At 72.6% G+C, this 55,171-nt stretch carries 54 protein-coding genes, 1 tRNA gene and 1 riboswitch (2 of these 56 running past the window's edge); of the genes, 11 read left to right on the top strand and 44 right to left on the bottom strand.

What is annotated here, in order from left to right:
* The 3 genes in view from tdh to JNO54_RS09460 are tightly spaced (at most 1 nt apart) and all read left to right on the top strand, a layout consistent with a single transcriptional unit that may run on beyond the window.
* A protein-coding gene (gene tdh, locus JNO54_RS09470; protein ID WP_204143680.1) for an L-threonine 3-dehydrogenase crosses the window boundary here: on the top strand, nucleotides 1-282 show its 3' end. The gene continues 756 nt to the left of window position 1, outside the view; 282 of the gene's 1,038 nt are visible here — the last part of the coding sequence; its start codon lies beyond the left edge, outside the window; its stop codon occupies nucleotides 280-282.
* 1 nt (nucleotide 283) lies between these two features.
* Nucleotides 284-1,480, top strand: coding sequence for a glycine C-acetyltransferase (locus tag JNO54_RS09465; protein ID WP_204143679.1), 1,197 nt, complete (start codon nucleotides 284-286; stop codon nucleotides 1,478-1,480).
* Nucleotides 1,477-2,271: an NYN domain-containing protein gene (locus JNO54_RS09460; RefSeq protein ID WP_204143678.1), complete on the top strand. Its 795-nt coding sequence runs from the start codon at nucleotides 1,477-1,479 to the stop codon at nucleotides 2,269-2,271. Before JNO54_RS09465 ends, JNO54_RS09460 begins: the two co-directional genes overlap by 4 nt.
* Here JNO54_RS09460 and JNO54_RS09455 read toward each other — a convergent pair.
* From JNO54_RS09455 to JNO54_RS09445, 3 genes are read right to left on the bottom strand one after another with little or no spacing between them, the layout of a single operon-like run.
* Nucleotides 2,268-2,891 carry an L-threonylcarbamoyladenylate synthase gene (locus JNO54_RS09455; RefSeq protein WP_204143677.1) on the bottom strand — a complete coding sequence of 208 codons (624 nt, stop codon included), beginning with the start codon at nucleotides 2,889-2,891 and terminating at the stop codon, nucleotides 2,268-2,270. The genes JNO54_RS09460 and JNO54_RS09455 overlap by 4 nt on opposite strands.
* Nucleotides 2,892-2,901: 10 nt before the next feature.
* Complete coding sequence (locus JNO54_RS09450; RefSeq protein ID WP_204143676.1) at nucleotides 2,902-3,942, bottom strand: ArsO family NAD(P)H-dependent flavin-containing monooxygenase; 1,041 nt, start codon at nucleotides 3,940-3,942, stop codon at nucleotides 2,902-2,904.
* Complete coding sequence (locus JNO54_RS09445; RefSeq protein WP_204143675.1) at nucleotides 3,935-4,414, bottom strand: OsmC family protein; 480 nt, start codon at nucleotides 4,412-4,414, stop codon at nucleotides 3,935-3,937. The genes JNO54_RS09450 and JNO54_RS09445 overlap by 8 nt, the downstream gene beginning before the upstream one ends.
* A 45-nt stretch (nucleotides 4,415-4,459) precedes the next feature.
* On the opposite strand from JNO54_RS09445, the gene JNO54_RS09440 reads away from it, so the two are divergent.
* Nucleotides 4,460-5,074 carry a histidine phosphatase family protein gene (locus JNO54_RS09440; RefSeq protein WP_307818147.1) on the top strand — a complete coding sequence of 205 codons (615 nt, stop codon included), beginning with the start codon at nucleotides 4,460-4,462 and terminating at the stop codon, nucleotides 5,072-5,074.
* A gap of 6 nt (nucleotides 5,075-5,080) precedes the next feature.
* Here the strand turns inward: JNO54_RS09440 and JNO54_RS09435 are convergent, their stop codons facing one another.
* Nucleotides 5,081-6,565 (bottom strand): glutamate-cysteine ligase family protein, encoded by a 1,485-nt coding sequence (locus tag JNO54_RS09435; protein ID WP_204143673.1) that lies wholly within the window; start codon nucleotides 6,563-6,565, stop codon nucleotides 5,081-5,083.
* Nucleotides 6,566-6,661: 96 nt separating this feature from the next.
* Between JNO54_RS09435 and JNO54_RS09430 the strand changes: the two genes are divergently transcribed.
* Together JNO54_RS09430 and JNO54_RS14985 are read left to right on the top strand one after the other, a co-directional pair.
* Nucleotides 6,662-7,849: an exonuclease SbcCD subunit D gene (locus JNO54_RS09430; RefSeq protein WP_204143672.1), complete on the top strand. Its 1,188-nt coding sequence runs from the start codon at nucleotides 6,662-6,664 to the stop codon at nucleotides 7,847-7,849.
* Nucleotides 7,846-10,974 (top strand): AAA family ATPase, encoded by a 3,129-nt coding sequence (locus JNO54_RS14985; RefSeq protein ID WP_204143671.1) that lies wholly within the window; start codon nucleotides 7,846-7,848, stop codon nucleotides 10,972-10,974. The genes JNO54_RS09430 and JNO54_RS14985 overlap by 4 nt, the downstream gene beginning before the upstream one ends.
* Nucleotides 10,975-11,117: 143 nt before the next feature.
* On the opposite strand, the gene gcvP is transcribed toward JNO54_RS14985, so the two are convergent.
* The 10 genes from gcvP to clsA form a co-directional block, all read right to left on the bottom strand.
* Nucleotides 11,118-14,030, bottom strand: a complete 2,913-nt coding sequence (gene gcvP / locus JNO54_RS09420; RefSeq protein ID WP_204143670.1) for an aminomethyl-transferring glycine dehydrogenase — start codon at nucleotides 14,028-14,030, stop codon at nucleotides 11,118-11,120.
* A 73-nt stretch (nucleotides 14,031-14,103) separates the two neighbouring features.
* A riboswitch (glycine riboswitch) is annotated at nucleotides 14,104-14,200 on the bottom strand.
* A 91-nt stretch (nucleotides 14,201-14,291) separates the two neighbouring features.
* Nucleotides 14,292-14,876, bottom strand: coding sequence for a MerR family transcriptional regulator (locus tag JNO54_RS09415; RefSeq protein ID WP_307818146.1), 585 nt, complete (start codon nucleotides 14,874-14,876; stop codon nucleotides 14,292-14,294).
* A gap of 131 nt (nucleotides 14,877-15,007) precedes the next feature.
* On the bottom strand, nucleotides 15,008-15,499 hold the full coding sequence (locus JNO54_RS09410) for a bifunctional nuclease family protein (protein WP_204143668.1): 492 nt from the start codon (nucleotides 15,497-15,499) through the stop codon (nucleotides 15,008-15,010).
* Nucleotides 15,500-15,504: 5 nt separating this feature from the next.
* Entirely contained in the window at nucleotides 15,505-16,209 is a 705-nt protein-coding gene (gene ftsR / locus JNO54_RS09405) for a transcriptional regulator FtsR (protein WP_204143667.1), read from the bottom strand.
* Entirely contained in the window at nucleotides 16,210-16,656 is a 447-nt protein-coding gene (locus tag JNO54_RS09400; RefSeq protein ID WP_204143666.1) for an FHA domain-containing protein, read from the bottom strand.
* 88 nt (nucleotides 16,657-16,744) lie between these two features.
* Entirely contained in the window at nucleotides 16,745-17,125 is a 381-nt protein-coding gene (gene gcvH / locus JNO54_RS09395; RefSeq protein WP_204143665.1) for a glycine cleavage system protein GcvH, read from the bottom strand.
* A gap of 45 nt (nucleotides 17,126-17,170) precedes the next feature.
* Nucleotides 17,171-17,986 carry a DUF881 domain-containing protein gene (locus tag JNO54_RS09390; RefSeq protein WP_204143664.1) on the bottom strand — a complete coding sequence of 272 codons (816 nt, stop codon included), beginning with the start codon at nucleotides 17,984-17,986 and terminating at the stop codon, nucleotides 17,171-17,173.
* Complete coding sequence (locus JNO54_RS09385; RefSeq protein WP_204143663.1) at nucleotides 17,983-18,315, bottom strand: small basic family protein; 333 nt, start codon at nucleotides 18,313-18,315, stop codon at nucleotides 17,983-17,985. Before JNO54_RS09385 ends, JNO54_RS09390 begins: the two co-directional genes overlap by 4 nt.
* Nucleotides 18,312-19,235, bottom strand: a complete 924-nt coding sequence (locus tag JNO54_RS09380; protein ID WP_204143662.1) for a DUF881 domain-containing protein — start codon at nucleotides 19,233-19,235, stop codon at nucleotides 18,312-18,314. Before JNO54_RS09380 ends, JNO54_RS09385 begins: the two co-directional genes overlap by 4 nt.
* Complete coding sequence (gene clsA, locus JNO54_RS09375; RefSeq protein ID WP_204143661.1) at nucleotides 19,225-19,824, bottom strand: cardiolipin synthase ClsA; 600 nt, start codon at nucleotides 19,822-19,824, stop codon at nucleotides 19,225-19,227. The genes JNO54_RS09380 and clsA overlap by 11 nt, the downstream gene beginning before the upstream one ends.
* 41 nt (nucleotides 19,825-19,865) lie before the next feature.
* Here clsA and JNO54_RS09370 point away from each other — a divergent pair, with 41 nt between their 5' ends.
* Complete coding sequence (locus JNO54_RS09370; protein WP_204143660.1) at nucleotides 19,866-20,999, top strand: MalY/PatB family protein; 1,134 nt, start codon at nucleotides 19,866-19,868, stop codon at nucleotides 20,997-20,999.
* A gap of 51 nt (nucleotides 21,000-21,050) precedes the next feature.
* Here the strand turns inward: JNO54_RS09370 and JNO54_RS09365 are convergent.
* The 10 genes from JNO54_RS09365 to xerD form a co-directional block, all read right to left on the bottom strand.
* A tRNA-Pro gene (locus JNO54_RS09365) sits at nucleotides 21,051-21,124 on the bottom strand.
* Between the two features lie 78 nt (nucleotides 21,125-21,202).
* On the bottom strand, nucleotides 21,203-22,681 hold the full coding sequence (der, locus tag JNO54_RS09360; protein ID WP_204143659.1) for a ribosome biogenesis GTPase Der: 1,479 nt from the start codon (nucleotides 22,679-22,681) through the stop codon (nucleotides 21,203-21,205).
* Between the two features lie 87 nt (nucleotides 22,682-22,768).
* Nucleotides 22,769-23,503, bottom strand: a complete 735-nt coding sequence (locus tag JNO54_RS09355; protein WP_204143658.1) for a lysophospholipid acyltransferase family protein — start codon at nucleotides 23,501-23,503, stop codon at nucleotides 22,769-22,771.
* Entirely contained in the window at nucleotides 23,496-24,182 is a 687-nt protein-coding gene (cmk, locus tag JNO54_RS09350; RefSeq protein ID WP_204143657.1) for a (d)CMP kinase, read from the bottom strand. The genes JNO54_RS09355 and cmk overlap by 8 nt, the downstream gene beginning before the upstream one ends.
* 23 nt (nucleotides 24,183-24,205) lie before the next feature.
* Nucleotides 24,206-25,354 (bottom strand): prephenate dehydrogenase, encoded by a 1,149-nt coding sequence (locus JNO54_RS09345; RefSeq protein ID WP_307818145.1) that lies wholly within the window; start codon nucleotides 25,352-25,354, stop codon nucleotides 24,206-24,208.
* Nucleotides 25,351-26,352 (bottom strand): pseudouridine synthase, encoded by a 1,002-nt coding sequence (locus JNO54_RS09340; protein WP_204143656.1) that lies wholly within the window; start codon nucleotides 26,350-26,352, stop codon nucleotides 25,351-25,353. The genes JNO54_RS09345 and JNO54_RS09340 overlap by 4 nt, the downstream gene beginning before the upstream one ends.
* Nucleotides 26,349-27,011, bottom strand: coding sequence for an SMC-Scp complex subunit ScpB (gene scpB / locus JNO54_RS09335; protein ID WP_204143655.1), 663 nt, complete (start codon nucleotides 27,009-27,011; stop codon nucleotides 26,349-26,351). The genes JNO54_RS09340 and scpB overlap by 4 nt, the downstream gene beginning before the upstream one ends.
* The gene (locus tag JNO54_RS09330; protein WP_204143654.1) at nucleotides 27,004-27,888 is read right to left on the bottom strand and encodes a segregation and condensation protein A; all 885 of its coding nucleotides are present in this window, start codon (nucleotides 27,886-27,888) and stop codon (nucleotides 27,004-27,006) included. Before JNO54_RS09330 ends, scpB begins: the two co-directional genes overlap by 8 nt.
* A 4-nt stretch (nucleotides 27,889-27,892) precedes the next feature.
* Nucleotides 27,893-28,780 carry a ParA family protein gene (locus JNO54_RS09325; protein ID WP_307818144.1) on the bottom strand — a complete coding sequence of 296 codons (888 nt, stop codon included), beginning with the start codon at nucleotides 28,778-28,780 and terminating at the stop codon, nucleotides 27,893-27,895.
* An 85-nt stretch (nucleotides 28,781-28,865) separates the two neighbouring features.
* Complete coding sequence (gene xerD, locus JNO54_RS09320; RefSeq protein ID WP_204143653.1) at nucleotides 28,866-29,822, bottom strand: site-specific tyrosine recombinase XerD; 957 nt, start codon at nucleotides 29,820-29,822, stop codon at nucleotides 28,866-28,868.
* 87 nt (nucleotides 29,823-29,909) lie between these two features.
* On the opposite strand from xerD, the gene JNO54_RS09315 reads away from it, so the two are divergent.
* On the top strand, nucleotides 29,910-30,533 hold the full coding sequence (locus JNO54_RS09315) for a hypothetical protein (protein ID WP_204143652.1): 624 nt from the start codon (nucleotides 29,910-29,912) through the stop codon (nucleotides 30,531-30,533).
* Between the two features lie 49 nt (nucleotides 30,534-30,582).
* On the opposite strand, the gene hisS is transcribed toward JNO54_RS09315, so the two are convergent.
* Together hisS and JNO54_RS09305 are read right to left on the bottom strand one after the other, a co-directional pair.
* Entirely contained in the window at nucleotides 30,583-31,938 is a 1,356-nt protein-coding gene (gene hisS / locus JNO54_RS09310) for a histidine--tRNA ligase (protein ID WP_204143651.1), read from the bottom strand.
* Entirely contained in the window at nucleotides 31,935-32,639 is a 705-nt protein-coding gene (locus JNO54_RS09305; protein ID WP_204143650.1) for an MBL fold metallo-hydrolase, read from the bottom strand. The genes hisS and JNO54_RS09305 overlap by 4 nt, the downstream gene beginning before the upstream one ends.
* Before the next feature lie 113 nt (nucleotides 32,640-32,752).
* Between JNO54_RS09305 and JNO54_RS09300 the strand changes: the two genes are divergently transcribed.
* Entirely contained in the window at nucleotides 32,753-34,051 is a 1,299-nt protein-coding gene (locus JNO54_RS09300) for a DUF349 domain-containing protein (protein WP_204143649.1), read from the top strand.
* A gap of 39 nt (nucleotides 34,052-34,090) precedes the next feature.
* Here JNO54_RS09300 and JNO54_RS09295 read toward each other — a convergent pair whose 3' ends face one another.
* The 10 genes from JNO54_RS09295 to JNO54_RS09250 form a co-directional block, all read right to left on the bottom strand.
* Nucleotides 34,091-36,400 (bottom strand): RelA/SpoT family protein, encoded by a 2,310-nt coding sequence (locus tag JNO54_RS09295; RefSeq protein WP_204143648.1) that lies wholly within the window; start codon nucleotides 36,398-36,400, stop codon nucleotides 34,091-34,093.
* Between the two features lie 9 nt (nucleotides 36,401-36,409).
* Complete coding sequence (locus tag JNO54_RS09290) at nucleotides 36,410-36,955, bottom strand: adenine phosphoribosyltransferase (protein ID WP_204143647.1); 546 nt, start codon at nucleotides 36,953-36,955, stop codon at nucleotides 36,410-36,412.
* On the bottom strand, nucleotides 36,952-38,157 hold the full coding sequence (gene secF, locus JNO54_RS09285) for a protein translocase subunit SecF (RefSeq protein WP_233703221.1): 1,206 nt from the start codon (nucleotides 38,155-38,157) through the stop codon (nucleotides 36,952-36,954). The genes JNO54_RS09290 and secF overlap by 4 nt, the downstream gene beginning before the upstream one ends.
* The gene (gene secD, locus JNO54_RS09280; protein WP_204143646.1) at nucleotides 38,154-40,034 is read right to left on the bottom strand and encodes a protein translocase subunit SecD; all 1,881 of its coding nucleotides are present in this window, start codon (nucleotides 40,032-40,034) and stop codon (nucleotides 38,154-38,156) included. Before secD ends, secF begins: the two co-directional genes overlap by 4 nt.
* Nucleotides 40,034-40,345: a preprotein translocase subunit YajC gene (gene yajC / locus JNO54_RS09275; protein ID WP_204143645.1), complete on the bottom strand. Its 312-nt coding sequence runs from the start codon at nucleotides 40,343-40,345 to the stop codon at nucleotides 40,034-40,036. The genes secD and yajC overlap by 1 nt, the downstream gene beginning before the upstream one ends.
* Before the next feature lie 167 nt (nucleotides 40,346-40,512).
* Entirely contained in the window at nucleotides 40,513-41,625 is a 1,113-nt protein-coding gene (gene ruvB / locus JNO54_RS09270) for a Holliday junction branch migration DNA helicase RuvB (protein ID WP_204143644.1), read from the bottom strand.
* Complete coding sequence (ruvA, locus tag JNO54_RS09265) at nucleotides 41,622-42,221, bottom strand: Holliday junction branch migration protein RuvA (protein WP_204143643.1); 600 nt, start codon at nucleotides 42,219-42,221, stop codon at nucleotides 41,622-41,624. The genes ruvB and ruvA overlap by 4 nt, the downstream gene beginning before the upstream one ends.
* Nucleotides 42,218-42,781: a crossover junction endodeoxyribonuclease RuvC gene (gene ruvC / locus JNO54_RS09260; RefSeq protein ID WP_204143642.1), complete on the bottom strand. Its 564-nt coding sequence runs from the start codon at nucleotides 42,779-42,781 to the stop codon at nucleotides 42,218-42,220. The genes ruvA and ruvC overlap by 4 nt, the downstream gene beginning before the upstream one ends.
* A gap of 135 nt (nucleotides 42,782-42,916) precedes the next feature.
* Entirely contained in the window at nucleotides 42,917-43,696 is a 780-nt protein-coding gene (locus JNO54_RS09255; protein WP_204143641.1) for a YebC/PmpR family DNA-binding transcriptional regulator, read from the bottom strand.
* Nucleotides 43,697-43,765: 69 nt separating this feature from the next.
* Nucleotides 43,766-44,113, bottom strand: coding sequence for a hypothetical protein (locus tag JNO54_RS09250; protein ID WP_204143640.1), 348 nt, complete (start codon nucleotides 44,111-44,113; stop codon nucleotides 43,766-43,768).
* A 68-nt stretch (nucleotides 44,114-44,181) separates the two neighbouring features.
* On the opposite strand from JNO54_RS09250, the gene fdhD reads away from it, so the two are divergent.
* Nucleotides 44,182-44,988, top strand: coding sequence for a formate dehydrogenase accessory sulfurtransferase FdhD (gene fdhD / locus JNO54_RS09245; RefSeq protein WP_204143639.1), 807 nt, complete (start codon nucleotides 44,182-44,184; stop codon nucleotides 44,986-44,988).
* A gap of 3 nt (nucleotides 44,989-44,991) precedes the next feature.
* On the opposite strand, the gene JNO54_RS09240 is transcribed toward fdhD, so the two are convergent.
* The 4 genes from JNO54_RS09240 to pgsA are packed head-to-tail and all read right to left on the bottom strand — an operon-like array spanning nucleotide 44,992 to nucleotide 48,281.
* Nucleotides 44,992-45,564, bottom strand: coding sequence for a hypothetical protein (locus JNO54_RS09240; RefSeq protein WP_204143638.1), 573 nt, complete (start codon nucleotides 45,562-45,564; stop codon nucleotides 44,992-44,994).
* On the bottom strand, nucleotides 45,561-46,715 hold the full coding sequence (locus tag JNO54_RS09235) for a glycosyltransferase family 4 protein (RefSeq protein ID WP_204143637.1): 1,155 nt from the start codon (nucleotides 46,713-46,715) through the stop codon (nucleotides 45,561-45,563). Before JNO54_RS09235 ends, JNO54_RS09240 begins: the two co-directional genes overlap by 4 nt.
* Nucleotides 46,712-47,659 (bottom strand): phosphatidylinositol mannoside acyltransferase, encoded by a 948-nt coding sequence (locus JNO54_RS09230; protein ID WP_204143636.1) that lies wholly within the window; start codon nucleotides 47,657-47,659, stop codon nucleotides 46,712-46,714. Before JNO54_RS09230 ends, JNO54_RS09235 begins: the two co-directional genes overlap by 4 nt.
* Before the next feature lies 1 nt (nucleotide 47,660).
* On the bottom strand, nucleotides 47,661-48,281 hold the full coding sequence (pgsA, locus tag JNO54_RS09225) for a phosphatidylinositol phosphate synthase (RefSeq protein ID WP_204143635.1): 621 nt from the start codon (nucleotides 48,279-48,281) through the stop codon (nucleotides 47,661-47,663).
* Between the two features lie 120 nt (nucleotides 48,282-48,401).
* On the opposite strand from pgsA, the gene JNO54_RS09220 reads away from it, so the two are divergent.
* Nucleotides 48,402-50,504, top strand: a complete 2,103-nt coding sequence (locus JNO54_RS09220; RefSeq protein ID WP_204143634.1) for an elongation factor G — start codon at nucleotides 48,402-48,404, stop codon at nucleotides 50,502-50,504.
* A 55-nt stretch (nucleotides 50,505-50,559) separates the two neighbouring features.
* On the opposite strand, the gene JNO54_RS09215 is transcribed toward JNO54_RS09220, so the two are convergent.
* From JNO54_RS09215 to JNO54_RS09200, 4 genes are all read right to left on the bottom strand, one after another.
* Nucleotides 50,560-51,123, bottom strand: coding sequence for an HIT family protein (locus JNO54_RS09215; protein WP_204143633.1), 564 nt, complete (start codon nucleotides 51,121-51,123; stop codon nucleotides 50,560-50,562).
* 378 nt (nucleotides 51,124-51,501) lie between these two features.
* Nucleotides 51,502-51,957: a GNAT family N-acetyltransferase gene (locus tag JNO54_RS09210; RefSeq protein ID WP_204143632.1), complete on the bottom strand. Its 456-nt coding sequence runs from the start codon at nucleotides 51,955-51,957 to the stop codon at nucleotides 51,502-51,504.
* Nucleotides 51,958-51,981: 24 nt separating this feature from the next.
* The gene (thrS, locus tag JNO54_RS09205) at nucleotides 51,982-53,973 is read right to left on the bottom strand and encodes a threonine--tRNA ligase (protein WP_204143631.1); all 1,992 of its coding nucleotides are present in this window, start codon (nucleotides 53,971-53,973) and stop codon (nucleotides 51,982-51,984) included.
* 53 nt (nucleotides 53,974-54,026) lie between these two features.
* Nucleotides 54,027-55,171 carry the 3' portion of an FUSC family protein gene (locus JNO54_RS09200; protein WP_204143630.1) on the bottom strand. The gene runs 73 nt beyond the window's last position, so the window shows 1,145 of its 1,218 coding nt (coding positions 74-1,218); the start codon falls outside the window, past its right edge — the gene reads right to left on this strand; the stop codon is at nucleotides 54,027-54,029.

Here is a 55,171-nt window from a genome sequence, read left to right as displayed (position 1 = left end):
ATGAACCACGGCGGCCGGATCGCGATGCTCGGCCTGCCCAAGGAGCCCTACCCGGTCGACTGGGGCAAGGTGATCACCCACATGATCACCATCAAGGGCATCTACGGCCGCGAGATGTACGACACCTGGTACGCCATGAGCTCGATGCTCTCGACCTCCCGCGCGCTGCGTGATGCCGTCACCTCGGTCATCACGCACCGCTTCCCCGCAACCGAGTGGCAGACCGCCTTCGACACCGCCCGCTCCGGGCAGTGCGGCAAGGTCGTCATGGACTGGAGCTGACATGTACGCGATCAAGGACGACCTGCGCAGCGAGCTCGACGAGATCGAGGCCGCCGGGCTGACGAAGACCGAGCGCCTCATCACCACGCCGCAGTCCGCGCACATCGCGACCGCCGCCGGGGAGGCGCTGAACTTCTGCGCCAACAACTACCTCGGGCTGGCCAACCATCCCGACGTCGTCGCGGCCGCCCGCGACGCGCTCGACGAGTGGGGCTTCGGCATGGCGAGCGTGCGCTTCATCTGCGGCACGCAGACCCAGCACCGAGAGCTCGAGGAGGCCATCGCCGACCTCGTGGGGACGGAGGACTCGATCCTCTTCCCATCGTGCTTCGACGCCAACGGTGGCATCTTCGAGGTCCTGCTCGGACCCGAGGACGTCATCATCTCCGACGCCCTCAACCACGCCTCGATCATCGACGGCGTGCGGCTGAGCAAGGCGCAGCGCCGTCGCTACGCGAACCGCGACATGGACGACCTGCGCACCCAGCTCGAGGAGGCCCGCGCCGGGGGTGCGCGGCGCATCCTCGTCGTCACCGACGGCGCCTTCTCCATGGACGGCTACCTCGCTCCCCTGGCGGAGATCTGCGACCTCGCCGAGGAGCACGGCGCCCTCGTCATGGTCGACGACTCGCACGCGACCGGCTTCGTCGGCGAGCACGGTCGTGGCTCGCACGAGGCGTGCGGGGTGATGGACCGCGTCGACATCGTCACCGGCACCCTCGGCAAGGCTCTCGGGGGCGGCAGCGGCGGCTTCGTCGCCGGGCCCCGGGAGGTCGTCGACCTGCTCAAGCAGCGGGCGCGCCCCTACCTCTTCTCCAACGCCGTCGCGCCGTCCGTCGTCGCCGGCTCGCTCAAGGCCGTCCACATCGCGCGCGGGTCCGACAAGCTGCGGCAGGTGCTGCGCCGCAACGCCGCCCTCTTCCGCGGGCTCATGACCGACGCCGGCTTCGAGCTGCTCCCCGGCGAGCACGCGATCGTCCCGGTGATGTTCCCCGGCGAGGAGGGCGCCCGGCAGGCGACCCAGGTGGCCGACCGCATGCTCGAGCTCGGGATCTACGTCATCGCCTTCTCCTACCCCGTCGTCCCGAAGGGGCAGGCCCGCATCCGGGTCCAGCTCTCCGCGGCACACTCCGAGGAGGACGTCCGGGCCTGCGTCGACGCCTTCGTCCAGGCCCGCGAGGAGGTGGCGCCCCGATGACCGCCGAGACCGACACCCGCGGCTCCGCCCGTATCGCCGTGCTCATCGACTGCGACAACGTCTCGGCCAAGCATGCCGGCGACATCCTCGAGGAGCTCGCGAAGTACGGCACCCCGACGGTCAAGCGTGCCTACGGCGACTGGACCACCTCGCAGCTCTCCGGCTGGAAGTCCGAGCTGCACCGCAACGCGATCCAGCCCGTCCAGCAGTTCGCCTACACCAAGGGCAAGAACTCCTCGGACTCCGCCCTGATCATCGACGCGATGGACCTGCTGTGGCAGGGCAACGTCGAGGCCTTCGCGCTCGTCTCCTCCGACTCGGACTTCACCCGGCTGGCCACCCGGCTGAGGGAGTCCGGGCGCCGGGTCTACGGGCTCGGGCTGCGCAAGACCCCGGAGTCGCTGCGTCGGGCGGTCGACCAGTTCATCTTCCTCGAGGTCCTGGGCGAGGAGTCCGCCGCGGACGAGGAGCCCACGCCGAGCGCGACGTCCGGCGCGGACGCGCCCGACGACGGCCAGAGCTCGAGCATCAACCTCCAGAGCGCTCTGACCAAGGCGATCAACGCGACCTCCAACGACGAGGGCTGGGCCTCCCTGGGCCAGGTCGGTCAGCACCTCGGCCGCGCGCACGCGGACTTCGACCCGCGCGACTTCGGTCACCAGAAGCTCAGCTCGCTCGTCGCGGAGCAGTCCTACCTCGAGACGCGGACGGCCGGTCCGCTCACCGAGGTGCGGCTGCGGGCGCGGCGGAGCACCCGCAGGGCCACCGGGCGCAGGAACGGCTCGGGCTAACCCTCGAAGGGGTCGGCGTCACCGGCTCCGTGGCGGGCCACCTCGGCCGTCCCGGAGCTGTAGTCGATGACCGTCGTCGGAGCGGTGCTCACCTCGCCGGCGTCGATGACGATGTCGACGGCGTGGTCGAGCTCCTCCTTGACGTCCCAGCCGAAGACCGGGGTCTCCTCATGGCCGGGCAGCAGCAGGGTGCTCGAGAGCAGCGGCTCGCCGAGCTCCTCGAGGAGGGCCTGGACGACGGGGTGGTCCGGGATGCGCACACCGACGGTCTTCTTCTTGGCGTGCAGCAGCCGCCGGGGCACCTCCTTCGTCGCCGGGAGGATGAACGTGTACGGCCCCGGGGTGGCCGCGCGGATCGCACGGAACATGTGGTTGTCGACGTGCACGAGCTGCCCCAGCTGGGCGAAGTCTCGGCACAGCAGCGTGTAGTGGTGCTTGTCGTCGAGCCGCCGGATGTCGCGGATCCGGTCCTTGATGGCCTGGTCGTCGAGCCGCCCGCCGAGGGCGTAGCCGGAGTCGGTCGGGAAGGCGACGAGGGCGCCCTCACGGATGCGCTGCGCGACCTGGGCGATGGTGCGTGCCTGGGGGTTGTCCGGGTGGACCTCGACGAAGGTGGCCATGCGGGTCAGCCTAGGGCCGAAGCTCTTCCTCCAGGGCGTCCACGAGGGCCCTGGCCGTCCGGCCCACGCCGATGAGCGTCGCCGACGCCGGCCCGGTCCAGTCCCCGTAGCCGACGAAGGAGACCCGAGGGTCCTTCGTCGACCGGTTGCCCTTGACCTCGGGGATCCCGTCCCGCGCTCGGAGGCGGAGGGATCGAAGGTGCCGCAGCGCGGGCCGGAACCCCGTCGCCCAGATCACGGCGTCCAGGTCGACGTGCGCCCGCCCGATGACGGCACCCGTCTCATCGAGACGGTCAGGCATCGCGCGCAGCCGCAGCGCCCCCTTCGCCCTGGCCTCCCGGACCGCCGGCATCGCGACGATGGTGCCGGAGAGCTCGGGCTCCTGCTCCGCGCTGCTCTGGACCCGGGCGGTCGCGCGCTGGAAGAGGTAGCGACCGTCGACCTCGTCCGGCAGGAAGCGCAGGCGGGTGGTCGAGCACAGGTGCACCTGCTCCGCCGTGCCGACGAGGTCGGCGGTGATCTGGACCCCGGAGTTGCCGCCGCCGACGACCGCCACCCGCTGCCCGGCGAAGGCCGCCGGGCCCTCGTAGTGGGCCGAGTGGATCTGCCGGCCGCGGAAGCGGCCCGCCCCCTCGACCATCGGGACGAAGGGGGCCCGCCACGTCCCGGTGGCGTTGATGACGTGGCGGGCGCGCACCTCTCCCCCGTCGGTGTGCACGCTCAGCCCGTCGACGTCGGCGCTCACGTCGGTGACGCGCACCGGGCGTCGGACCGGGACCTGGTAGCGCTCCTCGTAGTCCGCGAGGTACTCGAGGACGTGGCTGACCGGTGGGAAGACGTCCGGGTGCGGCGGCATCGTCCGACCCGGCAGCGACGAGTACGCCGACGGCGAGAAGAGGCGCAGCGAGGGCCACGTCCGGTGCCAGGCCCCGCCCGGCCGGTCCTGCTCGTCGAGGACGAGGTGGTCGATGCCGGCGCGGGAGAGCCAGTAGCTGCAGGCGAGCCCGGCCTGCCCCCCGCCGATGACGACGATGTCGGTGCGCTCAGCCATCCGTCCCCGGGAGGTCCGCCGCACGCATCGTGATCGGGGTGCCGAGCTGGACGGTCCGCGAGACCGTGCAGAGCCGGTCGCGCGACTGCTCGACGGCTCGCGGGAGCGCCGCCCGGGCTCGGTCGCCGTCCTCCCCCTCGGGGAAGCGCAGGGTGAAGGTCACCTCGAGGTCGCTCATGTGGTTGCCCGACTCCGGGGTCGACGCCTTGACGCCGCTCACCTGCACGTCGAAGGCCTCGGGCTCGGCGCGGCGGCTCGTGATGTGGTCGACGTCGACCGCGCTGCAGCCGGCGATCGCCGCGAGGAGCAGCTCGACCGGGGTGAAGCTGTCGTCGTCCCCCGCAGCGAGGCGGATCTCCCCGCCGCGCGCGTTGCGGGCGGTGTAGTGCCCGAGGGAGGTGCGGGTCAGGGTGACCTCTCGATAGCCGGTGCCCGTCCCTCCGGTGGCCTCTGCGCCGTCCTGCTGAGCCATCCTCGTCCCCTCCGTCGCTGGGTGCTGCTTCCTATGATGCCCATCATGACCTCTTCCGCCGGCCGGCTGGTGCTCGTCCGTCACGGCCAGACCGAGTGGAGCCGGGACGGGCGCCATACCGGGCTGACCGATCTGCCCCTCCTGCCCGAGGGCGAGGAGGACGCGAGGTCGCTCGCCGAGCACCTGGCGCGCTTCCCCTTCGCCCGCGTGCTCACCTCCGACCTCGGTCGGGCGCGCCGGACGGCCGAGCTGGCCGGCCTCGAGGGCGAGGTCGACGTGGACCTGCGGGAGTGGGACTACGGAGCGGCCGAAGGGAGGACGACGGCCGAGATCCGCGAGGAAGAGGGACCGTCGTGGACGGTCTTCGACGGGGTGTCCCCCGGCGCGTCCCCTGGGGAGACCGTCGAGGAGGTCGCGGCGCGCGCCTCGCGGGTGCTGGCCCGGGTCCGACCGAACGTCGAGGAGGGACGGGACGTGGCTCTCGTGGGTCACGGCCACGCGCTGCGGATCCTGACGGCGGTGTGGCTCGGCCACGCACCCCGGCTCGCAGCGCAGCTCGTGCTCGACGCGGGCGCCGTCTCGATCCTCGGGTTCTACCGCGAGGACCCGTGCGTCATCGCGTGGAACGTCCCCGTCGGTGGGCTCGCCGCGCTCGTCTGACGCCCGTCAGCCGGGCAGCGGCCAGGTGTGGACGGGCTCGTTGGTGTGCATGTGCTCGACGTACCGCTCGAGCATCTGGGCCAGCGCCTCCCTCCGGTCGGCCCCGCGCTCCTCGAGCCGCTGGACGCACGACGTCTGCCAGGCGGCGCCGTTCTGGCCCGTCGTGCAGCGCCCCTCGATGACGCTGAGGTAGCGGTCGCAGACCGACTGCGAGACGCCCCAGTCCTCCAACCCTTTCGCCGCCAGCGGCAGCAGGTGACGCAGCGTGAGCTCGTCCGCCCCGACCTCTCCCTGACCCGGCCAGTAGAGGCGGGCGTCCAGCCCGTCCCTGGCGGCCGCGTCGAAGTTCGCCCGGGCCGCGACGAAGGAGAGCCTCGTCCACACCGGACGCTCCTCGGTCGCGAGGGTGCGGACGAGGCCGTAGTAGAAGGCGGCGTTGGCCAGCACGTCGACGATCGTCGGGCCGGCCGGCAGCACACGGTTCTCGACGCGGACGTGCGGGCCTCCGTCCGCGATGTCGTAGATCGGCCGGTTCCAGCGGTAGACGGTGCCGTTGTGCAGGTTGAGCTCGGCGAGCCTCGGCGTGCCGCCCTCCTCGAGGACCGCGACGGGGTCCTCGTCGGTGGACTCGGCGAGCAAGGCCGGGAAGTAGCGGACGTTCTCCTCGAAGAGGTCGAAGATCGAGGTGATCCACCGCTCGCCGAAGAAGACGCGCGGGCGGACGCCCTGGTTCTTCAGCTCGATCGGCCGGGTGTCGGTGGCCTGCTTGAAGAGCTCGATCCGGGTCTCGGCGTGCAGCCGCCGGCCGAAGAAGAAGGGTGAGTTCGCGGCGAGCGCGACCTGCGGCGCGCTGACGGCCTGCGCGGCGTTCCAGTGGTCGGCGAAGTCGCCCGGGCTGACCTGGAGGTGGAGCTGGACCGAGGTGCAGGCGGACTCGGGGGCGATGGAGTCGGCGAAGGTGTGCACGCGCTCCCCCGTCGGCCCCTCGATGTCGATGGCGATGTCCTCGCCGCGCGCGACGAAGATCGAGTCGTTGAGCGCCGTGTAGCGGTTGTTGCGGCTGATCCACTCGCCCTGGAAGTGCTCCGGCCGGATCGTCGGGAGGATGCCGATGGCGACGATCCGGCTGCCCCGGCTGCGGGCCCGCTGGTCGGCCTCGTCGAGCGAGCTGCGCAGCTCGGTCTCGAGGCCGAGCGCCGAGTCGCCGGGCAGCGGCCGCGGCGCGACGTTGAGCTCGATGTTGAACCGTGCGAGCTCGGTCTGGAAGTCGGGGTCGTCGATCGCCTCGAGCACCTCGGCGTTGGCGAAGGCCGGGTCGTGGTCCTCGTCGATGAGGTTGAGCTCGATCTCCAGCCCGGTGAGGGGACGCTCGGCCTCGAAGTGGGCCTCGGCGAGCATCCGCTCGAAGACGTCGAGGTTCTGGTGGACCTTCTCGCGGTAGCGCTGGCGCTCCTCGCGCGTGTAGCTCTGCGCGGCGACTTCCTTGCCCACGGGTCCTCCTCGGTCGGGACCCTAGCCAAGCACAGATCTGGCCCCGGACGGCGCGCGTCCGCAGCGTTGTCGGTGCTCGCTCGTAGCGTGAGGGCCATGAGGTTGATCCACACGTCCGACTGGCACCTGGGCCGCTCCTTCCACGGGGTGGGTCTGCTCGGTGCCCAGTCGGCCTACCTCGATCACCTTGTCGACGTTGTCCGGGACGAAGCGGTCGACGCGGTCGTCGTCGCCGGTGACGTGTACGACCGGGCGATCCCGGCACCCGATGCCGTGGAGCTGCTCTCCGAGAGCATCGTCCGGCTGCGTGAGGCCGGTGCCGAGGTGGTCATCGCCCCGGGCAACCACGACTCGGCTCGCCGGCTCGGTTTCGGCTCGGTCATCCTCGAGCGGGCCGGCGTGCACATCCGCACCGGCATCGAGGACATCGGCCGGCCCGTCCTCGTCGGCGGTGCGGCGATCTACCCGCTCCCCTACCTCGACCCCGCGTCGTGCACCGTCACCGACGGGCTCGGCGTCTCGGTCCGCAGCCACGCGGCCGTGCTCGGGGCGGCGATGGGACGGGTGCGCGCCGACGCTGCCGGACGCGGTCCGCAGACCGTCGTCGCGGCCCACTGCTTCGCCTCCGGGGGCACGGTGTCCGACTCGGAGCGCGACATCACCGTCGGCGGGGTGTCGATGGTGCCGGCCGGCATCTTCTCGGGTGTGGCCTACACCGCGCTCGGGCACCTGCACCGGCCGCAGGAGATCGCCCCCGGGGTGCGCTACTCCGGCTCCCCCGTGGCGATGTCCTTCTCCGAGGCAGGGCACACGAAGGGCTCGCTCCTCGTGGACCTCGCTGTGGACGGCGCCGTGCGGGTCGAGCAGGTCGACGCTCCCGTCGAGCGGCCGGTCGCCGTCCTCCGGGGCACCCTCGACGAGCTCCTCACCGATGCCCGGCACGTCCACGCCGAGCAGTCCTACGTCCAGGCGACGCTCACCGACGCCGTGCGCCCTCGACGGGCCATGGACCAGCTCCGCCGCCGCTTCCCCTTCGCCCTCTCGCTCCAGCTCGACCCGGTCGCTGCCCCGACGCCTGTGCGAGCCCGCGCGACGACGGTCAGCGGACGCCCGAGCATCGAGGTGTGCACCGACTTCGTCGCGGCGATGCGGCCCGGGCGCCCGGCGGGCGAGGCCGAGCGAGCGCTGCTCGTCGAGGCGCTGGAGGGGTCGCGGGCCCGCCGCAGCCGCGCCGACGACGAGGGTCAGGCGGGCGGGGCAGACGCCACGCGGGGTGCGGCGTGAGGGTCCACCACCTCGAGGTCACCGCCTTCGGTCCCTTCGCCCAGACGCAGAGCATCGATCTCGACGGGCTCGGCGAGGCCGGGCTCTTCCTCATCTCGGGCCCGACCGGCTCGGGCAAGACGAGCCTGCTCGACGCGATCTCCTTCGCCCTCTTCGGGAGCGTCCCGGGCACCCGGGTCCCGAAGACCCTGCGCAGCCACCACGCGGACCCCGACGTCGCACCCCAGGTGCTGCTCGAGGTGACGCTGAGCGGGCGCCGGTTCCGCATCCGGCGCTCTCCCTCCTTCACCCGCCCGGGCCGCAAGACGGCCGTCCAGGCGTCGGTGACGCTCGACGAGCTCGTCGACGGGTCCTGGGCACACCTGACCGCGCGGCTCGACGAGGCCGGGCGCATCCTCGAGGACGTGCTCGGCATGACCGCGGCGCAGTTCCACCGGGTCGTCGTGCTCCCGCAGGGCGACTTCGCGGCCTTCCTCCACGCGAGCAACGACGACCGTGGCGAGCTGCTGCGCAAGCTCTTCGACGTCGACACCTTCGCCGACGTCGAGGCGTGGCTCGTCGAGGAGCGCAAGCGGCTCGCCTCGGCCGCCCGCGACGCCGGCCACGACGTGGAGCGCGTCCGGCACTCGCTCGTCCGGGTGCTGAGCACTCTCCCCGCCGAGGACGACGAGGCAGCGCAGGCCGGGGGTGACGGATGGTCCTCCCTCGTCGGGGACGAGCTCCTGGCAGCCGTCGCGCAGGTCGACGAGCGGGTCCAGCAGCAGGCGACCACCGCGCTGGCCGACGCTGACAGCACCGATGTCGCCCACCGCACGGCGGAGCGGGTGCTCGCCGAGGCCCGGACCCGGGCGGAGCGTCACGATCGGGGCCTTGCCGCGCAGTCCGCGCTGGTCGAGCTGGAGAGCACCGCCGACGAGCAGCAGGCACGTCTCGAGCGGCTCGACCTCGCCGAGCGGGCCGGCCGGGCGCTCGCCCACCAGGCGGCGCTCGAGCGCGCCGAGACCCACCTCGGCCGGATCCAGGCCGAGACCGACCGCGCCGCCACCTCGGCCGGCACCGGGCTCGCCGGGCTAGACAACGACGGGCTGGCCGCATGGCTCAGACGGCTCGCGGAGCACGACCCGACGGTCGACGAGCTCCCCCACGAGGGACGCCGGTGGCAGGAGAGCCTGCAGCGGCTGCCACAGCTGGCGACCGACGTCGATGGCGTCACGGCAGGACTCGCCGCGCTCACGGACGAGCGCACGCGCATCGCGGAGCGTCTCGATGCGGCGACCGTGACCCGCGAGGAGGCTCGTGCGGCCGCCGCCGACCTCGACCGGCTCACCGGCGAGGCCCGCACCCTGGCCACCCTCGTCGCGACCCGCACCGAGCTCGACGACCTCACCACCGTGACCCTGCCCGCGGCCGCGGACCTCGTCCGCGACGCCCGAGACCGGGCCCAGGCGGCGCGCGAGCGTCATCAGGACCTCATCCGGCAGCGCCTCGACGACATGGCGGGCGAGCTGGCCGAGGGTCTCTCCCCCGGTGACCCGTGCCTCGTCTGCGGCTCGCCGGAGCACCCCGAGCCGGCTCAGCGCCGCAGCCGGATCGACGACGCCGTCCTCGAGTCCGCCGAGGGGGCCTGGCGCGACGAGCTCGCGGCGGTCGACGCCGCGCAGGCCTCCCTCGCAGCGTGCCAGGCCCGGGCCTCCCAGCTGACGCAGGCCCTGGCCGCGGAGCCTCGCGAGCGCGCTGCCCTCCTCCGCGACGCCGAGATCCTGGCGCGCGAGGTGGAGCAGGTGCGGTCCGTCGCGGCGACGATCCCCGAGACCGAGTCCCTGCTCGCCGAGCTCGCGGCGGAGCGCGCCGGCCTCGAGGCCCGGGAGGAGGCCCTGACCGCCCGGCTCCACCGCAGCAGCGGGCTGCTCGAGACGGAGCAGGCCCGGGCCGCGGCGAGCGCGGATGCGGTCGCACGGCTGCTCGCCGAGCACGCCGGCTGCCCCTGCCTGCACGACCTCGACGCCCCCGAGTCGGACGGAGGCGCCGATCCTGAGGCGGGACCTGCCGCGGCGCACGCACGATCCGAGGGGGCCGCGTCGGAGGCAGCGGCGCTCGCTCGCGCCGTGGCGGCTCGGAGCACCCACGACGCCGCGGGGGCACGCGCACGCGCGCTCCAGGAGTCGCGGCGGGCCCTCGCCGCCGCCGATGCGCTCGTCACCGAGGCGACGGACGCCCGTGACCGTGCGCTGGCAGCCGAGCGCATCGACACCGTCGCCGCGGCGGCGGCCGCGGTCCTCGACGCGGCGACGCGGGAGCAGATCGCCCAGCAGGCGGGCGGCTACGCCGAGCGGCGCGCCGTCGTCACCGACGTCCTCGCGGACCCCGACGTCGCTGCCGCACTCGAGCAGCCGCGGCCCGACGTCGACGGACTCACCCTGGCCCTCGAGCACGCGCGGACCCGGTGGCAGGGCGCGGCGACGCTCCTCGGTCAGGTCCAGCACGCCGCGCGTGAGGTCGCCGAGCACCGCAAACAGCTGGCCGAGCTCGTCGCCGAGAGCGGCCCGCTGACCGCGCGGCTCGAGCTCGTCACCGAGCTCGCCGGCCTTGCCTCCGGCCGCGGCGACGACAACGCCGACGGCATCTCGCTGACCACCTACGTCCTCGCCGTGCGGCTCGAGCGCATCGTCGCCCTGGCCAACGAGCGACTCTCGACCATGGCCGACGGCCGCTACGAGCTCGAGGTCGACCACGGCCGCAGCGACAAGCGCTCCCGGGGCGGCCTTGGGCTCCAGGTCCTCGACCAGTGGACCGGCAGCCACCGCCCCGCGACCACGCTCTCCGGCGGAGAGACCTTCATGGTGTCCCTCGCCCTGGCGCTCGGTACCGCCGACGCCGTCCGTGAGGAGTCGGGCGGGATCGACCTGCAGACCCTCTTCATCGACGAGGGCTTCGGCAGCCTGGACGACGCGGCGCTCGAGCAGGTGCTCACCGTCCTCGACGACCTGCGCAGCGGCGGACGATCGGTCGGGGTCATCTCCCACGTCGCCGACATGCGCCAGCGCATCCCGGCGCAGCTGAGGGTCACCAAGACCGCGAGCGGGTCGAGCGTCGACGTCACCCTCGACGTCGAGGACGCCGCCTGAGCCCATCCGGACACGGCTCCTCGGACTGGCCTACCGGCCCGGTGACGAGCCTGCGACCGAGGGTGGCGACGATGATGCCGAGTGGCTCGTGCCTCACGACCGGGACGGATCTGCCGCCCTCGCCGACCCGGCCGACCACCCGCTCAGGACATCTCGGCGAGCTCCTCGGGCGACGGGCACGAGCACACGAGGTTGCGGTCGCCGTAGGCGCCGTCGATCCGGCCGACCGGCGGCCAGTACTTGTCGGCCGCGCCGACGCCGCCCGGGAAGACCGCGGTGGCCCGGTCGTACGCCCGGTCCCACTCCCCGACGAGGGTCTCCGCCGTGTGCGGGGCACCGCGCAGGACGCTGGACTCCACCCCTTCGCCCGCGGCCGCCTCGTCGATCTCCCGACGGATCTCGATCATCGCGTCGCAGAAGCGGTCGATCTCGCCCTTGTCCTCGCTCTCGGTCGGCTCGACCATGAGCGTCCCCGCGACGGGGAAGGACATCGTCGGGGCGTGGAAGCCGTAGTCGATGAGCCGCTTCGCGACGTCGTCGACGGTCACTCCCGTGTCCTTGGTGAGCGGACGCAGGTCGAGGATGCACTCGTGCGCGACGATGCCGTCCTGGCCGCTGTAGAGCACCGGGTAGCTGTCCCGGAGGCGGGCAGCGATGTAGTTGGCGTTGAGCACCGCCACCTCGGTCGCGCGGGCCAGCCCGGCCCCACCCATGAGACGCACGTACGCCCACGAGATCGGGAGGATGTCCGCCGAGCCGTACGGGGCCGCGGAGACCGGACCGACCCCCGTCTCGGGGCCCGCCTCGGGTGCCAGCGGGTGGTTGGGCAGGTACGGCGCGAGGTGCTCGCGCACCGCGACCGGGCCGACCCCGGGGCCGCCGCCGCCGTGCGGGATGCAGAAGGTCTTGTGCAGGTTGAGGTGGCTGACGTCCGCGCCGAACCTGCCCGGCTGGGCGAGCCCGACGAGCGCGTTGAGGTTGGCACCGTCGACGTAGACCTGACCGCCCGCGTCGTGGACCATCGCGCACAGGTCACTGATGGTGTCCTCGTAGACGCCGTGCGTCGACGGGTAGGTCACCATGATCGCCGCGATGCGGTCCTCGTGCTCGACGATCTTGTGCTTGAGGTCGTCCATGTCGACGTTGCCGGTGATGGTGTCGGTCTTGACGACGACGACCTTCATGCCCGCCATGACCGCGGAGGCCGCGTTGGTGCCGTGGGCGCTCGACGGGATGAGGCAGATCGTCCGCTCGCTGTCACCGCGCGACGCGTGGTATGCACGGATGGCCAGCAGGCCCGCGAGCTCGCCCTGCGAGCCGGCGTTGGGCTGGAGCGAGACCGCGTCGTAGCCGGTGATCTCGCACAGCCAGTCGGAGAGCTGGGCGATGAGCTCACGGATGCCGACGGTCTGGTCGGCCGGGGCGAAGGGGTGCAGCCCGGCGAACTCCGGCCAGGTGATGGCCGCCATCTCGGTCGTCGCGTTGAGCTTCATCGTGCACGAGCCGAGCGGGATCATCCCGCGGTCGAGCGCGAAGTCGCGGTCCGAGAGCCGACGCAGGTAGCGCAGCATCTGGGTCTCGCTGCGGTGCTCGTGGAAGACCGGGTGGGTGAGGTAGCCGCTCGTGCGGACGAGGTGCTCGGGCCAGCTCGGCTCGACGAGCTCGGCGCTCGAGCTGTCGACGACGGCCGGGCCCTCGGACTCGTCCGTCGACCCATCGCCGAAGGCCGAGGCCACGGCCGCGACCTCGGTCGGGTCGGTCGTCTCGTCGACGCTGAGGAGCACGGTGTCAGCGTCCTGGCGCCAGATGTTGACGCCGGCCTCCGCCGCGGCCGCGACGACCTCGTCCGCGCGACCGGGCACGACGACCCGCAGGGTGTCGAACCAGTGCCCCTCGGCGACCTCGGCACCGCGCTCCTGCAGCGCGTCGCTCAGGCTGCGGGCCGTGGAGTGCACCCGCTGCGCGATCCGGCGCAGCCCGTCGGGGCCGTGGTAGACGGCGTACATCGAGGCCATGACGGCGAGCAGGACCTGAGCGGTGCAGATGTTGCTCGTCGCGCGGTCGCGCCGGATGTGCTGCTCGCGGGTCTGCAGCGCGAGCCGGTAGGCCTGGTTGCCGGCCGAGTCCACGGACACGCCGACGAGGCGGCCCGGGAGCGAGCGCTCAAGCCCTTCGCGGACCGACATGTATCCGGCGTGCGGGCCACCGAAGCCCATCGGCACCCCGAAGCGCTGGGTCGTGCCGACCGCGATGTCCGCGCCCCACTCCCCCGGCGCCGTGAGCAGGGTGAGGGCGAGCAGGTCGGCGGCCGCAGCGACGAGCGCACCGCTCTCGTGGGCGGCCTCGGCCAGCGCACGCCAGTCATGGATCAGGCCGTCGGCCGCCGGGTACTGGACCATGACGCCGAAGACACCGCGACCGTCGGTGAGGCGCTCGAGGTCCTCGGTCGAGGTGACCTCACGCAGGTCGGCCGCGACGACGGAGATCCCGAGGGGGGTCGCCCGGGTCTCGATGACCGCACGCGTCTGCGGGAAGAGCCCCTCGTCGACGAGCAGGACCGCACCGTCCTTGACCTTCGAGGCGCGGCGCATGAGGGTCATCGCCTCGGCGGCGGCGGTGGACTCGTCGAGCAGGGACGCCCCGGAGATGCTCAGCGCGGTGAGGTCGCTGACGACCGTCTGGAAGTTCAGCAGGGCCTCGAGCCGGCCCTGGGAGATCTCCGGCTGGTACGGCGTGTAGGCGGTGTACCAGGCCGGGTTCTCGAGGACGTTGCGCTGGATGACCGGCGGCGTGATCGTGCCGTAGTAGCCGAGGCCGATCATGGAGGTGAGCACGGAGTTCTTCTCCGCGAGGCCGCGCAGCTCCTCGAGGACCGCCAGCTCGCTCGTCGCGGCCTCGACGTCGAGCGACCCGCTCATCCGGATCGCTCCGGGCACCGCGACGTCGCACAGCGCCTCGAGGCTCGGCTGTCCCACCGTCTCGAGCATCGCGTCGACGTCGTGGTCGCGCGGGCCGATGTGACGGCCGACGAAGTCGGGCAGAGACGGTGCAGTCATGAAGGCTCCCTAGGTGATCGAGGCACAGCAGGTACGCCTCCCCATCTGTCGCGCCGGGGCGCTCCAGAGATGCCTGATCCGCGGGGTCCGGGCGCCTGAGAGGTTCCGGGGAGTTTGCCCCTTCGGCGCCCCGTCGTCGTGCGACACGGGGACTCTCCCCCACGGGGTGTGCAGCGAGGCCGACAATATCAGCGCGCCGACGTTCCGCAGCCGGGTCGGCGGCAGGTCGGGACACCCGTCGGGGGTGCGCGGAAGGGAGGCTCAGGCGAGCTTGGCGCGGCGACGGGCGCCGATCTCGTCGCCCGGGACCTCGGGCATGTCGGCCGGGTCCTCGTCGTCGTAGCGCTCCGAGGGCAGCTCCATGAGCGAGCCCTCGACCTCGCGCCAGACGCGCCCGACGGCGATCCCGAAGACGCCCTGACCGCCCTGGACGAGGTCGATGACCTCGTCCGCGGAGGTGCACTCGTAGACGCTCGCGCCGTCGCTCATGAGGGTGATCTGGGCGAGGTCCTCGACGCCGCGCTCGCGCAGGTGCGAGATGGCGACCCGGATCTGCTGGAGCGAGACGCCGGTGTCGAGCAGGCGCTTGACGACCTTGAGGACGAGGATGTCCCGGAAGCCGTAGAGGCGCTGGCTGCCGGAGCCGTGGGCCCCCCGCACGGACGGCTCGACGAGCCCGGTGCGGGCCCAGTAGTCGAGCTGACGGTAGGTGATGCCGGCCGCCTTGCAGGCTGCCGGACCCCGGTAGCCGAGGTCCTCGCGCAGCTCAGGCAGGTCGTCGTCGAAGAGCACTCCCTGCGCGCGCGCCGAGACCGGAGGGGTGTCGTCCTGCGACGTGCGGTCCACCGGGCCTCCTGGAGCGGCGGGCGCGGGAGCGCCCGAGGTAATCACACCGCTGTCGTGCGGTGTGCTTTCACCGTACGACCAGGGTCGGAGGTGGTCAACGACCGGGCCGCCTCGGCGCCCGGGCGTGTCGGTCACGAATCGGTTGCGGTGCCGGGGTCGTCGCCGACCTCGAAGTCCTCAGGGGAGATCTCCTCGAGGAACTCCTTGAACTTCTCGACCTCGTCCTCCTCGGCGGAGGACTCGACCCCGGCCGCGTCGACGAGCGCCTCCGTGGCGAGGATGTCCGCGCCGCAGCGCAGCGCCACCGCGATGGCGTCGGAGGAGCGGGCGTCCACGCGGGTACCGTCGTCGAGGACGAGGTTGGCGTAGAAGACGCCCTCGTCGAGACGGACGATCTCGACGGAGGCGACCTTGCGGCCCACGGCCTCCACGACGTCGACGAGCAGGTCGTGGGTCAGCGGCCGCGGCGGCTCGACCCCCTCCTGCGCGTAGGCGATCGAGGTCGCCTCGGCCGCACCGATCCAGATCGGGACGTACCGCGAGCCGTCCCGCTCGCGGAGCAGGACGATGGGCTGCGAGGTGGGCATCTCCACCCGGACACCGAGGACATCGAGGACGATCACGGTCCCTACCGTAGTGCGCCGACCTGGGCCCGGACGAGAGCGGTGTGCAGGTCGAGGCACGCGGCGGCGACCTCGGCCGCCCTCCGCTGCATCTCGGCCTCACGCGCGGCGCCCCGACCGGGGGTGCGCGCACGGACGTGCTCGACGAGCCCGACCTCGCGCTCGGCCGCGGTGCGGAAGGGCCGCAGGTGCCGGACCTCGATACCGGCCTCGACCAGGGCGCCGGCGGCGACCGCGACGTCGAGGTCCTCCGCCCCGTAGTGACCGGCGTGGGCCCGGACGAGCCCGTAGCTCACGAGGTCTCGCAGCGTCGCCGCGTCGATCCCGGCAGCCGCCCGGAGCTCCTCGGCGGTGAGGCGAAGGGGTGGTCGCGGCAGGAGCGCGTCGGCATCCGTGCGCCCCCCCGTCGGCGGGACGACGGCGGTCTCCCCCGAGGGGACCTCGGCGGGGACGAGGCCGCGGTCCAGCGCGTCGAGGTGGGCATGGATGACCTTGAGCGGCCAGAAGCGGTCGCGTTGCGCGGTCAGGACGAAACGGAGCCGCTCGATGTCCTCGGGACGGTACCGCCGCGACCCCTTCGGGGTGCGCTCCGGCGTGATGAGGCCCTGGGCCTCGAGGTAGCGGATCTTCGAGATCGTGACGTCGGGGTGGTCCTCGACGAGCGCGTCGAGGACCGCGCCGATCCCGACGCTGGGCCCTGCGCCGGGCACCTACGTGGTGCCGACGTAGAAGACCAGTCGGAACTTGCCGATCTGGACCTCGTCACCCGTCCGCAGCAGGGCCGAGTCGATCCGCTCGCTATTGACGTAGGTGCCGTTGAGCGAGCCCACGTCGCGGACGGTGAAGCCGTCCTCGCCACGGCTGAAGACCGCGTGCTTGCGCGAGACGGTGACGTCGTCGAGGAAGATGTCGCTGCTCGGGCCGCGGCCCGAGGTGACCTCGGCGTCGTCGAGGAGGAATCGTGCCCCGGTGTTGGGCCCGCGGAGGACGATGAGCAGCGCCGTCCCCGCACGGAGCGCGTCGACCGTGGCCTGCTCCTCGCGGGTGAGCAGGCGACCGATGTGGTCGCGCTGCCCGGGAGCGGACTCCACCCGCGAGAGTTGCTGCGTCGCAGGGTCGACGCGGTGCTGGGGCGCCTGCTCGTCCGGGCCGGTCATCGAGAGTCCTCCTTGGCTCTTCGGGGGTAGGGACAGACTAGACGACCTCGGCGCCCGGACACAGGGGCGCCGGTGCGCCGCGGCCGGCTCACCCGAGCTGCTGCTCGTAGGCCTCGGCGTCGAGGAGGTCGGAGGTGCCAGGCTCCTCGCCGAGGCTCATCTCGAACATCCAGCCGTCGCCGTAGGGGTCGGAGTTCACGAGCTCCGGGGTGGCGTCGAGCGCCTCGTTGACCGCCGTGACCGTGCCGGTGAGCGGCGAGTAGAGGTCGGACACCGACTTCGTCGACTCGACCTCGCCGATGGCGTCGCCCCGGACGACCTCGTCGCCGACCTTGGGCAGGCTCACGAAGACGACGTCGCCGAGCGCCTCCTGGGCGTAGCTCGTGATCCCCACACGCACGCCGTCCGCGGTCTCGCGGACCCACTCGTGGTCGGAGGTGTAGCGCAGGTCGTCGGGGTACTCGCTCATGTGTGCTCCTCGGAGATGGATCTGGACGGCGTGTCGTCGGCGACCCTACCCGGACGGGGAGGGCTCTGGCACGGGCTGGGCGAAGCGGGGCTCCGGCACGCTGTGGAGGGCGTCGACAGAGACGTCGTCTAGCTGCGTCACGGACACCCGCCCCCCTCGTCCACGGACCGACTCGGTGATGCCGCCGGGGATCTCCATCGCCGAGCTGAGGGTCTGCGGGTCACCGATGACGGTGAAGGTGTACGGGCGGGTCAGCGCCTCGCCGTCGGCCTGGATCGTGGCGCCCTCGTCGGTGAAGTAGCTCCCTGCGACGAGCCGCACGTCGTCGACCTGCATCGCCTCGGCGCCGGCGTCCCGCAGCTCCTGCATCGCGTCGATGAGGGTCGTCGCGGACACCGCGCTCTCGTCACCGTCGAGCGTCATCGTGATGCCCGGGCCCCGTGCAGGGACGGTGCCGGCGAGGATGCCCAGGGTGTCGAAGCGCTCCTGCGCGGCCCGGACGGCCTCCTCGGACCCGCCGGCCTCGCGGAGCTGGTCGCGGCTGCGCTCGAGCTCGGCGAGCTGGTCGTCGAGGCGCTCGCCGTTCTGCGTGACGTCGTCGAGGATCCGGACGAGCTCGTCCTGGCGCAGGTCCTCCAGGCCCTGCTGCTGGGTCTCGCTGACCTGGGTGGCGATGGCGAAGCCGAGCAGGGCCGCGAGGACGAGGGCGAAGAAGTTGGCCCGGGTCGGGCGCGGCCGCGCCATGAGGTAGATCCTGCGCCACGACCGCCGGAGGGGTGCGGCGTCGGTGCCGGACGAGGAGTGCGCGGGTTCCGGCGAAGGGGTGCTGCCCTCGGGCGGGGGGGCGGCCGGCTCGCTCATGCGTTGAAGAGGTGCCGACGGATGGAGGCGACGTTGGAGAAGATCCGCACGCCGAGGACGACGACGACGCCGGTGGAGAGCTGCGAGCCGACGCCGAGCTGGTCGCCGAGGAAGACGATGAAGGCGGCCACGACGACGTTGGCGAGGAAGGAGACGACGAAGACCTTGTCGTTGAAGATCCCGTCGAGCGCGGCCCGGACGGCACCGAAGACGGCGTCGAGGGCGGCGATGACGGCGATCGGCAGGTAGGGCTGGAGCCAGAGCGGCACGTCGGGCTGGAGCACCAGCCCGATGACGAGCCCGGCGACGAGTCCGAGGGCGGGGATCACGAGGTCTCCTTGGGGTCGGTGCCGTCGGTCAGCGGCCGTGCGTTGCGCAGGGTGGTGGAGACGACGCTGGGGAGGGTCAGCTCGTCCGAGGTCTCGATGCCGGCCTGGATGCCGAAGTTCTGCTGCAGCCCGCTGAGGTAGGCCCCTCCGGGTCCCGCGGCGAAACGGGCCCGCATCGCCTCGGGGTCGCCGATCACCTCGACCGTGTACGGCCGGGTCAGCGGGCGGAAGTTCACCAGGATCGCGTCCCCGGCGAAGCGGATCGCGGTCCGCGAGGTGAGGCGTTGGCCGTTGACCGAGATCGCCTCGGCGCCCGAGGCCCAGAGCGCGTTGACGACGATCTGGATGTCGCGGCTCTGGACCCGGCCGTCGTCGTTGGCCTTCGCCCGCGGGTCGCTCCCGTCGGTGGGGTCGGTGCCCGGCGCGTCGTCGAGGACGAACCGCAGCCCGGGACCGGTGACGGCGACGCCACCGTCGCTGAGGCGCAGCGCGTCGACGGTCCTCGTCCGGTCCCCCGGGAGCTCTGGCTCGAGCGCGGCCGCGGCGGCGTCGACCTCGGCCTGGAGGGTGCGGACCCGGTTGGTCTGCTCGTCGACCGTGGCCTGCCGGTCCTCGATGCGGGCGATGAGCTCGCGGCGGGTCTCCGCGCGGGTCGAGTCGCGTCCGCGCAGCTCGACGGCGGCAACCCCGATGAGCAGACCGACGAGCAGCAGGGCGAGGACGAGCAGCGGGGTCCGGCGCCCGGTGCTCGCGGGGAGCCCGGCGCGGACCCGCTCGTCGGCGGCGGCCTGGTACCCCGGGTCGAGTGGTCGCTCGAGCATCGAGGTGATGAGGGTCATCGACGCGTCCGGCCGGCGGCCTCCCTCGCCCTCGTCCATGAGCTGGCGGCGCGCGCGCTCCCCCTTCGAGTCAGGCGGCACGAGGTCTCCTCGACGCCAGGGTCCACACCTCGAGGAGGTAGATCACCGCGGAGACGACGTAGAGCCCGATCCCCCACCAGGCGAAGCCCCACCCGATCGGGCGCGCGATCTCGGCGAGACGGCCGTCGCCGTCGGCGAGGAGCAGCAGCGGGAAGGCGTAGAGCAGGTTGAAGGTCGCGGCCTTGCCGACGAAGTGGACGGGCAGGCCGCGGGCCGCCTCGCTGCGCACGACGAGCAGCGCGACCGACAGGATCGCGTCACGGCCGATGAGGATGACGACGAGCCACCACGGGATGATCCCGCGATAGGCGAGCCCGAGCACCGTCGTGAAGATGTAGAGCCGGTCGGCGACGGGATCGAGGGTCGCACCGAGCTTCGAGGTGAGGTTGAAGGTGCGGGCGATCTTGCCGTCGAGGTAGTCGGTGATCCCCGAGACCATGAGGGTGACCAGGGCGATCCCGTCGTTCCCGGTGAGGATGGCCCAGAGGAAGACGGGGACGCCGAGCAGACGCAGCATCGAGAGGACGTTCGGCAGGGTCCACACACCGGTGCCACCCTCGGCGGGGTCGGTCGAGAGGTCCTGCGTCACCGGGCCAGCCTAGGCGCTCGCCGGGCTGAGACAGTGGAGGCATGGCCGACCGAGACCTCCTCACCCTCCCGCTGAGCGTCCTGCGCGAGCGCACCTCCGCCAAGTGGCGCCAGTACGACCCCGACGTCCTGCCGCTGTGGGTGGCGGAGATGGACGTCCTGCCCGCGCCCTCCGTCGCCGCGGCGCTCGAGCGGGCGGCGGCGACCGGCGACTACGGCTACCCCTCGGGTCGCCCCTACGAAGAGGCCGTGGCCCGCTGGTACGCCGACCTGGGCACGTCGCTCGAGGACTGCCCCACGGCGCTCGTCGCCGACGTCATGACCGGGGTGGCCCACTCCCTTCGCGCCGGGACGGGCCCCGAGGGTGCCGTGGTCATCACCACGCCGGTCTACCCGCCCTTCCACTCGGTCGTCGGGGAGACCGGCCGGCGCCTCGTGGAGGCGCCGCTCTCCCCCGCCGGGCGGCTCGACCTGGACTCGCTCCGGGTGGCCTTCGTCGACGCCGGGCCCGGGTCGGCGCTGCTCCTCGCCAACCCGCACAACCCGACCGGGGTCGCGCACACGGCCGCGGAGCTGAGGGACGTCCTGCTGCTCGCCGAGGAGCACGGGGTACGGGTGGTCAGCGACGAGATCCACGCGCCCCTCGTCCTCGCCGGGGCCTCCTTCACGTCGGTCCTCGGGGTCGAGGGCAGCAGCCGGGCCGTCGTCGTCACCTCGGCGGCGAAGGGGTGGAACCTCGCGGGCTTCAAGGCCGCGGTCGTCGTCGGGGGACCCGAGGCGAAGGACGTCCTCGCCGGCTTCCCGCCGTCGGCGCCCTACGGCGCGAGCCATGTCGCGGTCCAGGCGCACGTCGCGGCGCTCGAGGGCGGGCAGGACTGGCTGCGGGCTCTCGTGCGCGACCTCGACGCCAACCGGACCCTGCTCGGCGACCTGCTCGCCGAGCACCTCCCCGCGGTGCGCTGGCGCCCGATGGAGGCGACCTACCTCGCGTGGCTGGACTGCTCGGACCTCGGTCTCGGCCGTGAGGCCGCCAGGCACTTCCTCGACGAGGCGAGGGTCGCGCTCATGGCCGGCACCCCCTTCGCCTCGGGCATGGGCGACCACGTACGTCTCAACATCGCCACGTCGCCGGAGATCCTCACCGAGACGGTCGAGCGGATGGCCGTCTCCCTCTGAGACGACGCGAAGGGCCCCCCCGGTCGCCCGGAGAGGCCCTTCGTCACAACGTCGGGATGACAGGATTTGAACCTGCGACCCCTTGACCCCCAGTCAAGTGCGCTACCAAGCTGCGCCACATCCCGTTGTGCGGTGCTCGCCCCGTCGCCGGAGCCAGGACACTCTAACTCAGCGGTGGGCGTGCCCCGTAATCGGTCCGGCGATCAGCGACGGCGCTTCTCGCGCACCCGCACCGAGATCTCGATCGGGGTGCCCTCGAAGCCGAACTCCTCGCGCAGCCGACGCTCGAGGAAGCGCCGGTAGCCGGCCTCGATGAAGCCGGAGGCGAAGAGCACGAAGCGCGGCGGACGGGTCGAGGCCTGGGTCGCGAAGAGGATCCGTGGCTGCTTGCCGCCCCGGACCGGGTGCGGGTGACCGGAGACGATCTGCCCGATGATCGCGTTGAGCCGCGAGGTCGGCACGCGCATGTCCCACGAGTCGAGCGCGGTGTCCAGGGCCGGGACGAGCTTGTCGACGTGGCGGCCGGTGTGCGCCGAGAGGTTGATCCGGGGCGCCCACTGCACCTGGACGAGCTCGCGCTCGATCTCGCGCTCGAGGTAGTAGCGCCGCTCCTCGTCGAGGAGGTCCCACTTGTTGTAGGCGATGACGAGCGCGCGGCCGGCCTCGACGACCTGGCTGATGACGCGCAGGTCCTGCTCGGCGATGGACTCCTCGGCGTCGATGAGGACCACGGCGACCTCGGCCTTCTCCAGCGCGGTCTGCGTGCGCAGCGAGGCGTAGAAGTCCGCCCCCCGGGTCTGGTGCACGCGGCGCCGGATGCCCGCGGTGTCGACGAAGCGCCACCAGCGGCCACCGAGCTCGACGAGCTCGTCGACGGGGTCGCGTGTCGTGCCGGCGACGTTGTCGACGACGACCCGCTCCTCGCCCGCGAGCTTGTTGAGCAGCGAGGACTTGCCGACGTTCGGGCGACCGATGAGGGCCACGCGCCGGGGTCCGTCGTCGGCCGGGGCGTCCGCGACCATCGACCGCTCGGGCAGCACGTCGAGGACGGCGTCGAGCGCGTCACCGCTGCCGCGACCGTGGAGGGCCGAGACGGGCCACGGCTGGCCGAGCCCGAGGTTCCACAGCGCGGCGGCGTCGGGCTCGAAGCGCTGGTCGTCCACCTTGTTCGCGACGAGCACGACCGGCTTGCCCGACTTCCGGAGCAGCTTGACGACGGCCTCGTCGTCGTCGGTCGCCCCGACGACGGCGTCGACGACGAACATCACGACGTCAGCCATGTCGATGGCGACCTCGGCCTGCTCGGCCACCTTGAGGTGGATCCCCTCGGCGCCAGCCTCCCAGCCACCGGTGTCGATGATCGTGAAGCGACGACCGGCCCACTCCCCTTCGTAGGCCACCCGGTCACGCGTGACGCCCGGGACGTCCTCGACGACCGCCTCACGGCGGCGCAGGATCCGGTTGACGAGGGTGGACTTGCCGACGTTGGGCCGTCCGATGATGGCCACGACGGGCAGCGCGCCCTCGTAGCCCTCGTCCTCGGCCTCCTGGAAGCCGTCGATGAGGGCCTGGTCCTCGGGCGTCAGCTCGAAGTCCTCCAGGCCGGCGCGCAGGACACGCTCGACCCCTTCGTCCTCCGCGGGGAGGACGAGGTCGTCGGGCTCGGGCGTCTGGCTGTCCACGGCGGGACTCCTTGAGGATGTCGGGGGCGAAGGGGTGGCACGCGCGGCCTCAGGGGGCCGGGGCGCGTGCCGTGCTCCTCCATTGTCTCAGGCCGGGAGGAGGTCCGGCGGGATGTCCTCGGGCAGGGGGATCCCGTGGCGCTCCGAGGCGGCGACGACGTGGTCGACGAGGGCGGGCACGAGCTCGCTCATGATCTCCTCGCGGACCGGTCGGACGGGGCCGCCCGGGCGGGCGAGACGGAGGGGGCGGCCGTACTCGACGACGACCTTCGCCCCTCGCTCCGGGAGGTCCCCGGCGAGCTGTCCGGTGAGGCGGGTGCCGAGCAGGGCGACGGGCACGACGGGTGCGCCGGTCACCTGAGCCAGCCAGGCGACACCCGGGAAGGTCAGCTCGAAGCGGCCTCTCCCGCGGGCGCCCTCGGGGAAGATCCCGACCGCTCCCCCGGCGCGCAGGACCCCGACCGAGCGGCCGAGCGCCCTCGCCGCGGTCGCGTCCTGGGGCAGCGCGATGGCGCCGCCGGCCCGCAGCAGGTGCCCGGTGAAGCCCTCGACGACCTTGTCGTAGACGAGGAAGGAGACCGCCCGCCCGGCCGTGCCGTGGATCGCGATGCCGTCGAGGAAGCCGATGTGGTTGGCCGCGAGGATCACCGGCCCCCGGCAGGGGACGTGCTCGGCGCCGTGGGACTGCACCGGACGCACGGGCGGGAGGAGGGCGCGGGCCATGAGCCGGCCGACCCGGGCCCGGCCGCGCAGGGTGGTCCGGACAGGGACGTGGCGCTCGAGGGCAGGCGGCAGGCCGCCTGGTGAGCGCTCCTCAGCCACGCGCCGCGTCGACGACCTCGAGGGCCGCGGCCACGCTCTCCTCGAAGGTCAGGTCGGAGGTGTCGAGGGTGACGACACCGTCGGCGGCGGTGAGGAACTGCGAGACCGTCGAGTCGTCCTGATCGCGGCGGACGACCTCGTCGCGGGTGCGCTCGATCGCCTCGTCGTCGGTCTGCCCGTGGAGCTCGGCGCTGCGCCGGCGCAGCCGGGCCTCCTCGCTCGCCGTGAGCAGGAGTCGCACGTCGGCGTCGGGGGCGACGACCGTCGTGATGTCTCGACCCTCGGCGACCACCGAGCCGTGGTCGTCGGCGATGACGGTGATGAGGTCGCGCTGCTGCTGCTGCATCTCGACCCTGACCTCGGGGATCGTCGCGACCCGGGAGACCTGCGCGCTGATCTCGGAGGTACGGATCGCCTCGGTCACGTCGGTCTCGCCGACGACGACGCCGGGCTCGGACGGGTCGGCGCTCATGGCGAGCGGCAGGTCCGTCGCCGCCCGGATGACGGCGTCCGCGTCACCGAGGTCGACGCCGGTCTCGAGGCACCACCAGGTGAGCGCCCGGTACATCGCCCCGGTGTCGAGGTACCCGCCACCGAGGTGGACGGCGATCGCGCGCGAGACGCTCGACTTGCCGGACCCGGAGGGCCCGTCGACTCCGACGACGAAGGGGGTGGTCATGGGCACCGATCCTAGGCGCTGGGTCAGCCGTGCAGCTGCCAGCCCCGGGCGAGGAGCGCCTCCTCGAGCGGGCTGACGGAGGCGGGCAGGACGGAGACCTCGGCGACGCCGAAGGGCAGCCCGAGGCCGTGGTCGAGGCGCAGGTCCTCGAGGTTGACCTCGGCCTCGCCGATGTCGGCGAGGAGCCGGGCGAGCTCGCCGGGGCGGTCGCCGACGACGACGCTCACGACGCCGTAGGAGGTGGGCGCCGCGCCGTGCTTGCCGGGGATCCGGGCGTGGCCGGCGTTGCCCCCGGCGATGGCTCGGGCGATGACGGCGCGGGCGCCCGGGGCGTCCTCGTCGATCCCCTGCTCGAGCGCGTGCAGCGCGCCGATGACGCCGTCGAGCTCGTCGCGCAGGACGGTGAGGACCGCGCGGACGGAGGCGGCGTTGCCGGAGAGGATCTGGGTCCACAGGCCAGGGTCGCTCGCGGCGACCCGGGTGACGTCGCGCACACCCTGGCCGGACAGGCCGACGGCCTGCTCGCTCAGAGCCTCGAGCCGGGCGGCGACGAGGCTGGCGGCGACCTGGGGCACGTGCGAGACGGCGGCGACGGCGGCGTCGTGCTCGCCCGGGGTCAGGCGGGTGACCACAGAGCCGCAGGCCCGCGCGATCCGCTCGACGACGTCGACCCTGCCGGCGTCGGCGTCGTCGTCGGGGCAGACGACCCAGGCCCGCCCCTCGAAGAGGTCGGGCCGGGCGGCGATGGCGCCGCTGCGCTCCCGCCCGGCCATGGGGTGCGAGCCGACGTAGCGGGCCAGCGGCGCGCCCATCCGGCGCAGGTCGTCGAGGATGACGCCCTTGACCGAGGCGACGTCGGTGACCGTGGCCTCGGGCCACCGCGCGAGCGCGTCGGCCACGACCGAAGGGGTGATGTCCGGCGGTGTCGCGACGACGACGACGTCGGGGGTCGGGTGGGCTCCGCCGTCGGAGCCCTCGTCGTGACCCAGGCGCGGGCCGAGCCGGCCGGCGCCGAGGTCGCGGGCCAGGGTCATCGCGGTGACCGACTGGTCCTGGAGCACCGGGTCGAGGCCGGTACGGCGCAGGGCGAGGCCGATCGAGGTGCCGATGAGCCCGGTGCCGATGATCCGGACCTCGCGGGAGGTGCCGTCGATGCCGGACGGCGTCGTCACAGGCCGACCGCCTTGTAGAGCTGTCCGATCTCGCGGCGGCTGAGGTTGCGCCAGCGGCCGACCTTCGTCTGGCCGAGCTCGATCGGGCCGATCTGGGTGCGGGTCAGGGTGATGACGGGGTGACCGACCTCCTCCATGAGGCGACGCACGATGTGGTTGCGCCCCTCGTGCAGGACGATCTCGACGACCGCCTTGCCCGGGGAGGAGGCGACGACGGAGAAGGAGTCGACCGTGACCGGCCCGTCCTCGAGGGTCACGCCGGAGCGCAGCGTCTTGCCGAGGTCGCGCGGCAGCGGGCCGGGGACCTGGGCGATGTAGGTCTTGAGCACCCCGTAGGCCGGGTGCTGGAGGCGGTGGGAGATCTCGCCGTCGTTGGTCAGCAGCAGCAGGCCCTCGGTGTCGACGTCGAGCCGGCCGACGTGGAAGAGGCGCTCCGGCCGGTCCCGGACGTAGTCGCCGATGCTCGGGCGGCCGAGCTCGTCGGACATCGTCGTCACGACCCCGAGCGGCTTGTTGAAGGCGAGGTAGACCCGGCTCTCGTCGAGCTGGACCCGCTCCCCGTCGACATGGACGGTCTGCGCGTCGGGGTTGACGCGCACGCCGAGCTCGGTGACGACCTGGCCGTCGACCTGGACGCGCCCCTCGGCGATGAGCTGCTCGCACGCGCGGCGCGAGCCGATGCCGGCGCCGGCCAGCAGCTTCTGCAGCCGCACGCCGTCGGGCGAGTGGACGTCGACCTCAGGTGCAGATCGAGGCATGGGGGCGATCGTCGGCTGGTCCTGGCGGGACCGGCCGGTCGTCCCGCGCTTGGGCCCCTGCGGCTTCGAGCGGCGCTCGCCCTCGACCGGGCGCTTGCGCGAGCCGGACTGGCTCGGGCGGGCCGGTCGGCCCTGGCCCCGACGTGCGCCACCACCGGCACGACCACCACCACCGCCGCCGTCCCGGCCACCCCCGGCTCCCCCGGACCGGCCCTGGCCGCCTCCGCGTGCCGCACTCATGCCTGGCCCTGCGCTGCGAGCTCGTCGATCATGTCTGCCTCCGGCAGGTAGGGAGCGATGGGCGGGAGGTCGTCGAGCGACTCCAGCCCCATCCGCTCGAGGAAGGTGTCGGTCGTGCCGTAGAGGATCGCGCCGGACTCGCCGTCGTGGCTCACCTCGGTGATGAGACCGCGCGTGAGCAGGGTGCGGACCACCCCGTCGACGTTGACGCCGCGGACCGCCCCGACGCGGGCGCGGGAGATCGGCTGGCGGTAGGCGATGACCGCGAGGGTCTCCAGGGACGCCTGGGTCAGGCGAGCCTGCTGCCCGTCAAGGATGAAGCGCTCGACGACCGCGGCGTACGCCGAGTGGGAGTAGAAGCGCCAGCCGCCGGCCACGGAGCGGATCGTGTAGCCGTGCTTGCCGTCGGCGAGGTCGGCCTCGATCTCGCCGAGCGCCTCGCGGACCGCCTCGACGGTCACCTCGAGCGCCGTGGCGAGGGCGACCTCGCTCACCGGCTCCTCGACGACCATGAGGACCGCCTCGACGGCACCCCGCACCCCGCCGGGCAGCTCGTCGACGTCGAGGGCCAGCTGACCCCCTTCGTCCTCGGGCACCTCGGCCGAGGGGTCCTCGACCTGGGGCTCCTCCACGGGGGTGGTCTCGTCCGTCTCACTCATCGTCGTCTCCGTCGGTCTGGGGCTCGGCGGCGGCTGCGTCGTCGCCCTCGTCGAACTCGTCGCTCACCTGGATGTCGCCGTCCTCCGAGCCCACCCAGCGCACCGTGAGCTCGCCGAGCGCGACCGCCTGCTCGAAGGCGACCGCCTTCTCGCGGAAGAGCTCGAGCAGGGCGAGGAAGCGGGCGACGATGACAAGGGTGCTGTCGGCGTCACGGACGAGGCTGCGGAAGGAGGCGACGCCGTCCTCGCGCAGCCGGTCCGCGATGATGCCCGCCTGCTCGACGACGCTCACCGCGGGCGCGTGGAGGTGCGTCAGGCCGACCGTCGGCTCCTCCTTGGGCGTCAGCGCCCGCGCGGCGATCATCGCGAGCTGCTCGGGCGTCACCGTCATGACGAGCTCGGGCAGCAGGCTGGCGAACTGAGGCTCGAGCCCCGCCTGCCGCGGCGTCATGCGCGAGCTGCGGGTCAGCTCGTCGGCGAAGCGGGCGGCGACCTCCTTGAAGGCGCGGTACTGCAGGAGGCGGGCGAAGAGGATGTCGCGGGCCTCGATGAGTGCGAGGTCGTCCTCGTCGTCCTCGCGGGTCACGGGCAGCAGGCGAGCGGCCTTGATGTCGAGCAGCGTCGCGGCGACGAGGAGGAACTCCGAGGTCTGCCCGAGATCGAGCTCGGTGTCGGATGCCCGGATCGCCCGGAGGTGGGCGATGAACTCGTCGGTGACCTTGGCCAGCGCGATCTCGGTGATGTCGAGCTTGTGCTTGCTGATCAGCCCGAGGAGCAGGTCGAAGGGGCCCTCGAAGTTGTCGAGGTGGACGGTGAAGGCCTGCTGGGCCGGACGACGGGTGAGGACGCCGCCGGGGACGACGGCTGGGTCGCTCATCGGCTCAGGCTGCCCCGCCGCGGGCGATGAGCTCACGGGCGAGCTGCCGGTAGGCGTTGGCGGCGTTGTGCCCGGTGGCGTAGGTGGTGATCGGCTCGGCGGCGAGCGTGGCGTCGGGGAACTTCACCGTCCGCGAGATGACGGTGTGGAAGACCCGGTCCCCGAAGTGGTCCACGACGCTGCCGACGACCTCGCGGCTGTGCAGGGTCCGGCCGTCGTACATCGTCGCGAGGATGCCGTCGATCTCGAGGCGCGGGTTGAGCCGGTCCTGGATCTTCTCGATCGTCTCGACGAGCAGGGCCACGCCGCGCATCGCGAAGTACTCGGTCTCGAGCGGGATGATCACGCCGTGCGCGGCGGTCAGCGCGTTGACCGTGAGCAGGCCCAGGCTCGGCTGGCAGTCGATGAGGATCGCGTCGTACTCGTCGAGGACGGGACGCAGGACGCGGGCGAGGATCTGCTCGCGGGCGACCTCGCCGACGAGCTGGACCTCTGCGGCGGAGAGGTCGATGTTGGCCGGGACGACGTCGAGGCCCTCGACGCCCGTGTGCTGGATGACCTCGCGGATGTCGTGACCGCGCTCGACGAGGAGGTTGTAGATCGTCACGTCGAGCTGGTGGGTGGGGACACCGAGCCCGACGGACAGGGCGCCCTGGGGGTCGAAGTCGACGAGGAGGACCTTGCGGCCGAGCTCGACGAGGGCCGCCCCGAGGTTGATGGTCGTCGTCGTCTTTCCGACGCCGCCCTTCTGGTTGCACATCGCGATGATCCGCGCCGGCCCGTGCGAGCTGAGCGGGGCGGGCTCGGGGAAGTCGGGAAGGGGGCGTCCGGTCGGTCCGACCGTCGCCTGGCCGTGCTCGAGCTCGAGCGGCGGCGTCACCTCGGGTGCCACGTACTGATCACTCCATCGCGCAATGTCGGTCAGCCTCTCGCTGATCGAGGGCGACACTACCAGCGGGTCGCGGCCCGCCCGGGGGTCAACGGGCGCGCGGGTGGCTCTGGGCGTAGACCTCGCGCAGCTGCTGGATGGTCACCATCGTGTAGATCTGCGTCGTCGTCACCGAGGCGTGGCCGAGCAGCTCCTGGACGACGCGGACGTCGGCGCCGCCCTCGAGGAGGTGGGTGGCGAAGGAGTGCCGCAGCGTGTGCGGCGAGACCTCCCCGCGGATCTTCGCCCGCTCGGCGGCGGTGGTGATGATCGTCCAGGCGCTCTGGCGGGAGAAGCGCGAGCCGCGGAGGTTGAGGAAGAGAGCGGGGCCGGCCTTCCCCTTCGCCGCGAGGACCGGGCGCCCACGCACGAGCCACGCCTCGACGGCTGCCCGCGCGTAGCCGCCGACCGGGACGACCCGCTCCTTGCTCCCCTTGCCGAAGAGCCGGACGGCGCCGCCCTCGAGGTCGATGTCGTCGACGTCGAGACCGACGGCCTCGGAGATCCGGGCCCCGGTCGCGTAGAGGACCTCGAGGAGGGCACGGTCGCGCAGGCGAGCGGGGCTGTCCTCACTCTCCCCTCCCCCGGCGGCCTCGATGAGGCGGGTCACCTCGTCGACGGTGATCGCCTTGGGCAGGCGCGAAGGGGGCTTGGGCGGGGCGACGTCCGTGGCGGGGTCGTCGACGGTCACCCCTTCGAGGGCGAGGAACTTGTGCAGCCCGCGGACGGCGACGAGGGTGCGGGCGGCCGATGTCGCGGCGAGCGGCGGATGGTCGCCGTCGCCCTCCCGGATCCGGGTGAGGAAGCCGCTGACATGGGTGGGCCGGACGTCCTGGGGTGCGCTCACCCCTTCGTCCTGGAGGTGCTGGAGGTAGCGGCCGGTGTCCCGACGGTAGGCGGCGAGGGTGTGCCGGCTGACGCCCCGCTCGACGTCGAGATGGGTGAGCCAGGTGCGGACCGCCCGCTCCATCTCGGTGGGGCGCGAGGGTGCGTCGGACCCAGCCATGCCTCTCCCCCTTCGCCCCGCGAGAAGCCGGAGGACGCCGTTGTCCTCCGGCGCGACACACGGTCGCAGGGTGGGAGTGTAGGCGCCATGAAGCTCTACGCCGACCTGCCCGCGCGCCGGACCGCCCAGGTGATCGCCGACCTCGCGATGCTCGGCTGGGTCTGGCTGTGGGTCTGGGCCGCGACGAAGGTGCACGCCGTGACGATGGAGCTCACCGAGCCGGGCCGGCGGCTGGCCGGGGCGGGGTCCGGCTTCCGCGACAAGATGACCTCCGCCGGCGACCGGGTCGACGACCTGCCGCTCGTCGAGGACCGGGTGGCAGCGCCCTTCCGCGAGGCCGCGGGCGCCGGGACCGACATCGAGCGGGCGGGCACCGACCTCGTCACCGCGGTGGAGCGGCTCTCGCTGGCCCTCGCGCTCGTCACCGCGCTCGTGCCGATCCTGCTCGCGCTGCTGTGGTGGGGACTCACGCGCTACCGCTTCGTCCGGACCGCGACCGCGGCGCAGCGGCTCATCGACGCCGACGCGGACCTCGACCTCTTCGCGCTGCGGGCGATGGCCAACCAGCCGATGACCCGTCTCGCGGCGGTCTCGCCCGACCCCGCGGGGGCCTGGCGGCGCGGCGAGATCGAGATCGTCCGGGCGCTCGCCCTCCTGGAGCTCAGGGACGCGGGTCTGCGACCACCGGGGTCGCGCCCACCGCTCGCGTAACCCTCCGCGCCGCAGGGAGCACCGACCCTCCCCTCGCTCGCCGACCGGCTCAGGCGGTGGCGACGACCCGCGGGTGGAGGTCCTCGGGCGGGCAGACCCACGTCGTGGCGTCGGCGTCGAGCTGGTCGCCCGAGCGGATGTCCTTGACCTGGTCGCTGCCCTCGTCTGCGCCGGGGAACCAGACGAAGGGGATGCCGCGGCGCTCGGCGTAGCGGATCTGCTTGCCGAACCTCGCCGCGGCTGGCGCCACCTCGCAGGCGATGCCACGGGCCCGCAGGGCGGTCGCCACCGCGACCGAGCGGGCGCGGCTCTCCTCGTCGTTGACCGCGACGAGGACGGCGGCCGGCGTCTTGCGGGTGGCCTCGACGAGGCCCTCCGAGAAGAGCAGCGCGAGCAGGCGCGAGAGACCGATCGAGATGCCGACGCCCGGGTAGGTCGTCCGGCCGTCGCTCGCGAGCGCGTCGTAACGGCCCCCGGAGCAGAAGGACCCCCACTGCTCGAAACCCACGAGCTGGGTCTCGTAGACCGTGCCCGTGTAGTAGTCGAGCCCGCGGGCGATCTTGAGGTCGGCGACCATCGCGCCGGGAGCGTTGGCCATGCCCGTCTCGATGACCGCCCGCAGCGCCTCGAGGCCCTCGTCGAGGGTCGGGTGCTCGACGCCGAGGGCGCGCACACGATCGACGAAGGAGGTGTCCTCCGTGCGGATCATCGCCAGGGCCAGCACCTGGTTCGCCTGCTCAGGGGCCAGGCCGGCCTCGACGAGGAGCGCCGACACCTTCGCGGGACCGATCTTGTCGAGCTTGTCGACGACGCGCAGGGTCCCCGCGACGTCCTCGATGCCCAGACCCCGGTAGAAGCCCTCGGGGATCTTGCGGTTGTTGACCTGGATAACCATCTGGCCGATCGGCAGCTTGCTGAAGATCTCCGCCATGACGAGCGGCATCTCCGCCTCGAAGTGCGGGGCCAGCTCACCGACGTCGACGACGTCGATGTCGCACTGGGTGAACTCGCGGAAGCGCCCCTCCTGCGGCCGCTCGCCCCGCCACACCTTCTGGATCTGGTGACGTCGGAAGGGGAAGGAGAGCCGGCCCGCGTGCTCGACGACGTACCGGGCGAAGGGGACGGTGAGGTCGAAGTGTAGACCGAGCTCGGCGTCGCTGCGCTCCCCCGGGTCGGCCGCCAGGCGGCTCACGCCGTAGATCTCCTTGTCGGCGTCGCCGCCCTTGCCGAGCAGCCGCTCGACCGGCTCGACCGCGCGGGTCTCGATCGACGGGAAGCCGTGCAGCTCGAAGGTCCGCCGGATGACGTCGAGGAAGTGCTGCTCGACGATCCGCTGCTCGGGCAGGTACTCCGGGAAGCCGGAGAGCGGGGTCACCTTGGTGGCGCGGGGCTTGGGCTGGCTCATGCGAGGTCCTGCAGGTAGGGGTTGGTGGCCTTCTCCCGGGCGAGCGTCGTCGCCGGGCCGTGGCCGGGCAGGACCAGGCTGCTGCCAGGGCGCGGCAGGACGGCGTCGCGCAGGCTGCGCATCATCGCCTCGTGGCTCCCGCCGGGCAGGTCGGTGCGGCCGATCGAGCCGGCGAAGAGGACGTCACCGGTGATCAGGGTGCGGTCCACCTCGGCCTCGGCGGGGACCCCCTCGGGCACCTGGTCGACGGCGAACATCACCGATCCCTCCGTGTGGCCCGGGGCGTGGACGACGTCGAGGTCGATCCCGGCGACGGTGACCCGCTCCGCGTCGCGCACCTCGACGACCCGCTCGGGCTCACGCCACGTCGCCTTCTTGCCGAACTGCTGCTCGAGCATCCCGACGAGCTGCGGGCCGAGCGAGCTCCCGCCGAGCGGGTCGACGAGCCGGTAGCGGTCGTCGCTGTGGATGTACGCGGCGATCTCCCCGCCGCACACCGGCGTCACCGAGTAGACGTGGTCGACGTGACCGTGGGTCAGGAGCACCGCGGCCGGCTTGAGCCGGTGCTCGGTGAGGACCTCCCGCAGGGTCTCCTCGACCCCGATCCCGGGGTCGACGACGATGCACTCCTCGCCCGGGCCAGGGGCGATGACGTAGCAGTTCGTCGCGAAGGCGGCGGCGGGGAAGGTGACGGTCAGCACGGGGAGTCAGCCTACCCAGCCGGTCACTGCGGCTAGGCTCGCGTCTCGTGAGCGACGAGACACCTACGCCGACCCCTGGCCCTGCTGCGCCCTCCCCCGCCGCGTTCGCCCGCATGGCACCCAAGCGCCCCGCGGCCGCGCCGGTCCCCGCGGTGACGACGGACCACTCGGCCTCGGCCGTCTTCGGGCGCGTCGACGAGGAGGGCCGGGTCTTCGTCCGCGACGGCGAGGAGGAGCGCGAGGTCGGCTCCTACCCCGGGGCCACGCCCGAGGAGGCCCTCCAGTACTTCGCCCGCAAGTACGACGAGCTGCACGCCTCGGCCACCCTCCTGCGCCAGCGTCTCGACGCGCCCGAGGTGACCGCCAAGGAGCTCTCCGAGGGTCTGTCCTCCTTCAAGTCCCACACCGACGAGGCCAACGTCGTCGGCGACCTCCCCGCGCTGCGCGCCCTCGTCACCGAGATCGAGACCGGCCTCGCCGAGAAGCGCAGCCGCGAGCAGGCCGAGCGAGCCCAGGCCAAGCAGGCCGCCGCCGCCGAGCGCGAGGTGATCGTCGCCGAGGCCGAGCAGATCGCCGCCCAGCCCGTCGAGCGCATCCAGTGGAAGTCCTCCACGGCCCGCATGCGCGAGCTCCTCGACACGTGGAAGTCGCACCAGAAGTCCGGGGTGCGCCTCGACAAGGACGTCGAGTCCGCCCTGTGGCAGCGCTTCTCGAAGGCCCGCAACTCCTTCGACAAGGGGCGTCGCCACCACTTCGCCGAGCTCGAGTCGACCCGCGGCGAGGCCAAGGCGACCAAGCAGGCCCTCGTCACCGAGGCCGAGCGCCTCTCGACGAGCACCGACTGGGCAGCCACGGCGGGCGCCTTCAAGCGCCTCATGGACGACTGGCGCCGCGCCGGCCGCGCCGGCAAGCGCGACGACGACGCCCTGTGGGAGCGCTTCCGCCGCGCCCAGGACGCCTTCTTCGAGGCCAAGGACGCCGAGGCCGCCCGCGAGGACGAGAGCTTCCGCGGCAACCTCGAGGTCAAGGAGAGGCTGCTCACCGAGGCCCAGGCGCTGCTCCCGATCAAGGACCTCGAGTCCGCCAAGTCCTCGCTGCGCTCGATCCAGGAGCGCTGGGAGGCCGCCGGCAAGGTCCCCCGCGGCGACATCGACCGCATGGAGAAGGGCCTGCGCAAGGTCGAGCAGGCCGTGCGCGACGCCGAGGACAACCGGTGGAAGAAGAGCAACCCCGAGCTCTCCGCCCGGGCCAACAGCCTCGTCACCCAGCTCGAGGCCAAGGTCGCCGACCTCGAGGCCCAGATCGCCGGCACCGACGACGCCTCTCGCAGGCGGCGCCTCGAGAGCGAGCTCGAGTCGAGCCGCTCGCTGCTGACGATGGCCAGGGCGGGCGCCGACGAGTTCGGCGACTGATCCCTTCGTCTACTGCCCCGGCCGAGCCGCCCGCGCGACTCAGTCCTGCGGGTGCTCGGTGGCCCCGGTGATCCGGTAGGCGTCGAAGACGCCGTCGATCCGCTTGACCTGGCCCAGGACGTGCGCCAGGTGCGTCGGGTCGCCCATCTCGAAGGTGAAGCGCAGCTTCGCCAGCCGGTCGCGGCTCGTGTGCACCGTCGCCGAGAGGATGTTCACCGACGAGTCCGACAGCACCCGGGTGACGTCCGAGAGGAGCCGGTTGCGGTCGAGCGCCTCGACCTGGATCTGCACGAGGAAGAGGTTGTTGCTGCTCGGCGCCCACGAGACGTCGATGAGCCGCTCCGGCTCGCGCTGGAGCGAGGTGGCGTTGGTGCAGTCCTTGCGGTGCACGGAGACGCCGTTGCCGCGGGTGATGAACCCCATGATCTCGTCGCCGGGCACGGGGGTGCAGCAGCGCGCGAGCTTGACCCAGACGTCGTCCATCCCCTTGACGGTGACGCCGGGGTCGCCCTTCTGCCGGCGCCTGCGCACCGGACCGGGCATCGTCGCCTCGGCGAGGTCCTCGGTCGCGCCCTCCTCGCCGCCGGAGATCGCGAGGAGCCTCGAGACGACGTGCTGGGCCGAGACGTGCCCCCCGCCGACCGCCGCGTAGAGGGCGTCGACGTCGTTGAGCCGTTGCTCGTCGGCGACGCTGGCGAGGATCTCGTGGGTCAGGAGGCGCTGCAGCGGGAGGTTCTGCTTGCGGACGGCACGGGCGATGGCCTCCTTGCCGGCCTCGGCCATCTCCTCCTTGCGCTCGCGCGAGAACCAGTGCTTGATCTTGTTGCGCGCCCGCGGTGAGCGCACGAAGCCGAGCCAGTCGCGGGAGGGGCCCGCGCCCTCGGCCTTGCTCGTGAGCACCTCGACGACGTCGCCGGTCTCGAGGGTGGAGTCGAGCGGCACGAGTCGCCCGTTGACCCGGCCACCGATGGTCTTGTGCCCGACCTCGGTGTGCACGGCGTAGGCGAAGTCGACCGGGGTCGCTCCGGCGGGCAGGGCGATCACCTGCCCCTTGGGGGTGAAGACGTAGACCTCGCGAGCGTTGATCTCGTAGCGCAGCGAGTCGAGGAACTCCCCCGGGTCGGCGGTCTCGCGCTGCCAGTCGAGCAGCTGCCGCAGCCAGGCCATCTCCGAGACGTTGCCCGTGTCGTTGCCCTTCGCGACGCGGGCAGTGGGGTCGTCCTTGTACTTCCAGTGCGCGGCGACGCCGTACTCGGCGCGACGGTGCATCGCGTGGGTGCGGATCTGGATCTCGACCGGCTTGCCCTGCGGGCCGATGACCGTCGTGTGCAGCGACTGATACATGTTGAACTTCGGCAGCGAGATGTAGTCCTTGAAGCGGCCGGGCAGCGGGTTCCACCGGGCGTGCAGGGCCCCGAGGGCGGCGTAGCAGTCGCGCACGCTGTCGACGAGGACGCGGACGGCGACGAGGTCGTAGATCTCGCCGAACTCGCGACCGCCGACGATCATCTTCTGGTACACGGAGTAGTAGTGCTTCGGCCGGCCGGTGACGGTGGCGTTGATCCGGGCCTCGCGCAGGTCGAGGACGACCTGGGCGCGCACCGTGGCGAGGTACTCCTCGCGCGCCGGCGCCCGCTCGGCCACGAGGCGGACGATCTCGTCGTAGACCTTGGGGTAGAGCGTCGCGAAGGAGAGGTCCTCGAGCTCCCACTTGATGGTGTTCATGCCGAGCCGGTGGGCCAGCGGCGCGTAGATCTCGAGGGTCTCCTGGGCCTTGCGCTGGGCCGATCCCTGCGAGACGTACTTCCAGGTGCGGGCGTTGTGCAGCCGGTCGGCGAGCTTGATGACGAGCACGCGGATGTCGCGGGCCATCGCGACGACCATCTTGCGGACCGTCTCGGCCTGCGCGGCGTCGCCGTAGGTCACCTTGTCGAGCTTGGTGACGCCGTCGACGAGCTTGGCGATCTCGGCCCCGAAGTCCTCCTCGAGCTGGTCGAGGGAGTAGTCGGTGTCCTCGACGGTGTCGTGCAGCAGCGCGGCAGCGAGCGTCACGGGGGTCATGCCGAGCTCGGCGAGGATCGTCGCGACGGCGACGGGGTGGGTGATGTAGGGGTCGCCGCTCTTGCGGCGCTGCCCCTCGTGCGCGCGCTCGGCGACCCGGTAGGCCTGCTCGATGACGCTGAGGTCGGCCTTGGGGTGGGTCTTGCGGACGACCTGGAGCAGCGGCTCGAGCTCGGGCAGCGCGGTCGTCGTCGCCCGCGACCCGATGCGGGCGAGCGAGGCCCGGGCCAGCTGGCGCGCCGAGAATCCGCCGGTGGCGGGTCCTGTGCTCGGCCGCGGGTCTGTCATGGACGAAGCCTAGACGGTGAGCAGCGCGGTGACCTCGCGACCCTCCAGCCGCTCCCGGCCCCTCAGCGCGGCCAGCTCGACGACGACGTCCACGGCGACGACCTCGGCGCCGACCTGCTCGAGCAGCTCGACGGCCGCGGCGGCGGTGCCCCCGGTGGCCAGCACGTCGTCGACGACGACGACCCGCCCCCCCGCCAGCACCGCGTCCTCGTGGATCTCGATCGTCGCGGTCCCGTACTCGAGCGAGTAGTCGAGCGAGACCGTCTGCGCCGGCAGCTTGCCCGCCTTGCGCACCGGGACGAAGCCGACCCCGAGCTCGAGCGCCACCGCGGTCCCGAAGATGAAGCCGCGCGCCTCGAGCCCGACCACCGAGGTCAGGCCCGCATCGCGGTAGGGCTCGGCCATGACCCGCGCCACCGCCGCGAGGGCGGCGCCGTCACCGATGAGCGGGGTGATGTCCTTGAAGAGGACCCCCGGCTCGGGGAAGTCCGGGACGTCCCGCAGCAGCGAGCCGACGAGCTGCGCGGTCTCCGCGCGCGACGCGTCGATCGTCATCGCCTGGACCGCGGCTGCTTCCGCGGCTGGTTGCGCGGACCGGACTGCGCGTACTTGTGGAGCTTGCGTCCGGTGACCGTCTGCTCACCGCCGTCGGCTGCCGGCGAAGGGGTGGCTGCCGGGCTGCCGGCACCGGAGGGCCCCTCCTGACCGGCCGTGGTCGACCCGCCCGAGGGTGCGGCGGCCGCGGTGCCGACCGGGGTCCGCTCGCGGTCCCCGGCGCGCTCGTGGTGCTTCGCCGCCATCCGGTCGAGCTCGACGACGACGTCGTCCTTCGCGCGCAGCTGGACGAGCAGCGGCGTCGCGATGAAGACCGAGGAGAAGGCACCGATGACCATGCCGATGAAGAGGGCCAGCGAGAGGTCGAGCAGGGTGCCGGGGCCGACCTTGGCGAAGCCGATGATGAGCACCGCGATGATCGGCAGGACGGCGATGACCGTCGTGTTGATCGAGCGCACGAGGGTCTGGTTGACGGCGAGGTTCGCGGCCTCGGCGAGGGTCTGCCGCCGGGTCTGGAAGGCGTCGGCGATGTTCTCGCGCACCTTGTCGAAGACGACCACGGTGTCGTAGAGCGAGTATCCGAGGACGGTGAGGAAGCCGATGACCGTCGCCGGCGAGACCTCGAAGCCGGACCACGTGTAGATACCGACGGTGATGATCATGTCGCTCGCGAGGGCGACCATCGCCGCCGCTGCCATCTTCCAGTTGCGGTAGTAGAGCGCCATGAGCAGCGTCGTGATGACGAGGAAGACGACGAGCGCCCGCAGCGCCTGCTGGCTCACCGAGGCGCCCCACGAGGCGCCGATGGTGTTCTCGGTGACCTGCTGGGCATCCACGTCGAAGGTCTGCGCCAGCGACTCGCTGACGTCGAGCATCTCGGCCTCTTCGAGCTTCTCCGTCTGGACCCGGACCTGGTTGCCGCCGATGAGGGTGACGTTCGCCGAGGTGTCCGCCCCGACGACCTCGCGGACCGCGTCCGTGGCCTGGGTCTGGTAGCCGTCGGAGACCTGCTCGGCCGCGACGCGGAACTCCGAGCCACCCTCGAACTCGAGGCCGAGGTTGAGCCCGCGCACGGCGAAGCCGGCCAGGGCGACGAGCATGATCACCGCGGTGATCGCGTACCAGGTCTTCGCCTTGCCGACGAAGTCGATCGATCGGCGACCGGTGTAGAGGTCGTTGCCGAAGTCCGCCATACGGCTCATACGACCGCACCTCCGTCGCTGGTGACGCCGGGGCGCACGCTCTGGCGCTCCTCGGGGACGTCGAACTGTCCGCGTCCGCGGTAGCGGACGCCGGCCTGCTGCAGGCTCTCGACCTCGAGACCCGACCACCGGTGGCCCGAGGAGAAGAACTTCCGGCGGGCGAGCAGCGTGAGCAGCGGGTGGGTGAAGAGCCAGAAGACCGCGAGGTCGATGAGCGTCGTGAGACCGAGCGTGAAGGCGAAGCCGCGCACGCCCGAGCTGGCGAGGACGTAGAGGACGACGGCGGCGATGAAGTTCACGCCGTCGGCCACGAGGATCGTCCGCTTGGCCCGCGCCCAGCCGGCCTCGACGGCGGCCCGCACGTTCCTCCCTTCGCGCAGCTCGTCACGGACCCGCTCGAAGTAGACGATGAAGGAGTCCGCGGTGACACCGATGGCGATGATCAGACCGGTCACGCCCGCCATGTCGAGGCGGTAGCCGTAGCCCCACGACAGCAGCGCGATCGCGAGATAGGTGATCCCGAAGGCGATGACCATCGAGCCGATGGTCACGAGGGCCAGCACGCGGTACTGGAAGACCGAGTAGACGATGACTGCGAGCAGGCCGAGGATGCCGGCGATGATGCCGTAGCGCAGCTGCTCGGAGCCGAGCGTCGGGCTGATCGTCACGGCCTGGTTGGTCTCGAAGGTCATCGGCAGGGCACCGAACTTCAGCGACTGGGCGAGGGCCCGCGCCTCCTCGATGGTGAAGCTGCCGCTGATCGAGGACGTGCCGTTGGGGATGGCCTCGTTGAAGTACGGGGCGACGAGGACCGTGCCGTCATAGACCGTCGCGAGGGCGTTGTACGAGCCGGGCGGGTTGACCGGGCTGACGTTGCTCAGGCTCGGCAGGGCGACGAGCTCGCGCGAGACGTCGGCGTAGCGCTTGACCCCGTCGCCGCCGAAGGTCAGGTTGATCTCGACCTCGTTGGTGATCTGGCCCTGCTGGGTCGACCGGTAGCCAGCGGCGGCGTCCTTGATCTCGGAGCCGGGGACCATCTGCGGGCCGAGGATGTACTTCGTCGCACCGTCGTCGTCGCAGGCGACGATCGCCTGGTCCGGCGTGGTGTTGGGACGGGTGTCGGTGCGCTGCTCGCAGTCGAGGGCGAGGAACTCCTCGTAGAGCTCGGTCGAGATGTTGTTCGGGTCGGTGGGGCCCTTCGGCTCGCCGGTCGGGGTCCACGAGTCGCCGGCGGGGGCCGGCTCGGTGGAGGTCGCGGGCCCGGTCTCGGCCGGGGTGCTCGACGGGGAGGGGGTGGTCGAGGAGGGCGAAGGGGTGGTCGTGGCCGGGGCGGTGCGGGCCTCGTCGCGGGACGCGGAGGTCGGGGACGCCTCGTCCGCGGACGGCCCGCGCGTCTCGCCCGAGGTGGCCGGGCCGGAGGGTGCCGGAGCCTCGGGCCCGGTCTGCTCCGGCGCGGGCTCGCTCGTGCCGGGCATCGTCGCGAGGACGGGGCGGAACTGCATCTGCGAGGCGCTCGTGATGGCGTTGCGCTGGGCCTCGGTCGGCCGGCCGGCCATGGCGACGACGATGTTCTGGCCGCCGAGGGTGGTCACCTCGGCACCGCTCGTGCCTTGGGCGTCGATGCGCTGGACGATGATGTCGCGGGCCTGCTCGAGCTGCTGGCTGCTGACGTCCTGGCCGCCCTCGAGCACCGGCTCGAGGATGAACTGGGTGCCGCCCTGGAGATCGAGCCCGAGCTCTGGAGCCCAGGAGGCGTCAGAGCGGGCGACGCCGAAGCCGAGCGCCGCGGTGAGCACGCCGATCGCGACGAAAAGCCAGACGAGGGAGCGCTTGGCGACGTCCTTGGCGCGGCTCTCCGCGCCCGTCCTGCTCGCCATCAGGCCTGGTCCGTCGGGCCGGTGCCGGCCTGTCCGTGCCCGGGGAGGTCCGCGGTGCGCACGCCGATGGCGCGCTTGTCGACCCGGATGGTCGTGCCCCGGGCGATCTCGAGCTCGGCCGTGGTGTCACCGACCGAGGTGAGGCGACCGTAGATCCCGGAGGTGGTCACGACCTCCTCGCCGACGACGAGCGAGCTCTGGAAGTCGTCCATCGCCCGCTGCCGGCGCCGGGCCGACATCGCCATGTAGACGATGAAGAGGAGCGGGAGGAGCAGGATCAGCAGGGTCCCGAGGGAGGAGCCGTCGTTCATCGTGGGTCAGCGAGCCTTCGTCGTTGGGCAGTGCGGGCTGCGGCGCCTGTCACGAGACGGCAGCGAGGCCCGGTCGCCCGGGCCAGGTCGCAGTCTAGGACAGCATCCTGGACATCGCCCGACCGCGCATCTGTCCGCGCGCCTCGGCGCCTGCACCGGGTCGCTGCTCAGCCGCCGAAACGTCCGGTCTCCTCGATCGGGAGCGCGTCCTGGTCGCCGGCGGGGGCGTCGAGACCGAGGTGCCGCCAGGCCAGGGCGGTCGCGACCCGCCCGCGCGGGGTCCGGGCGAGGTAGCCGGTACGGACGAGGTAGGGCTCGGCGACCGTCTCGACGGTGTCGGTCTCCTCCCCGAGGGCCACCGCGAGGGTCGACAGCCCGGTCGGGCCGCCGCCGAAGCGGTGGCAGAGCACCTCGAGGACGCCGCGGTCGAGCCGGTCCAGGCCGGCCTCGTCGACGTCGAAGAGGGTCAGGGCTGCCCGGGCCGCTCGCTCGTCGACAGCACCGTCGCCGTGCACCTGCGCCCAGTCCCGGACGCGGCGCAGCAGCCGGTTGGCGATGCGCGGCGTGCCGCGGGAGCGTCGGGCGATCTCGCCGATGCCGGCCGCGTCGGCCGGCACCTGGAGGAGGCCGGCGGAGCGGTGCAGGATCGTCTCGAGATCGGCGGTCTCGTAGTAGTCGAGGTGACCGGTGAAGCCGAAGCGGTCGCGCAGCGGCGCGGGGAGCAGCCCGGCGCGGGTCGTGGCCCCGACGACCGTGAAGGGCGGCAGCTCGAGCGGGATCGCCGTGGCCCCGGGGCCCTTGCCGACGACGACGTCGACCCGGTAGTCCTCCATCGCGAGGTAGAGCATCTCCTCCGCCGAGCGCGACATCCGGTGGATCTCGTCGAGGAAGAGCACCTCCCCCTCCACGAGCGAGGAGAGGATCGCCGCGAGGTCGCCGGCGTGCTGGATGGCCGGGCCGGAGGTCACCCGGACCGGCTGGCCGAGCTCCGCACCGACGATGAGGGCCAGGGTCGTCTTGCCGAGCCCGGGCGGGCCGGAGAGCAGGACGTGGTCTGGCGGGGCCGCACGCCGACGGGCTGCCTCGAGGACGAGGCCGAGCTGGTCGCGCACCTTGGTCTGGCCGGGGAAGTCGGCGAGCCGCTTGGGGCGCAGCGCCGCCTCGACGGCCGTGTCGTCCTCCGCCGCCGCGTCGACGATCCGGGCGGTCGCCTCGTACGAGCCGTCGCCGTACGGCTCGTCCGGCTCGCGGATCTCGGAGCTGAAGCCCTCGCCGCTCATCCGGCGAGCTCCCGCAGTGCGGCGCGCAGTGCCTCGGAGACGTCGGGCTGGTCACCGAGCCCCTGTGCCGCACGGTCGACCGCGGACTCCGCCTGCGAGCCCGAGTAGCCGAGCCCGACGAGCGCCTCGACGACCTGGGCCCGCCAGGGCAGCCCGGTCGGTGCGGCGGCCGGCGCGGCGCCGCCGGCCCCGGGGACGACGCCGATCTTGTCGCGCAGCTCGAGCACGAGCCGCTCCGCGCCCTTCTTGCCGATGCCCGGCACCTTGGTGAGGGTGCGCACGTCCTCGTCGGCGATGGCCGCCGCGAGCTGCTCGGGGGTCAGGACGGAGACGATGGCCAGCGCGACGCGCGGGCCGACGCCGGAGACGGTCTGGAGCAGCTCGAAGGTGTCGCGGTGCCCCTCCTCGGCGAAGCCGTAGAGGGTCATCGAGTCCTCACGCACGACGAGCGTCGTCGCGAGAGAGAGGGCGCTGCCCGTCCGGGCGGCCGCGGCGACGGCCGGCGGGGTGTGGACGAGCATGCCCACTCCCCCGACCTCGACGACGACCCGGTCGAGGCCGACGTGGCGGGCGGTACCGGTGACGGACGCGATCATGCTCGGCCTCCCAGGGCAGCGAGTCGGGCACGCTCGGAGGCCGCGGCCTCGGCGAGGCGGGTGGTGCCGCTGCCCCGCCAGACGTGGCAGAGGGCGACGGCGAGTGCGTCGGCGGCGTCCGCGGGGCGCGGTGCCTCGCTCAGCCCCAGGACGCGGGTGATCATGCTCGTGACCTGGGCCTTGTCCGCCCGGCCGGAGCCGGTGACCGCGGCCTTGACCTCGGTCGGGGTGTGCTCGTGGACGACGAGACCTCGCCGGGCACCGGCGAGGTGGACGAGACCGCTGGCCATGACCGTCGTCATGACGGTCGGGACGTGCTCGGCCATGTAGACCCGCTCGATCGCGATGACGTCGGGCTCGAAGCGCTCGAGCCAGGAGTCGAGCTCGCCCGCGAGATAGGCGAGCCGGTCACCGGTCACCCGGTCGCTCGTCGTCCGCACCACGCCCACGGCGACCATGCGCGGCTTCGCCGCGGACGGCGAGAGGTCGCCTCGGGGACCCCGGTCGATGACCGAGAGGCCGCACCGGGTCAGACCCGGGTCCACCCCGAGGACTCGCACGTCGTCTCCCTTCGCCCGTGGCGGGAGCCCACGGGAGCGTCCGAACACCTGTTCGGACCCCAAACTACGCAGCCGCCCCCGTCGTGCCGGTGAGCGACACGCGCGGGGGCGGTGCCGAGGTCTGCCCCGGACCGGTCAGTCCTCGGCCTCGAGCTCGGCGAGGACCTCGTCGGAGATGTCACCGTTGGCGTAGACGTCCTGGACGTCGTCGCTGTCCTCGAGCGCCTCGACGACCCGGATCATCTTGCGGGCACCGTCGGCGTCGAGCGGCACCTGGAGGTTCGGCACCCACGAGGCCTCGGCGGAGTCGTAGTCGATCCCGGCCTCCTGCAGCGCCGTGCGGACCGCGACGAAGTCGGTGGCCTCCGAGACGATCTGCCAGGCCTCGCCGTGGTCGTTGACCTCCTCGGCGCCCGCCTCGAGGACGACCTCGAGGAGGGAGTCCTCGTCGAGCGCGCTGCCGGCGCCGGTCTCCTGCTCCTTGGGCACGATGACGACGCCCTTGCGGTCGAAGACGTAGGCGACCGAGCCGGGGTCGGCGAGCTGCCCACCGTTGCGGGTCAGGGCGGTGCGGACCTCCGTGGCGGCGCGGTTGCGGTTGTCGGTGAGGCACTCGATGAAGAGGGCCACCCCGCCCGGGGCGTAGCCCTCGTAGACGATCGTCTCCCAGTCGGCGCCCCCGGCGGTGGCGCCGGAGCCGCGCTTGACGGCGTTGTCGATGTTCGTGTTCGGGACCGAGGACTTCTTCGCCTTCTGGATGGCGTCGTAGAGCGTCGGGTTGCCGGACGGGTCACCCCCGCCGGTGCGCGCCGCGACCTCGATGTTCTTGATGAGCTTGGCGAAGAGCTTGCCGCGCTTGGCGTCGATCGCCGCCTTCTTGTGCTTGGTCGTCGCCCACTTGGAGTGGCCAGCCACTGGTGTCTCCCTCTGGTCCTGCGTCTCGGTCCGGCGGCCAACTGTAGTCGCCACGAACCGGACGGCGGGTCAGGCGCCCGGCGGGGGTGGCGGCTGGCTGCCGGGGCGCTCGTCGGGGTCACGGGGCTGCTCGCCGTACGGGCCGGGTGCCTGGCGGTACGGCCCCTGCGGGGTGTGCCCACCCTGCTGGTAGCTCCCCGGTGTGCCCCGCCGCCGCAGCGCGAACCAGATCGCGACCGCGGCCAGGGCGAGCGGGAGGAGGCAGCACAGGATGGGCAGGAGCGTGAAGCCCCCCCAGCGCCGGCGACGCCGCGCCTCGACGAGGTCGGCGACCGCGCCGAGGTCGACCTGGCTGAGGTCGGGCAGGGCGGCCGGGACGGCGACGAGGTGCGGGACGAGGTCGACGAGCATCTGCATGGCCCCAGCGTGCACCATCCGGGGGTCCCGATCACTGGGGGGGAGCTCCCCTTCGTCATACTGGCGCGATGGGACGACGCACCGACAGACGGCTCGTCACCCGCTACCGCGGTGACGAGGTCGACCGCCGGGTCGACACGCTCGCCGTCGAGGAGCCGCTGGAGATCCGGGTGGACGGCGAGCCCTTCACCCTGACGATGCGCACCCCGGGCGACGACGTCGAGCTGGCCCACGGGCTGCTCCGGGCCGAGGGGGTCATCACGACCCGCGAGGACGTCCGGACCGCCCGCTTCTGCACCGACACCGGGACGCTCAACGTGCTCGAGCTGGCGCTCACCGTCCCGGGCGGGGTGCCGCTGAGCAGCCAGCGCAGCCTCGCCGCCTTCGGCGGCTGCGGGCTCTGCGGGTCGACGACCGTCGACGCGGTGACCCAGCGGCTCGGCGGGCAGCCGGTGAGCGGCGAAGGGGTGAGCGTCGCCCCCTCGGCGATCGCGACGGCCCTCGACGGGCTCAAGGCCTCGCAGAAGATCTTCGCCCGCACCGGCGGCACGCACGGCGCTGCCGCCGCGACCGTGGACGGGGAGGTCCTCTACGCCCGTGAGGACGTCGGCCGGCACAACGCCGTCGACAAGGTGCTCGGGGCGGTCCTGCTCGAGGACGCGCCGCCTCCCCCGCTGCTCGTCGTCAGCTCACGGGCCAGCTTCGAGATCGTCGCGAAGGCCGCGGTGTCGCGGGTGCCGGTGCTGGCCTGCGTCTCGGCCCCGTCGAGCCTGGCCGTCGAGGCCGCGGAGCAGCTGGGTGTCACGCTCGTGGCCTTCGCGCGCGGAGACCGGCTCACGGTCTGCACGCACGGCAGCCGGGTCGCGACCGGCTGACGCTCAGCGCCGGGGCAGCGAGTCGTCGAACTCCACGGTCTGAGGGAGCTCGGCGTGACCGGCGAGGCGGAACCAGCGCACCGCGCGCTTGGACCGCACCCGCTGGACCTCCTTGACGGCGTCGTTGTGGAAGCGGCGGGCCAGCTGCACCCGCAGACCCGTGGCGTCGAGGCGCTCCAGCGCCGCCCCACCGGGACCGCCGCCGGACTCGACGTGCCGCCCGACCTCGCCGGAGAGGGCGGCGACGAGGACCTCGGTCAGCTCGGACTCCACCCCTTCGCGGCCGGCGAAGTGCTGACCCTCGAGGAGGTCCTGCTCGAAGGTCCGCTCGGTAGTCCGCTCGAGGGACTCGCTCGCCGCGGAGGCGAGGAGGAAACCGGTCGCGGGGTCGAGCGCGCCCGAGTTCGCGAGCTCGAGGGCCGCCTCGGCCCGGCGGACGAGGGCTGCGTCGAGGGCGGACAGCGCTCCCTCGACCTTCGCGTGGAGCCGGTCGAGACGAGCGGCCGAGTAGCTGAGGTACCAGGCGAGCAGGAAGAGGACGGCCAGCGTGATGGCCACCCACTCGAGCGTGCTCATCGGCTCTCCCTCCGGCGCGGGGCCGACACGTCGCGCAGCGTGCGCGCGTCGAGGACCGTCTCGTAGACCGCGATGATCTCCCGCGCGACGACGTCCCAGTCGAAGGTCGCGGCGCGACGCCGGCCCCGGGCGGTGAGCTCTGCGCGCCGGTCGTCGTCGCGCAGCAGCGTGACGAGCTGGTCGGCGAGGTCGTCGGTCTGCTCGGTGCGGAAGCTGGCACCGGCCTGCCCGCCGTCGAGGACCCGGACGAAGGCCGGCAGGTCGCTCGCGAGCACCGGCGCGCCGGCCGCCATCGCCTCGACGAGGACGATCCCGAAGCTCTCGCCGCCGGTGTGCGGCGCGACGTAGACGTCGACCGAGGCGAGGAAGGTGGCCTTGTCCTCGTCGCTCAGCGGGCCGAGGATCTCCGTCGCCGCCGCGACGTCCTCCGGGAGCCGCGCCTCGGCGGCCTGGACGGACCCGGGGCCGACGACGAGGAGACGGGCGCCCGGGATCTCACGCAGGACAGCGCGCATCGCCTCGGCGAGGACCGGCAGCCCCTTGCGCGGCTCGTCGATCCGGCCGAGGAAGCCGATCGTCGGCCGCTCCGCGGTGCCCTGCCAAGCGGCTCGCGGGCGGGCCTGCGCGAAGAACGCCGTGTCGACGCCGTTGGGGATGACGACGGCGTCGCCGCCGAGGTGCGTCGTCACCGTGCGCCGGGCGTCCTCGGAGACCGCGATCCGGCCGCTGATCTTCTCCAGCGAGGGGCGCAGCAGCGGGTAGGCGGCCTGCATCGCCCGGGAGCGCAGGTTGGAGGTGTGGAAGGTCGCGACGACGGGCTGGGTCGAGGCCCAGAGCGCGAGGATGCCGACGCTCGGGGTCACCGGCTCGTGGATGTGGAGCAGGTCGAAGTCGCCGTCGGAGATCCAGCGGGAGACCCGGTTGGCGACGAGCGGGCCGAAGTTGAGCCGCGCGACGGAGCCGTTGTAGCGGATCGGGACGGCGCGCCCGGCGGAGGTCACGTAGTCGGGCAGGGGCGTGCCCTCCTCGGCGGGTGCCAGGACCGAGGCCTGGTGGCCGTGGGCGATGAGGTGCCTGGCGAGGTCACGGATGTGGAACTGGACGCCGCCCGGCACGTCGAAGGAGTACGGGCTGACCAGACCGATCCTCATGCCGCCTCCTCGGGCCGGGCGAGCCGCTCCGGGTCGAGGTCGGCGACGAAGACCCGCTGCATCATGTGCCAGTCCTCGGGGTGCTCGACGATCGCGGCGCCCAGGACGTCGACGCAGGCCTGGGTCGTGGCGGCCACCCGCTGAGCCCGGGTCCCCGCGGTCGCCACGGGCACCGCCGGGTGGATCGTGATCTGCATCCCCCAGCGGTGGCGTCCACGACGCAGGTGGCGCATCGACACGGGGAAGAGGGCGACGCCGGTCTCGACGGCCAGGGCTGCCGGTCCCGCGGCCACGCGGGCGGGGCGGCCGGCGAGGTCGACCTCGACACCCGAGGCCGAGAGGTCACGGTCGGCGAGCAGCGGCATGACGTAGGGGCGGCCCTCCCGCAGGTGGTCGACGAGCCGCTGGTAGGTCCCCCGCTCGACGGGGTGGATCGTCATGCCGAGACCCTCGCGGAAGTCGAGGAAGGCGCGGAACATCTCCTCCGGCTCGAGCCGCTCGGCGACCGTCACGACGTGGCCGAAGCGGCGCGCGCACCACGCGCCCGCGAGGTCCCAGTTGCCCGTGTGTCCGAGGAAGGCGAGCACGGGTCGCCCCGCATCGAGCTCGGCGTCGAAGTGCTCGGCCCCCACGACCTCGACGAGGTCGTCGACCTCGTCCGTCGACAGGGCCGGCAGACGGAAGGCCTCGACGTAGTAGCGGAAGGCGCGGCGGACCCCTTCGCCCGTCAGCCGGTCGAGGGCTGCGTCGTCGAGGTCCGGCCGCAGCCGCGCGTAGTTGCTGCGCAGCCGCGCCACGGAGGGGCCACCCCGCCGGTGGACGAGCCCGGCCACCGCGTCGAAGAGCGCGTACGCCACGGGTGCGGGCACCATGCGCAGGAGCGCCCAGGCGGCCCGGAAGGCCAGCACCGTGAGCCGCTGCTGGAAGCGGTGGAGACCCCGCACGTCAGTCCTGGGGTGCGAGGGCGAGGGCCTGGCGGCGCACCGTGAGCACGCGCTGCAGCACGGTCACGGCGCTGGCCACCGCGAGCAGTGCGAGGACGACGGTGAGCACGACTACGGGCAGACCGAGCCCGACGAAGCCGGTCGTCACGAGCGTGCTCACGAGCCGGTCGGCCCGCTCGGCGATGCCGACGTCGGCGCGCAGCCCCACGCCCTCGGCGCGGGCGCGCGCGTAGGAGACGAGGCTGCCGAGGATGAGGCAGGCGAGCGCGAGGTTGGCGGTCAGCAGGTCCTCTCCCCCGGTGAAGAACCAGATCGCCAGCCCGCCGAAGACCGCGGCGTCGCCGAAGCGGTCGAGGGTCGAGTCGAGGTAGGCGCCCCACACGCCCTGGCGCCCCTGCAGCCGCGCCATGATCCCGTCGAGCGTGTCGGAGAAGACGAAGCCGGTGATGACGAGGACACCGACGAGCAGCTCGCCGCGGGGGAAGAAGAAGAGGGCACCGAAGCACACGCCGAGGGTCCCGACGACGGTCACGGCGTCGGGTGAGATCCCGAGGCGCAGGAGCAGCCGGGCGATCGGGGTGAAGACCTTGGTGAAAAAGGCACGTGCGTACTTGTTGAGCATGGCGAGCCCCAGGGTAGTCGGCGGTGGGCGACCCGCCGCGCCGCCGCTCCGGCCGTGTCTGGTTCGTCACTGTGGCCCGGCTTCCTTGCATGCGCCGGCCCCCAGGGGTTGGGTGGAGGCATGGCCGTACAACAACGCAAGTCACACCAGGTGCCGGTCGTCGAAGGGGCCCACCAGCTGCGCAACGTCGCACTGGTGGGTCCTTCTGGTTCCGGCAAGTCCCGTCTCTTCGAGGTGCTCACCGGCGTGCGCACCCGGGCCGACCAGGTCGACCGGTCGAGCGCGCTCGTCGCCGCGACCGCGGCGCTGCCGGGCACCGATCTCGCCCTGACCCTGCTCGACACCCCCGGGCACCCCGACTTCGTCGGCGAGGTGCGGGCCGCCCTGCGTGCCGCGGACTCCGCGCTCTTCGTCGTCTCCGCCGCCGACGGTGTCGACGCGAGCACCCGCGCGCTCTGGCACGAGTGCGCGCTCACCCGGACGCCGCGCGCAGTCGTCGTCGTCCAGCTCGACGCCGAGAGCGCCGACTACGCGGCGACCCTCGCCGAGTGCCAGGCCGTCTTCGGCCAGGGCGTCCAGCCGCTCGGTATCCCCGTGGCGGGCGAAGGGGGTGCGCTCACCCAGGTGGTCGACCTCGTCCTCGGCGAGGTGCACGACTACTCGCGGCCCGAGCGGGAGGTCCGTCCAGCCCGGGAGGAGCACGCCGTCCTCTTCGAGACGTACCGCTCGGCGCTCATCGAGGGGATCATCGAGGAGTCCGAGGACGAGACCCTCATGGAGCGCTACCTCGGCGGCGAGGAGGTCGACTTCGAGACGATCGAGCACGCGCTGCTCACCGCGGTGGGCAGAGGCAGCTTCTTCCCCGTCGTCCCCGCCTCGGCCGAGACCGGGTCCGGCCTGCACGTCGTGCGGCACCTCGTCGCCGCGGGTCTCCCGTCGCCCGAGAGCCGGCCGCTGCCGGTCGCGACGGGCACCTCGGGCGGTTCGCCCCGCGAGCTGACGTGCTCCCCCGACGGGCCGCTCGCCGTCGAGGTCGTCCACACCCGCAGCGACCCCTACGTCGGGCACGTCTCCCTCGTGCGGGTCTTCTCCGGGACGCTGCTGCCGTCCTCCGCGGTGCACGTCTCCGGTCACCTCGACCGGCTCGACCCGGGCCAGGCCATGACTCGGGCGGGGCACGACGACGACGTGCGGGTGGGCACGGTCGGTCTGCCGCGCGGCGACGAGGTCGTCGAGGTCGAGCGCGCCGTGGCCGGCCAGGTCGTCGTCGTGACGCGGCTGGCCACGGCCGCGACGACCGACACGATCTCGTCCCCGGAGGACCCGCTGCTCATCGAGCCGTGGGCGCTGCCCGACGCGCTGCTGCCCGTCGCGCTCGAGCCGGTGACCCGGGCCGACGAGGACAAGCTGGGCACTGCCCTGCGCGAGATCGCCGCCGAGGACTCGGCGTTGCGGGTCGAGCGGGACCCACGCACCGAGCAGGACGTCCTGTGGACCACGGGCGTGGCCCACCAGGACCTCGTGCTGGCCCGTCTCAAGGACCGTTTCGGCGTCGACGTCCGCACCGCTCCGGTCAAGGTGGGCCTGCGCGAGACCTTCGTCGCGCCCGCCGCCGCGCAGGGCCGGCACGTCAAGCAGTCCGGCGGCCACGGTCAGTTCGCGGTCTGCCATCTCGAGGTCGCCCCGGGCGAGCCCGGCAGCGGCATCGTCTTCACCGAGCGCGTCGTCGGCGGTGCCGTGCCGAGGGGGTACATCCCGAGCGTCGAGAAGGGTGCCCGCGCCCAGCTCGCCTCCGGGCTGCTCGCCGGCTGGCCGGTCGTCGACGTCGTCGTCACCCTCACCGACGGCAAGGCGCACAGCGTCGACAGCAGCGACCAGGCCTTCCAGACCGCAGCCGGCCTGGCCCTGCGCGAGCTGGCGTCGGCCGAGGTGATGACGCTGCTCGAGCCGGTCGACGAGGTGCAGATCGTCGTGGACAGCGAGCACGTCGGCGCGGTCCTCACCGACCTCGGCGGACGCCGGGCGCAGATCCTGGGCACCGACGCGGAGGACGACGAGGGCCTGCGGACCCGGGTCGACGCGCTCGTGCCCCAGCTCGAGCTCGTCGACTACCCGATCGCGCTGCGCAGCGTCGCCCACGGCACCGCTGAGCTGCGACGCAGCCCGCACGGCTACGAGCCGATGCCCGAGCGTCTGGCGGCGGAGCACGCCGGCAGCGGCTGAGCCGCCTCGCCAGGACGGGACGGCCCGTGACCGGGGACGGACCGTCCTGGCACCGTCAGGCGGTGGGCCAGGCCTGCGCGAGGCTCCGGCGGGCGTCCTCGAGGAGGACGGGGATCGCCTTGGTCTGCGCGACGATCGGCAGGAAGTTCATGTCCCCGCCCCAGCGCGGGATGACGTGCTGGTGCAGGTGCGCGGCAACCCCGGCGCCGGCGACCTCGCCCTGGTTCATCCCGAGGTTGAAGCCGTGCGGGCCGGAGGTCTCCTGGAGCACCCGGATCGCCGTCTTCGTCATCGCGGTGAACTCGAGGGTCTCCTCGTCGGTGAGGTCGACGTAGAGCGAGACGTGACGGTACGGGCAGACGAGCACGTGACCGGCGTTGTACGGGAAGAGGTTCATCACGACGAAGCAGTGCTCGCCGCGCGCCACGACGAGGCTCTCCTCGTCGGGCCGACCCGGCGCGACACAGAAGGGGCACCCGTCCCCCGCGTCCTTGCTCGGCCTCTCCCCCGTCACGTACGCCATGCGGTGGGGGGTCCACAGCCGGTCGAAGCCGTCGGGCACCCCGGCGAGCGCCCGACCGTCCTCGGTCGGCAGCTGGTCTGCGGTGGGCTCGCTCATGCGCCTGATCCTAGGCACCCGGCGCGCGCAGGCGCCGGGCGCGGTGAGGGCCCGGGCAGTATGAGTGCCCGGGCCCTCGGTGCGGCCGACGTGATGATCGTGCCTCGCGGGGTCGCTCATGGAATCCCCCGACGCATCACCGTGCGGTCGAGACGGTAGGCCGTCTCGTGCGGGTTTCGTTTCAGATCCCGGTCCCGACCCACCGGGGTGGATCGGTAAGGAAGAGTTGTACGCCGGTTCGCCGACGGGCACAAGAGCCCGGCGCCGGGCGGACGGCGCGCCTGCGTGGGCGACCTCTTCAGGTCGTCTTGACTGGAGCAAGGACCACGGTGGGCCCCGCGAGGTATGAGCTCGCGGGGCCCACCGGGTCGTCGGCCCTCACGGGGTCCACTGCATGAGACGGGGCGAAGGGGTGGTGAAGCCACCGTGCTCGAAGAGCGGCCGTCCGGCGTCGCTGCTGCGCAGCTCCAGCCATCGCACCCCTTCGTCCCGGGCGGCCCGCCTGACCTCGGTGAGCAGGGCCGCGCCGATGCCTTGACGCCTCCGGTCGGTGCAGACGAAGACGGACTGGACGTACCACCACTCCGGCCGACCCGGCGCCATGAGGGTCGGGAGCTTGCGGACCCGCAGCGCCAGCAGGCAGCCGACCGGGTTGCCGTCGGCCTCCTCCGCGATCCACCCTCGGTGGTCGTCGATCTCGGCGAGGAAGGCGTCGGCGTACTCGGTGATGAACCCCGGCCGCGGCGGGCGCCCGAGCTCTCGGTCGTGCTGGATCCGCAGCGCCGCCAGGGAGAAGGCGTCGCGGCGCTCGACGGGCCGGATACGGGCGTCCATGCCGCTCAACCTATCCTCGGGGGGTCAGACCTGGGCGCGGGTCTCGATCGCCTCGACGATCTTCGCGATCGCCTCCGCGACCGGCACGCCGTTCTCCTGCGAGCCGTCGCGGTAGCGGAAGGAGACCGCGCCGGCCTCCATGTCCTCGGCACCGGCGATGAGGGTGAAGGGAACCTTGGACCTGCTCGCGTTGCGGATCTTCTTCGGGAACCGGTCGTCGGTGCTGTCCATCTCGACCCGCACGCCCGCCGCGGCGAACTGGTCGAGGACGCCCTGGAGGTAGGGCTCGAAGTCCTCGGCCACCGGCACACCGAGCGCCTGGACGGGCGAGAGCCATACCGGGAAGGCGCCGGCGTAGTGCTCGACGAGGACGCCGATGAAGCGCTCGATCGAGCCGAACTTCGCCGAGTGGATCATCACCGGCTGCTGCCGCGAGCCGTCGGCCGCCTGGTACTCGAGGTTGAAGCGGTCTGCGGAGGGCTGGTTGAAGTCGTACTGGATCGTGCTCATCTGCCAGGTCCGGCCGATGGCGTCACGCGCCTGGACGGAGACCTTCGGCCCGTAGTAGGCGGCACCGCCGGGGTCGGCGACGAGCTCGAGACCGGAGGCGACGCAGACGTCCTCGAGGACCTTCGTCGCCTCGGCCCAGTCCTCGTCGGAGCCGATGAACTTGTCCTTCTTGTCGCCGCTCTCGTCCCGCGTGGAGAGCTCGAGGTAGAAGTCGTCGAGCCCGAAGTCGCGGAGCAGCCCGAGGACGAAGTCGAGGAGGTGCTTGATCTCCGCCGGTGCCTGCTCCTTGGTGACGTAGGAGTGGCTGTCGTCCTGGGCGAAGCCACGCACCCGGGTCAGCCCGTGGATCACACCGGACTTCTCGTGCCGGTAGACGTGGCCGAACTCGAAGTAGCGCAGCGGCAGGTCACGGTAGGACCGCTGCCGGCTGCGGTAGATGAGGTTGTGCATCGGGCAGTTCATCGCCTTGAGGCGGTAGTCCATGCCGTCGACGTCGAAGGGGTCGAACATCCCCTCGCCGTAGTACGGGAGGTGGCCCGAGGTGTGGAAGAGGCCCTCCTTGGCGATGTGCGGGGTCCCGACGTACTGGAAGCCCTCCTCGATGTGCCGCTGCCGGACGTAGTCCTCCATGACGCGCTTGATGACGCCGCCCCTGGGGTGGAAGACGGGCAGCCCGGAGCCGATCTCGTCGGGGAAGGAGAAGAGATCGAGCTCGCGGCCGAGCTTGCGGTGGTCGCGGCGCTCGGCCTCGGCGAGCCGGTCGAGGTAGGCCTTGAGCTCGTCCTTGGACGGCCAGGCCGTGCCGTAGATCCGCTGCAGCTGCGGGTTCTTCTCCGACCCGCGCCAGTAGGCGGCGGCGCTGCGCATGATCTTGTACGCGTTGCCGAGGACCTTCGTGCTCGGGACGTGCGGGCCGCGGCACAGGTCGCCCCAGGCGACCGAGCCGTCGCGACGGACGTTGTCGTAGATCGTCAGCTGGGCGCCGCCGACCTCGACGCCCGCCCCTTCTGCGGCATCCTCTGCGGAGCCGCCCTTGAGGCCGATGAGCTCGCACTTGTACGGCTCGTCCTTGAGCTCCGCGAGCGCCGCCTCGTCCTCGATCTCGCGTCGCACGAAGGTCTGGCCCTCGTTGATGATCCGCTGCATCGCCTTCTCGAGCGCCTTGAGGTCCTCGGGGGTGAAGGGCTCGGCCACGTCGAAGTCGTAGTAGAAGCCGTCCCGGATCGGCGGGCCGATGCCGAGCCTGGCGTCGGGGTGGGCCTGCTGGACTGCCTGGGCGAGGACGTGGGCGGCGCTGTGCCGCAGGACGTCCAGGCCGTCCTGCTCCTGGGCCGTCACCGGCTCGACGACGTCGGCGTCGGCAAGGACGTGCGCGAGGTCGCGCAGCTCGCCGTTGACACGCGCGACGAGGACCGCCCGGTCGTCGCCGAAGAGGTCGGCGGCCGTGGTGCCCGCGTCGACCGTTCGCTCGCTTCCGGCGACGTTCACGGTGAGCTGGGCAGGCACGGGGTACTCCTGGGAGAGACGGGTTCGCGGCCCGGACGGGCAGCAGCCCGACTCTATCCGCCGTCCGGCCCCGGCCCCACCTCGAGGTCCTCGTCCGGCAGGCTGCCCGCGGGCAGCGCGAGCTCCGGACGGCTCTCGTCGACGAGCCGGACCATCCGCACGGCGTCGACGAGCATCGCGCCGTATGCGAAGACGCCGACGCCGTCCTCCCGGACGTCCTCGGCGAGGGACGCCAGGCGGTGGTGGAGGTCGCTGATGACCCCACTGAGCTCATCGCTCGCGTCGTCGTCGGTGCGCTCGAGGATCGCCAGGCTGCGGGCCAGGTCCAGCAGCAGCTCGCCGAAGGACCCCAGGTAGCCCGCGCTCGGCGGATCGAGCGGGTTGTCGCGGTCGCGCACCTCGGCGAGAGTGGCCGCGATCCCGGCGATGTTGTGCTGCACGGCTCTCAGCGTGCGCACCGAGGCGCGGTAGCCCGCCCAGTCGGCCTCGACCTCGCGCACGGCGCGCTGCGGGTGCATGAGGGTGCTCTCCTGGCCGAGGTCGACCGCGGCGAGCACGACGGGGGCCTCGTCAGCCAGCCGCTGGCTGCGCTCGACCCAGCCCTGGGCGTCGCTTGCGTCCCACTCGGTCGTCAGTCCGCGGCCCATGTCGGCGAGCAGCGTGTACGCGTCCGTGGCGACCCGGCGGACCTCGTCCTGCGAGGTCTGGACGAGGGCCGGCGGCATGAGAGCCGCATTGACGGTGATGCCGATGATCCCCCCGCCGAGAGTCTCGAGCAGGGTGATGATCGTGAAGTCCTCGTCGGTCCCGCCTGCCGTGAGCAGGGAGAGCAGCGCCATGATCGGGACCATCGTCGCGTGGTCCCCGAGGATCGGCGCTCGCGAGATCGTCATCCCGATGAGCAGGGCGAGCAGCATCGTCCACCACGACAGGCCCAGGGTCAGGCCGATGGCCGCCGCCAGCCCCATCCCGAGGAGCACGGCGACGAGACGGCGCACGCTCCCGCTGACCGACCGGGCGATCGTCCGCTCGACGACGAGCATCGCGGCCATGGGGGCGTAGCTGGGGGTCGGCGAGCCGACGATGCGGTCGGCAAAGACCCAGGCGAGGGTTCCGGCGACCGCTGCCTTGACGATGAGGAGCAGCCCTGAGCGGGCCTCGGGGTCCCCGGACCGCAGACCTCGCACACCCGCCGTGA

Origin of the sequence: Janibacter endophyticus (assembly GCF_016888335.1) — a bacterium.
Taxonomy (GTDB): Bacteria; Actinomycetota; Actinomycetes; order Actinomycetales; family Dermatophilaceae; genus Marihabitans; species Marihabitans endophyticum.
Note: the sequence above shows the minus strand (reverse complement) of the source record. Positions and strands in the feature narration are given on the sequence as shown.

Excerpts from the sequence above, each read along its gene's own strand:
- JNO54_RS09465 (WP_204143679.1), top strand. The coding sequence starts at position 284 with ATGTACGCGATCAAGGACGACCTGCGCAGCGAGCTCGACGAGATCGAG.
- JNO54_RS09460 (WP_204143678.1), top strand. The coding sequence starts at position 1,477 with ATGACCGCCGAGACCGACACCCGCGGCTCCGCCCGTATCGCCGTGCTC.
- JNO54_RS09455 (WP_204143677.1), bottom strand. The coding sequence starts at position 2,891 with ATGGCCACCTTCGTCGAGGTCCACCCGGACAACCCCCAGGCACGCACC.
- JNO54_RS09450 (WP_204143676.1), bottom strand. The coding sequence starts at position 3,942 with ATGGCTGAGCGCACCGACATCGTCGTCATCGGCGGGGGGCAGGCCGGG.
- JNO54_RS09445 (WP_204143675.1), bottom strand. The coding sequence starts at position 4,414 with ATGGCTCAGCAGGACGGCGCAGAGGCCACCGGAGGGACGGGCACCGGC.
- JNO54_RS09440 (WP_307818147.1), top strand. The coding sequence starts at position 4,460 with ATGACCTCTTCCGCCGGCCGGCTGGTGCTCGTCCGTCACGGCCAGACC.
- JNO54_RS09430 (WP_204143672.1), top strand. The coding sequence starts at position 6,662 with ATGAGGTTGATCCACACGTCCGACTGGCACCTGGGCCGCTCCTTCCAC.
- gcvP (WP_204143670.1), bottom strand. The coding sequence starts at position 14,030 with ATGACTGCACCGTCTCTGCCCGACTTCGTCGGCCGTCACATCGGCCCG.
- JNO54_RS09400 (WP_204143666.1), bottom strand. The coding sequence starts at position 16,656 with ATGACCGGCCCGGACGAGCAGGCGCCCCAGCACCGCGTCGACCCTGCG.
- gcvH (WP_204143665.1), bottom strand. The coding sequence starts at position 17,125 with ATGAGCGAGTACCCCGACGACCTGCGCTACACCTCCGACCACGAGTGG.
- JNO54_RS09390 (WP_204143664.1), bottom strand. The coding sequence starts at position 17,986 with ATGAGCGAGCCGGCCGCCCCCCCGCCCGAGGGCAGCACCCCTTCGCCG.
- JNO54_RS09370 (WP_204143660.1), top strand. The coding sequence starts at position 19,866 with ATGGCCGACCGAGACCTCCTCACCCTCCCGCTGAGCGTCCTGCGCGAG.
- cmk (WP_204143657.1), bottom strand. The coding sequence starts at position 24,182 with ATGACCACCCCCTTCGTCGTCGGAGTCGACGGGCCCTCCGGGTCCGGC.
- JNO54_RS09340 (WP_204143656.1), bottom strand. The coding sequence starts at position 26,352 with ATGAGTGCGGCACGCGGAGGCGGCCAGGGCCGGTCCGGGGGAGCCGGG.
- scpB (WP_204143655.1), bottom strand. The coding sequence starts at position 27,011 with ATGAGTGAGACGGACGAGACCACCCCCGTGGAGGAGCCCCAGGTCGAG.
- JNO54_RS09330 (WP_204143654.1), bottom strand. The coding sequence starts at position 27,888 with ATGAGCGACCCAGCCGTCGTCCCCGGCGGCGTCCTCACCCGTCGTCCG.
- xerD (WP_204143653.1), bottom strand. The coding sequence starts at position 29,822 with ATGGCTGGGTCCGACGCACCCTCGCGCCCCACCGAGATGGAGCGGGCG.
- JNO54_RS09315 (WP_204143652.1), top strand. The coding sequence starts at position 29,910 with ATGAAGCTCTACGCCGACCTGCCCGCGCGCCGGACCGCCCAGGTGATC.
- hisS (WP_204143651.1), bottom strand. The coding sequence starts at position 31,938 with ATGAGCCAGCCCAAGCCCCGCGCCACCAAGGTGACCCCGCTCTCCGGC.
- JNO54_RS09300 (WP_204143649.1), top strand. The coding sequence starts at position 32,753 with ATGGCACCCAAGCGCCCCGCGGCCGCGCCGGTCCCCGCGGTGACGACG.
- JNO54_RS09295 (WP_204143648.1), bottom strand. The coding sequence starts at position 36,400 with ATGACAGACCCGCGGCCGAGCACAGGACCCGCCACCGGCGGATTCTCG.
- JNO54_RS09290 (WP_204143647.1), bottom strand. The coding sequence starts at position 36,955 with ATGACGATCGACGCGTCGCGCGCGGAGACCGCGCAGCTCGTCGGCTCG.
- secF (WP_233703221.1), bottom strand. The coding sequence starts at position 38,157 with ATGAGCCGTATGGCGGACTTCGGCAACGACCTCTACACCGGTCGCCGA.
- secD (WP_204143646.1), bottom strand. The coding sequence starts at position 40,034 with ATGGCGAGCAGGACGGGCGCGGAGAGCCGCGCCAAGGACGTCGCCAAG.
- yajC (WP_204143645.1), bottom strand. The coding sequence starts at position 40,345 with ATGAACGACGGCTCCTCCCTCGGGACCCTGCTGATCCTGCTCCTCCCG.
- ruvB (WP_204143644.1), bottom strand. The coding sequence starts at position 41,625 with ATGAGCGGCGAGGGCTTCAGCTCCGAGATCCGCGAGCCGGACGAGCCG.
- ruvA (WP_204143643.1), bottom strand. The coding sequence starts at position 42,221 with ATGATCGCGTCCGTCACCGGTACCGCCCGCCACGTCGGCCTCGACCGG.
- JNO54_RS09250 (WP_204143640.1), bottom strand. The coding sequence starts at position 44,113 with ATGCAGATGCTCGTCGACCTCGTCCCGCACCTCGTCGCCGTCCCGGCC.
- fdhD (WP_204143639.1), top strand. The coding sequence starts at position 44,182 with ATGGGACGACGCACCGACAGACGGCTCGTCACCCGCTACCGCGGTGAC.
- JNO54_RS09240 (WP_204143638.1), bottom strand. The coding sequence starts at position 45,564 with ATGAGCACGCTCGAGTGGGTGGCCATCACGCTGGCCGTCCTCTTCCTG.
- JNO54_RS09235 (WP_204143637.1), bottom strand. The coding sequence starts at position 46,715 with ATGAGGATCGGTCTGGTCAGCCCGTACTCCTTCGACGTGCCGGGCGGC.
- pgsA (WP_204143635.1), bottom strand. The coding sequence starts at position 48,281 with ATGCTCAACAAGTACGCACGTGCCTTTTTCACCAAGGTCTTCACCCCG.
- JNO54_RS09220 (WP_204143634.1), top strand. The coding sequence starts at position 48,402 with ATGGCCGTACAACAACGCAAGTCACACCAGGTGCCGGTCGTCGAAGGG.
- JNO54_RS09215 (WP_204143633.1), bottom strand. The coding sequence starts at position 51,123 with ATGAGCGAGCCCACCGCAGACCAGCTGCCGACCGAGGACGGTCGGGCG.
- JNO54_RS09210 (WP_204143632.1), bottom strand. The coding sequence starts at position 51,957 with ATGGACGCCCGTATCCGGCCCGTCGAGCGCCGCGACGCCTTCTCCCTG.